56 protein-coding genes, 2 tRNA genes and 10 pseudogenes (1 of these 68 only partly in view) are annotated in these 56,604 nt (G+C 49.5%); 46 read left to right on the top strand and 22 right to left on the bottom strand.

The genetic code is table 11. The annotated features are described in order from the left end of the window. Window positions 1-1,102 carry the 5' portion of a spermidine/putrescine ABC transporter ATP-binding protein PotA gene (potA, locus tag FOC35_RS00335; protein WP_172567808.1) on the bottom strand. 35 nt of this gene lie to the left of the window's left edge, so 1,102 of the gene's 1,137 nt are visible here — the first part of the coding sequence; its start codon is at window positions 1,100-1,102; its stop codon lies beyond the left edge, outside the window. 295 nt (window positions 1,103-1,397) lie between these two features. Between potA and pepT the strand changes: the two genes are divergently transcribed. Then, entirely contained in the window at window positions 1,398-2,624 is a 1,227-nt protein-coding gene (pepT, locus tag FOC35_RS00330; RefSeq protein ID WP_172567807.1) for a peptidase T, read from the top strand. A gap of 214 nt (window positions 2,625-2,838) precedes the next feature. On the opposite strand, the gene FOC35_RS22905 is transcribed toward pepT, so the two are convergent. The 3 genes from FOC35_RS22905 to FOC35_RS00320 form a co-directional block, all read right to left on the bottom strand. Continuing rightward, window positions 2,839-3,021 carry an HNH endonuclease gene (locus FOC35_RS22905; protein WP_305792510.1) on the bottom strand — a complete coding sequence of 61 codons (183 nt, stop codon included), beginning with the start codon at window positions 3,019-3,021 and terminating at the stop codon, window positions 2,839-2,841. A gap of 107 nt (window positions 3,022-3,128) precedes the next feature. Next, complete coding sequence (locus tag FOC35_RS22900) at window positions 3,129-3,371, bottom strand: hypothetical protein (protein ID WP_305792504.1); 243 nt, start codon at window positions 3,369-3,371, stop codon at window positions 3,129-3,131. A 482-nt stretch (window positions 3,372-3,853) separates the two neighbouring features. Next, complete coding sequence (locus FOC35_RS00320; protein ID WP_172567806.1) at window positions 3,854-5,668, bottom strand: hypothetical protein; 1,815 nt, start codon at window positions 5,666-5,668, stop codon at window positions 3,854-3,856. Window positions 5,669-6,676: 1,008 nt separating this feature from the next. Here FOC35_RS00320 and FOC35_RS00315 point away from each other — a divergent pair. Next, window positions 6,677-7,207: a hypothetical protein gene (locus FOC35_RS00315; protein WP_172567805.1), complete on the top strand. Its 531-nt coding sequence runs from the start codon at window positions 6,677-6,679 to the stop codon at window positions 7,205-7,207. A 63-nt stretch (window positions 7,208-7,270) separates the two neighbouring features. On the opposite strand, the gene FOC35_RS00310 is transcribed toward FOC35_RS00315, so the two are convergent. From FOC35_RS00310 to rluE, 8 genes are all read right to left on the bottom strand, one after another. After that, complete coding sequence (locus FOC35_RS00310) at window positions 7,271-8,392, bottom strand: cupin domain-containing protein (protein ID WP_016535910.1); 1,122 nt, start codon at window positions 8,390-8,392, stop codon at window positions 7,271-7,273. A 73-nt stretch (window positions 8,393-8,465) separates the two neighbouring features. Further along, a complete protein-coding gene (phoQ, locus tag FOC35_RS00305) occupies window positions 8,466-9,935 on the bottom strand; it encodes a two-component system sensor histidine kinase PhoQ (RefSeq protein ID WP_172567804.1) in 1,470 nt (489 codons plus the stop codon). Then, on the bottom strand, window positions 9,936-10,607 hold the full coding sequence (gene phoP / locus FOC35_RS00300; protein WP_016535912.1) for a two-component system response regulator PhoP: 672 nt from the start codon (window positions 10,605-10,607) through the stop codon (window positions 9,936-9,938). Between the two features lie 119 nt (window positions 10,608-10,726). After that, window positions 10,727-12,097 (bottom strand): adenylosuccinate lyase, encoded by a 1,371-nt coding sequence (gene purB / locus FOC35_RS00295; protein ID WP_172567803.1) that lies wholly within the window; start codon window positions 12,095-12,097, stop codon window positions 10,727-10,729. 16 nt (window positions 12,098-12,113) lie between these two features. After that, complete coding sequence (gene hflD, locus FOC35_RS00290) at window positions 12,114-12,743, bottom strand: high frequency lysogenization protein HflD (RefSeq protein ID WP_172567802.1); 630 nt, start codon at window positions 12,741-12,743, stop codon at window positions 12,114-12,116. A 22-nt stretch (window positions 12,744-12,765) separates the two neighbouring features. Beyond that, window positions 12,766-13,875, bottom strand: a complete 1,110-nt coding sequence (mnmA, locus tag FOC35_RS00285) for a tRNA 2-thiouridine(34) synthase MnmA (protein ID WP_039898094.1) — start codon at window positions 13,873-13,875, stop codon at window positions 12,766-12,768. Window positions 13,876-13,928: 53 nt separating this feature from the next. Then, window positions 13,929-14,390 (bottom strand): NUDIX hydrolase, encoded by a 462-nt coding sequence (locus FOC35_RS00280; RefSeq protein WP_172567801.1) that lies wholly within the window; start codon window positions 14,388-14,390, stop codon window positions 13,929-13,931. A gap of 9 nt (window positions 14,391-14,399) precedes the next feature. Continuing rightward, the gene (gene rluE, locus FOC35_RS00275) at window positions 14,400-15,032 is read right to left on the bottom strand and encodes a 23S rRNA pseudouridine(2457) synthase RluE (RefSeq protein ID WP_172567800.1); all 633 of its coding nucleotides are present in this window, start codon (window positions 15,030-15,032) and stop codon (window positions 14,400-14,402) included. Window positions 15,033-15,168: 136 nt separating this feature from the next. On the opposite strand from rluE, the gene icd reads away from it, so the two are divergent. Continuing rightward, window positions 15,169-16,419, top strand: a complete 1,251-nt coding sequence (icd, locus tag FOC35_RS00270) for an NADP-dependent isocitrate dehydrogenase (protein ID WP_172567799.1) — start codon at window positions 15,169-15,171, stop codon at window positions 16,417-16,419. Window positions 16,420-16,538: 119 nt separating this feature from the next. Here icd and FOC35_RS00265 read toward each other — a convergent pair whose 3' ends face one another. From FOC35_RS00265 to FOC35_RS00235, 7 genes are all read right to left on the bottom strand, one after another. After that, window positions 16,539-17,666 (bottom strand): site-specific integrase, encoded by a 1,128-nt coding sequence (locus FOC35_RS00265; protein ID WP_172567798.1) that lies wholly within the window; start codon window positions 17,664-17,666, stop codon window positions 16,539-16,541. Further along, window positions 17,647-17,892, bottom strand: a complete 246-nt coding sequence (locus FOC35_RS00260; RefSeq protein WP_172567797.1) for an excisionase — start codon at window positions 17,890-17,892, stop codon at window positions 17,647-17,649. The genes FOC35_RS00265 and FOC35_RS00260 overlap by 20 nt, the downstream gene beginning before the upstream one ends. A 54-nt stretch (window positions 17,893-17,946) precedes the next feature. Further along, a complete protein-coding gene (locus tag FOC35_RS00255; RefSeq protein ID WP_172567796.1) occupies window positions 17,947-19,980 on the bottom strand; it encodes an exonuclease in 2,034 nt (677 codons plus the stop codon). A 141-nt stretch (window positions 19,981-20,121) separates the two neighbouring features. Continuing rightward, complete coding sequence (locus FOC35_RS00250; protein ID WP_172567795.1) at window positions 20,122-20,466, bottom strand: Rrf2 family transcriptional regulator; 345 nt, start codon at window positions 20,464-20,466, stop codon at window positions 20,122-20,124. 46 nt (window positions 20,467-20,512) lie between these two features. Then, window positions 20,513-20,650 carry a hypothetical protein gene (locus FOC35_RS00245; protein WP_164716872.1) on the bottom strand — a complete coding sequence of 46 codons (138 nt, stop codon included), beginning with the start codon at window positions 20,648-20,650 and terminating at the stop codon, window positions 20,513-20,515. Window positions 20,651-20,660: 10 nt separating this feature from the next. Then, complete coding sequence (locus FOC35_RS00240; protein ID WP_126356899.1) at window positions 20,661-20,849, bottom strand: hypothetical protein; 189 nt, start codon at window positions 20,847-20,849, stop codon at window positions 20,661-20,663. 246 nt (window positions 20,850-21,095) lie between these two features. Next, the gene (locus FOC35_RS00235; protein ID WP_166993839.1) at window positions 21,096-21,482 is read right to left on the bottom strand and encodes a helix-turn-helix domain-containing protein; all 387 of its coding nucleotides are present in this window, start codon (window positions 21,480-21,482) and stop codon (window positions 21,096-21,098) included. 107 nt (window positions 21,483-21,589) lie between these two features. Here FOC35_RS00235 and FOC35_RS00230 point away from each other — a divergent pair, with 107 nt between their 5' ends. The 6 genes from FOC35_RS00230 to FOC35_RS00205 all read left to right on the top strand — a co-directional run bounded on the left by FOC35_RS00230 (window position 21,590) and on the right by FOC35_RS00205 (window position 24,614). Beyond that, a complete protein-coding gene (locus tag FOC35_RS00230) occupies window positions 21,590-21,814 on the top strand; it encodes a helix-turn-helix transcriptional regulator (protein WP_172567794.1) in 225 nt (74 codons plus the stop codon). A 1-nt stretch (window position 21,815) separates the two neighbouring features. Continuing rightward, window positions 21,816-22,370, top strand: coding sequence for a toxin YdaT family protein (locus FOC35_RS00225; protein ID WP_172567793.1), 555 nt, complete (start codon window positions 21,816-21,818; stop codon window positions 22,368-22,370). 55 nt (window positions 22,371-22,425) lie between these two features. Beyond that, window positions 22,426-23,394, top strand: a complete 969-nt coding sequence (locus tag FOC35_RS00220) for a DUF1376 domain-containing protein (RefSeq protein ID WP_172567792.1) — start codon at window positions 22,426-22,428, stop codon at window positions 23,392-23,394. Beyond that, complete coding sequence (locus FOC35_RS00215) at window positions 23,384-23,845, top strand: replication protein P (RefSeq protein WP_254065340.1); 462 nt, start codon at window positions 23,384-23,386, stop codon at window positions 23,843-23,845. Before FOC35_RS00220 ends, FOC35_RS00215 begins: the two co-directional genes overlap by 11 nt. Window positions 23,846-23,882: 37 nt before the next feature. Then, a complete protein-coding gene (locus FOC35_RS00210; RefSeq protein WP_172567790.1) occupies window positions 23,883-24,206 on the top strand; it encodes a winged helix-turn-helix transcriptional regulator in 324 nt (107 codons plus the stop codon). 246 nt (window positions 24,207-24,452) lie between these two features. Then, on the top strand, window positions 24,453-24,614 hold the full coding sequence (locus tag FOC35_RS00205) for a hypothetical protein (RefSeq protein WP_172567789.1): 162 nt from the start codon (window positions 24,453-24,455) through the stop codon (window positions 24,612-24,614). A 240-nt stretch (window positions 24,615-24,854) separates the two neighbouring features. Here the strand turns inward: FOC35_RS00205 and FOC35_RS00200 are convergent, their stop codons facing one another. Next, entirely contained in the window at window positions 24,855-26,726 is a 1,872-nt protein-coding gene (locus tag FOC35_RS00200) for an NACHT domain-containing NTPase (protein ID WP_172567788.1), read from the bottom strand. A 1,100-nt stretch (window positions 26,727-27,826) separates the two neighbouring features. Between FOC35_RS00200 and FOC35_RS00195 the strand changes: the two genes are divergently transcribed. The 20 genes and pseudogenes from FOC35_RS00195 to FOC35_RS00100 all read left to right on the top strand — a co-directional run bounded on the left by FOC35_RS00195 (window position 27,827) and on the right by FOC35_RS00100 (window position 42,541). Next, entirely contained in the window at window positions 27,827-28,234 is a 408-nt protein-coding gene (locus tag FOC35_RS00195; protein ID WP_172567787.1) for a DNA-binding protein, read from the top strand. Next, the gene (locus FOC35_RS00190) at window positions 28,231-28,434 is read left to right on the top strand and encodes a hypothetical protein (RefSeq protein WP_172567786.1); all 204 of its coding nucleotides are present in this window, start codon (window positions 28,231-28,233) and stop codon (window positions 28,432-28,434) included. The genes FOC35_RS00195 and FOC35_RS00190 overlap by 4 nt, the downstream gene beginning before the upstream one ends. Beyond that, complete coding sequence (locus tag FOC35_RS00185) at window positions 28,434-28,805, top strand: RusA family crossover junction endodeoxyribonuclease (protein ID WP_172567785.1); 372 nt, start codon at window positions 28,434-28,436, stop codon at window positions 28,803-28,805. Before FOC35_RS00190 ends, FOC35_RS00185 begins: the two co-directional genes overlap by 1 nt. Beyond that, a complete protein-coding gene (locus tag FOC35_RS00180) occupies window positions 28,790-29,824 on the top strand; it encodes a DUF968 domain-containing protein (RefSeq protein WP_172567784.1) in 1,035 nt (344 codons plus the stop codon). The genes FOC35_RS00185 and FOC35_RS00180 overlap by 16 nt, the downstream gene beginning before the upstream one ends. Before the next feature lie 14 nt (window positions 29,825-29,838). After that, complete coding sequence (locus FOC35_RS00175; protein ID WP_172567783.1) at window positions 29,839-30,654, top strand: antitermination protein; 816 nt, start codon at window positions 29,839-29,841, stop codon at window positions 30,652-30,654. 257 nt (window positions 30,655-30,911) lie between these two features. Then, window positions 30,912-31,103, top strand: a complete 192-nt coding sequence (locus FOC35_RS00170; RefSeq protein WP_172567782.1) for a TrmB family transcriptional regulator — start codon at window positions 30,912-30,914, stop codon at window positions 31,101-31,103. Window positions 31,104-31,251: 148 nt separating this feature from the next. After that, on the top strand, window positions 31,252-32,295 hold the full coding sequence (locus FOC35_RS00165) for a site-specific DNA-methyltransferase (RefSeq protein ID WP_172567781.1): 1,044 nt from the start codon (window positions 31,252-31,254) through the stop codon (window positions 32,293-32,295). Between the two features lie 166 nt (window positions 32,296-32,461). Then, window positions 32,462-32,535: transfer RNA gene (locus tag FOC35_RS00160), tRNA-OTHER, on the top strand. A gap of 145 nt (window positions 32,536-32,680) precedes the next feature. Next, a tRNA-Gly gene (locus tag FOC35_RS00155) sits at window positions 32,681-32,755 on the top strand. Window positions 32,756-34,102: 1,347 nt separating this feature from the next. Then, the gene (locus tag FOC35_RS00150) at window positions 34,103-34,339 is read left to right on the top strand and encodes a class II holin family protein (RefSeq protein ID WP_371810721.1); all 237 of its coding nucleotides are present in this window, start codon (window positions 34,103-34,105) and stop codon (window positions 34,337-34,339) included. 2 nt (window positions 34,340-34,341) lie between these two features. Continuing rightward, the gene (locus FOC35_RS00145) at window positions 34,342-34,872 is read left to right on the top strand and encodes a lysozyme (RefSeq protein WP_172567779.1); all 531 of its coding nucleotides are present in this window, start codon (window positions 34,342-34,344) and stop codon (window positions 34,870-34,872) included. A 219-nt stretch (window positions 34,873-35,091) separates the two neighbouring features. Beyond that, the gene (locus FOC35_RS22915; RefSeq protein ID WP_172567778.1) at window positions 35,092-35,295 is read left to right on the top strand and encodes an Rz1 family lipoprotein; all 204 of its coding nucleotides are present in this window, start codon (window positions 35,092-35,094) and stop codon (window positions 35,293-35,295) included. 196 nt (window positions 35,296-35,491) lie between these two features. Then, window positions 35,492-36,049, top strand: a complete 558-nt coding sequence (locus FOC35_RS00135; RefSeq protein ID WP_172567761.1) for a hypothetical protein — start codon at window positions 35,492-35,494, stop codon at window positions 36,047-36,049. Window positions 36,050-36,292: 243 nt separating this feature from the next. Beyond that, window positions 36,293-36,781 carry a DUF1441 family protein gene (locus FOC35_RS00130; protein WP_172567777.1) on the top strand — a complete coding sequence of 163 codons (489 nt, stop codon included), beginning with the start codon at window positions 36,293-36,295 and terminating at the stop codon, window positions 36,779-36,781. Further along, entirely contained in the window at window positions 36,781-38,886 is a 2,106-nt protein-coding gene (locus FOC35_RS00125) for a phage terminase large subunit family protein (RefSeq protein ID WP_172567776.1), read from the top strand. The genes FOC35_RS00130 and FOC35_RS00125 overlap by 1 nt, the downstream gene beginning before the upstream one ends. After that, window positions 38,883-39,098: a hypothetical protein gene (locus tag FOC35_RS00120; RefSeq protein ID WP_172567775.1), complete on the top strand. Its 216-nt coding sequence runs from the start codon at window positions 38,883-38,885 to the stop codon at window positions 39,096-39,098. The genes FOC35_RS00125 and FOC35_RS00120 overlap by 4 nt, the downstream gene beginning before the upstream one ends. Further along, window positions 39,095-40,597, top strand: a complete 1,503-nt coding sequence (locus FOC35_RS00115) for a phage portal protein (RefSeq protein WP_172567774.1) — start codon at window positions 39,095-39,097, stop codon at window positions 40,595-40,597. The genes FOC35_RS00120 and FOC35_RS00115 overlap by 4 nt, the downstream gene beginning before the upstream one ends. Beyond that, window positions 40,542-40,970 (top strand): annotated as a pseudogene (locus tag FOC35_RS22705) (head maturation protease, ClpP-related); the annotation flags it as partial. The gene FOC35_RS00115 and the pseudogene FOC35_RS22705, both read left to right, overlap by 56 nt. Before the next feature lie 103 nt (window positions 40,971-41,073). After that, on the top strand, window positions 41,074-42,309 hold the full coding sequence (locus FOC35_RS00105; RefSeq protein WP_172567773.1) for a site-specific integrase: 1,236 nt from the start codon (window positions 41,074-41,076) through the stop codon (window positions 42,307-42,309). A 1-nt stretch (window position 42,310) separates the two neighbouring features. Continuing rightward, a complete protein-coding gene (locus FOC35_RS00100; protein ID WP_172567772.1) occupies window positions 42,311-42,541 on the top strand; it encodes an AlpA family transcriptional regulator in 231 nt (76 codons plus the stop codon). Window positions 42,542-42,605: 64 nt separating this feature from the next. Here the strand turns inward: FOC35_RS00100 and FOC35_RS00095 are convergent, their stop codons facing one another. Both FOC35_RS00095 and FOC35_RS00090 read right to left on the bottom strand, forming a co-directional pair. Beyond that, window positions 42,606-43,166 (bottom strand): hypothetical protein, encoded by a 561-nt coding sequence (locus tag FOC35_RS00095; protein ID WP_172567771.1) that lies wholly within the window; start codon window positions 43,164-43,166, stop codon window positions 42,606-42,608. Window positions 43,167-43,309: 143 nt separating this feature from the next. Continuing rightward, a complete protein-coding gene (locus FOC35_RS00090; RefSeq protein WP_172567770.1) occupies window positions 43,310-43,495 on the bottom strand; it encodes a YlcI/YnfO family protein in 186 nt (61 codons plus the stop codon). Window positions 43,496-43,681: 186 nt separating this feature from the next. Here FOC35_RS00090 and FOC35_RS00085 point away from each other — a divergent pair, with 186 nt between their 5' ends. From FOC35_RS00085 to FOC35_RS00005, 17 genes and pseudogenes are all read left to right on the top strand, one after another. Further along, window positions 43,682-43,969 carry a host cell division inhibitor Icd-like protein gene (locus FOC35_RS00085; protein ID WP_172567769.1) on the top strand — a complete coding sequence of 96 codons (288 nt, stop codon included), beginning with the start codon at window positions 43,682-43,684 and terminating at the stop codon, window positions 43,967-43,969. Beyond that, on the top strand, window positions 43,962-44,150 hold the full coding sequence (locus FOC35_RS00080; protein ID WP_172567768.1) for a hypothetical protein: 189 nt from the start codon (window positions 43,962-43,964) through the stop codon (window positions 44,148-44,150). The genes FOC35_RS00085 and FOC35_RS00080 overlap by 8 nt, the downstream gene beginning before the upstream one ends. Further along, window positions 44,143-44,421: a transcriptional regulator gene (locus FOC35_RS00075; RefSeq protein WP_172567767.1), complete on the top strand. Its 279-nt coding sequence runs from the start codon at window positions 44,143-44,145 to the stop codon at window positions 44,419-44,421. The genes FOC35_RS00080 and FOC35_RS00075 overlap by 8 nt, the downstream gene beginning before the upstream one ends. After that, window positions 44,411-44,779 carry a hypothetical protein gene (locus FOC35_RS00070; RefSeq protein ID WP_172567766.1) on the top strand — a complete coding sequence of 123 codons (369 nt, stop codon included), beginning with the start codon at window positions 44,411-44,413 and terminating at the stop codon, window positions 44,777-44,779. Before FOC35_RS00075 ends, FOC35_RS00070 begins: the two co-directional genes overlap by 11 nt. Further along, window positions 44,776-46,146 (top strand): helicase RepA family protein, encoded by a 1,371-nt coding sequence (locus FOC35_RS00065; protein WP_172567765.1) that lies wholly within the window; start codon window positions 44,776-44,778, stop codon window positions 46,144-46,146. The genes FOC35_RS00070 and FOC35_RS00065 overlap by 4 nt, the downstream gene beginning before the upstream one ends. A 209-nt stretch (window positions 46,147-46,355) precedes the next feature. Further along, window positions 46,356-47,318, top strand: coding sequence for a DUF4238 domain-containing protein (locus FOC35_RS00060; RefSeq protein WP_172567764.1), 963 nt, complete (start codon window positions 46,356-46,358; stop codon window positions 47,316-47,318). A gap of 142 nt (window positions 47,319-47,460) precedes the next feature. Further along, window positions 47,461-47,655, top strand: coding sequence for a hypothetical protein (locus FOC35_RS00055; RefSeq protein ID WP_172567763.1), 195 nt, complete (start codon window positions 47,461-47,463; stop codon window positions 47,653-47,655). Beyond that, window positions 47,652-49,563: pseudogene (locus FOC35_RS00050) on the top strand (ClpP-like prohead protease/major capsid protein fusion protein). Before FOC35_RS00055 ends, FOC35_RS00050 begins: the two are co-directional and overlap by 4 nt. Before the next feature lie 391 nt (window positions 49,564-49,954). Beyond that, window positions 49,955-50,588 (top strand): annotated as a pseudogene (locus FOC35_RS00045) (tail assembly protein). 1,097 nt (window positions 50,589-51,685) lie between these two features. Beyond that, window positions 51,686-53,320, top strand: a pseudogene (locus FOC35_RS00040) (ClpP-like prohead protease/major capsid protein fusion protein); the annotation flags it as partial. A gap of 96 nt (window positions 53,321-53,416) precedes the next feature. After that, window positions 53,417-53,730: pseudogene (locus tag FOC35_RS00035) on the top strand (DUF2190 family protein). Between the two features lie 25 nt (window positions 53,731-53,755). After that, window positions 53,756-53,994 (top strand): annotated as a pseudogene (locus FOC35_RS00030) (DNA breaking-rejoining protein). An 8-nt stretch (window positions 53,995-54,002) separates the two neighbouring features. After that, window positions 54,003-54,577, top strand: a pseudogene (locus tag FOC35_RS00025) (phage tail protein). Next, window positions 54,574-54,974, top strand: a pseudogene (locus FOC35_RS00020) (phage minor tail U family protein). The pseudogenes FOC35_RS00025 and FOC35_RS00020 overlap by 4 nt, the downstream one beginning before the upstream one ends. 10 nt (window positions 54,975-54,984) lie before the next feature. Next, a pseudogene (locus FOC35_RS00015) lies at window positions 54,985-55,703 on the top strand (phage tail protein). A gap of 73 nt (window positions 55,704-55,776) precedes the next feature. Then, complete coding sequence (gene gpG / locus FOC35_RS00010; protein ID WP_172567762.1) at window positions 55,777-56,223, top strand: phage tail assembly chaperone G; 447 nt, start codon at window positions 55,777-55,779, stop codon at window positions 56,221-56,223. A gap of 65 nt (window positions 56,224-56,288) precedes the next feature. Further along, window positions 56,289-56,557 (top strand): annotated as a pseudogene (locus FOC35_RS00005) (phage tail assembly protein T). The last annotated feature ends 47 nt before the right edge of the window (window positions 56,558-56,604 follow it).

The following is a 56,604-nucleotide window of genomic DNA, read 5'->3' as shown; positions in this document are numbered from 1 at the left end:
AGCTTTCAACCCAGGTCACCGCCATTTTTTGATCCAGCGAATGGTCGAAGTCCGGGTCGTCTTCGTTAAAGAACTCGCTCACCATCACCATTTTGCCGTTTTCCAGCTCCACGGTGGACTCAAGCGTCATACCTTTATAGTTACGTTCGCGCACGTAACCTATCAGCCCGTCGGCCTCGGTTGTGCCGTTAATCTCCTCAACGCGCAAATCTTCCGGGCGCAGCAGCACCTTGAGGTTTTGCCCCGGCGTAACCGGCTTGCTGACGAAGATATGGCACTCGCGGCCTTCAACGTTGGCGAGCACGCGCTGGTCATCCGTGCGCTCCACAACCGTGGCGTCGAAAATATTGATCTCGCCAATAAAACTGGCAACGAACAGGTTCTTCGGCTCTTCGTAAATCTCTCTTGGCGTACCGTCCTGCTCAATTTTGCCGTCGCGCATTACCACGATGCGGTCCGACATGGTCAGGGCTTCTTCCTGATCGTGCGTGACAAACACAAAGGTAATGCCAAGCTTACGCTGGAGGGCTTTCAGCTCGTTCTGCATTTGCTTGCGCAGCTTGTAGTCCAGCGCCGAGAGCGATTCGTCGAGCAATAACAGGCGAGGTTTATTCACCACCGCGCGGGCAATGGCAACGCGCTGCTGCTGGCCGCCGGAAAGCTGGTTCGGTTTGCGCTGGGCAAACTCTTCGAGCTGAACCATTTTCAGGGCATCGGTCACGCGGGGCGTGATTTCTGCTGCGGGCGTTTTTTGCATCCTCAGGCCGAAGGCGACGTTTTCAAACACCGTCATATGCGGGAACAGAGCATAGCTCTGGAACACGGTATTAACGTGGCGATGCTCGGCAGGAACGTGGGTGATGTCTTGATTGTCGAGCGTTATCTGGCCGGAGTCGGTGCTTTCCAGCCCCGCTATAAGGCGCAATACGGTGGTTTTGCCGCAGCCTGAAGGGCCTAGCAGCGTCAGGAATTCACCATGATTGATGGTGAGAGAGAAGTCAGAAATTACAGATTTACCATCAAAGCTCTTAGCGACCCCGGCCAGGTTGACCAGCGTCGAGCGCGAACGTTGCTGTTTATTCAATTTTTTACGCTGTCCCATAAATAACGTATCCGAAAGCGGGGATACGGGGTTTGTGATTAACCACCTTGGGTTTTGGCACGTTGAGTGAGGGCAAGGATTCTACGGCAAAGAGGAGGTAATCGCCAATCCCGCGATGGAGAAAGCAGGCCCGAAATCGGCGGTTATTTTCTCTTGTTAAGGGTAGGTTGATAACACGGCATTGCTACAAACGCGATAAACTATTTTTCCCGTAACCCATTAAAAGTGACCTGACGCAATATCTGCCCGATGCGGCTTATTGATAATTGGTGTCACAAAAAACGAGGGTGGCTAAATGGATAAATTACTTGAGCGCTTTTTGCAGTATGTCTCTCTGGATACACAATCCAAACCCGGCGTTAAGCAGGTGCCGAGCACGGAAGGGCAATGGAAGCTCCTGCGTCTGTTAAAGGAACAGCTGGAGCAGATGGGGCTGGTGGACGTCACGCTCAGCGACCACGGCACGGTGATGGGCACGCTGCCTGCGAATATTACGCACCGCGTTCCGGCGATTGGTTTTATCTCCCACGTTGATACCGCCCCGGACTTTACCGGGAAGAACGTTAACCCGCAGATAGTCGAAAACTACCGCGGGGGCGATATTGCCCTGGGCATTGGGGACGAAATACTTTCCCCGGTGATGTTCCCGGTGCTCCACCAGTTGATGGGGCAAACGCTCATCACCACGGACGGCAAAACCCTGCTGGGCGCGGACGACAAAGCAGGCGTGGCCGAAATCATGACCGCCCTGGCGGTGCTTAAAGAGAAGAACATTCCGCACGGCGATATTCGCGTAGCGTTCACGCCGGATGAAGAAGTCGGCAAAGGCGCGCATTTCTTCGACGTGGAAGCCTTTAACGCCGAATGGGCGTACACCGTGGACGGCGGCGGGGTAGGCGAGCTGGAGTCGGAGAACTTTAATGCTGCTTCGGTCACTATCAAAATCGTCGGGAATAACGTTCACCCCGGCACGGCAAAAGGCGTGATGGTTAACGCCCTGTCGCTGGCGGCGCGTATTCATGCCGAAGTCCCGGCGGATGAAAGCCCGGAATGCACCGAAGGCTATGAAGGTTTCTACCACCTGAACACCATGAAAGGCTCTGTTGACCGCGCCGAGATGCATTACATCATCCGCGACTTCGACCGCGAGCAGTTCGAAGCCCGCAAACGCAAAATGATGGAAATAGCCAAAAAGGTCGGCAAAGGCCTGCACCCGGACTGCTATATAGAGCTGGTAATAGAAGACAGCTATTACAACATGCGCGAGAAAGTGGCCGAGCACCCTTATATTGTTGAAGTCGCCCAGCAGGCAATGCGCGACTGCAATATAGAGCCGATTATGAAGCCCATCCGCGGCGGCACGGACGGCGCACAGCTCTCCTTTAAAGGCCTGCCGTGCCCGAACCTGTTCACCGGCGGCTATAACTACCACGGCAAACACGAGTTCGTGACCCTGGAAGGCATGGAGAAGGCAGTGGCGGTTATTGTCCGTATTGCTGAATTGACGGCTAAGAAAGGCTAAATCGGCTGAGAACTACTAATTATGGGAGGGGCTTTTGGCCCCTTTTTTATTAGTGTTGGTGGTGGGACTAGATCTGTTCTCCATTATTTTATTCAGAGCGCTGTTAGCAGTATCTGTCGCTCGCTCTCAGCGGGTTTCCGGCTTGGTTAGTTTGTCTGCTTTGTGCCAGGAGCGGACGTTGCTCACCTATAAGTACCCTAGTAAAACGAAACACTCATCTTTGCAATCTTTTTACGTTTATAAGAAGTTCCTCGATCAGCTCTTCCGAATTTTGGCTGTAATGCAATGCCCGATGGCAATTCGGGCATAGTGCAATACAATTGCTTATGGTGTCAGCACCAGATAAAGAGACTGGTATCACATGATGGACTTCGAGATATGGGGTATCGCCATTTATTAAGAACGGTGCATTTTCACCACATCTTTCACAAACTCCCTTACTCTTTTATTACAATACCTAAGCTTTAACAGCAGGATTCCGAATATAAACCTTCTGAACTCTTTTTAATGTTCCAATTTTTTATATCCCTCGGGTTCGTTCAAAGGAATTTTTATTTGCTTGCTGATCATTTTACTTAGAACACTCTCATCATTTATAGGCTCGAAAAGCGCTGATGTATCTCCGTATATGATAGGTTTCCAAAACTCAGCACTATTGACACCAAGAACATTTATCATTGCTTGCTTAGTTCTGTTCCCTGATGGTGCATCTTTTTTACCAGTGCTGATCAAATGAGTCTGATACATACACATTTCTTGGAGAATATCGGAATGGTAGTTTCCCACTAATGAAAAATACTCATCAGGATGTATTTTTCTTTCAGCTATAGATGGTATATGTCTTCTAATTAGTGATGAGGCCAAATACACAACGACTTTGTTTGCCCCGGAATAAATAAGTCGTTCAACGATATAATCGAGGGCAACATCATAATCTTTTTTCTATGCGCCGGTCCCTAGGACTCAAATATCAGGCCATATACCCCTTCTTCTTCACCTACTTGGTACTTTGCGTTCAGTTTCATACCATTTTTATCAATAACTTGCTATGTATTGCGCGGGAAACGTCTATTTTAAATTAAGGAATTGTGAGGCGGGATAATGGATTTAGGAATTTGGCTAGAGTTAGACATGTTAATAAGTGGGTGTGATTTCACTTTAAATTCAATTCCTAAACATTAAAGAAAGCAAGCTGGCTTATATAAACAGCCAGCCTTGGATAATTCAGTTCACTTCTTACATAAAATACTGGGTTTTACTCCGTACTCAATACATGCACTCAAAAATGTATTTATAAGCCAGATTAGCTGAACAGTATAAGGTTTGGCTGACTGATTTTCCTTGATGATTTCCAACTCATCGATTAATGTTTGTTTCCTTAAAAAAGGAGCGGCTAATATTAAATCCCTATTAGTTTTCGGACTCTCATTAATTTTGTCAAGAGCTAACTCAATGTCTTTCCTGGATGTGCCAATTGGTCTAACTCTACTAATCTGCGTTTGTAAATATTTTAAAGACCACTCATTATCATACTTATCAAGGTAGAGTTCTTTTGGTGAATGCAATCTGCCAATATTTTTCAAAGCTTGACTTATAACTTCATGAAACTTACTGGCGCCATAGCTCTCTTTTTTAATATATTTAGAATGAATAAACTTTATGGATGGATTTCCTGTTGTGATATCCAGCACAATATGGTCGGCCCACTCATCATTCATATCGTCACAAATCACAATAACACCTTTATTTGAATAGATGTTTTCCACTCGTCTAAATAGCGATCTCACTGGAAATCTTTTAATATTTGCTGGATAAGATTGTTTATCATCTTTCTCTTTTTCCGATCTGATTGTTGAAAAATCAAAGCTATCATCAAAAACGGACAGGAAAATATTCAAGTTATTTAACATTGTCTTATCTTCAAAACACGAACGACCATGATAGCAATATTGGGGGGAATCGAAGGTTATAGTGAATGGCTTAAAGTTGTTAATATATTTACTAAGCGACATTAACTGAGAACCATTTTCATTAATCATTATGCCATCGAGATATTTGGATACTATAGTAACAACTTTAGTATTGAATCTTAGACGACATTTGAATTTGATTCTTAAATTGGTTAGCGTTTCACCATCTAAGAAATATGATGATTTAAATCCATTGAAAAATTTATCAAGCTCAACGGAACTTAACGTCACCGTTCCATGAGGCAGGTCTTTTGTTAGTGTCAAATTATGGGACGTACCACGTACCATATCATCCAATTCGCTAAGATCTATAAAAATAGCTTTTGGCTTGACTTTTTTTGCTAATAATTTACTCAAAGTAATTGGGGAAGAGAAACCTGCCATTAACTTACTTGACAATGAGGCTGTGTTGGATAATTCATTTACTGTGGCTATTGCCCATGAACAGAAATTAAAAAAATCCACTTTTTTATCTTTGTATCCTATTCGTGAAGTATTTGGCGTTAAAGTAAATATATCATTTCCTGTCTTGACTCTAAATACTCTTGGAATTGAACGTCCAGTCGTGTTAGGAGAAAGAATTCCACTTAGGTTTTTTGCTTCCACTGTTCTATTTCTTATCACTGAATCTGAAAGTGACATATTCCTCATGCTAATTTTTTCATACTCTGGATTCAGCCTTCCATTAAAGTTTGAAAATTTATCAAACTCAAAGTATTCTATGAACTTTTCTAACTCGCTTTCAATTGCATCAACATTTTTCTTCGATATTATTAAAAAATCCTGAACCTCCAAGATCATTAGATATGCATACTTGCTTTCTGAAATGCTAGTGCCTTGTAGAAATGAAGGCTCTTCCATAATTTTAAAAGACGCCAAAGAGTATGTTAAATTTTCATCACCTACAACAGCTTCAGATTTAATTTTCTTTATAAGAAAGGCACCATCTTTTGTCGAGGAGATGCTTCTAAAAAGATTTATTATTTTATTTCTTGATAAAGATTTCTTTAACTTAAAAAATTGTGCGTTTTTTGATAAAATTAAATCATTGATACTGAAAATATATTTAGTCACTTTGATGTCCTTATAATTAATATTTGAATGTTCAAGAAGAACTAGACAGCATTTCAGAGAAAACCAAAGGGGGAATGAAATAGTTTAGATTCAGAAAATCACATTAACACATAAGACATTAAAAGTAATTATCTAAAATAATATCAATTATTGACTCGCGCAGTATTTAACTGCAAAAATTTGATTTAGGTTGTTTTTTTTTACAAAGGCCAAGCCACTAGGCCCGAAATGCGGCTTCTGTCGCCTCTGTCGGTTCGGCGGAGCTTGCCGGCGTGCCGGTTAGCGCAATTGGCCTGACGACCCGGGACACTGGGGAGCAGAAATTTTAAGAAATCCGGAAAATTGACCGTTGTTTGAAATAAAAACGCCATTGTAACTTTCGTGTTTAGACATAGAAAAAAATTTTTTTAACAAAACATAGTAATGCGCCTTGTGCGGTGATCAAAATTGCGAACTTCCGCTTCTCGCTCACAGCGGACCTTCAGTTCAGTTATACCATCCGCTTGTTGCTCAAAGTACATATTAATCCCCACTCTAAATAACCAAAACAAAAAATACCAACCATCAATTAACCCATCTACCAATTCTGGGAGCTAAGTTCCCTGGCAAGAATGGTGTTTCGCAGAGGTACGCGAATGGGAATCATAACAAACGCAACAAAAATATATCCGTCACTGAAATGTCTCTAAAGAAACTAGGATCCTTTTTCAGAAGTAGAAATCACGCCAGAAAAATAAGCAGCAAGAATTTGGAATCAAGCTCGCAATTATCAAATATACCGAAAAAGGAATAAGGAAATGCAACGAGGTTTCCAGTTATCATGTTTTCGGGATCTTCCTCAAATTCTCAAGGTTTCCAATAATTTAGCAAGTCCATACTGTTGACTTATCCAGTGATAAGTAAGAGGGTAGGGGGGCAATTTAAGGTAGTGAATATAGAGTCGCCCCCGAATGGTGCGCCAACACCAAACGAGGGCTAACCACAATGTAACTTCAAAGGAGTCACACCATGGCTGGTGCCGATAGTAACACATTTATCCACCCGGAAATCAAAGATGATCAAAAGCTTATGGCCGGAGATATTACAGCTTTATTAAAAACGCCGCTGGGCGCAACGGACGATTTATTTCATGTGCTGAATGTTTGCCGCTGCTGGGCCGGTGAATTAATCGAAACAGATAATCACGTTGAATATATCGCGCTGTGTGGGCGTCTGCTGTCGGGGTTTAATGTGCTGAGAGCGGTGTTAGATAACCCGCTGCCGCAATACCTTATTGAGCAGTTAACGGTAGAAGAAGGGCAGCTAGATAAGCTCCGCACCCCGCTGGAAACAGAGTCAGAAACCCTCTGCGAATATTGTTCCGCCTTAACCATGGTGCTGCTGAACCAGGAGCTTTCAGCGGAGCAGCAGGTGCAGATAACGGACCTGTTATATGAAGTGTTCGGCATGCTGGAAGAAGATTTAAAAGCGCCGCGGTTCGTGCGCACGAAGAAAGGGCTGGCAATGATAGACGGTGGCGTGTTGCCGGGTCTTCATTAAGCAGAAGTGTCCCGCCTTCTCAGCCGGCAAGCGGCTTTGGTGAGAAGGCGGGAGAACAGGGCGTTAGTCTTCGAAGAACCAGTAGCCGCTGTTCACCAGAGCGGCCAGCGTCGCCAGGAAGGAAGGATCTTCCAGCGCGTCGCCAAATTTCTCCGCATCCAGCTTAATGTGGCTTGCCAGGGCTTCTACCGCCGGGCGGTGCGGGCTGTCCAGCTTCTCGCCGTTAACGTAAACCTCACCGGCAATGCGCAGCACGCGCAGGCCGCCAAGGCGAACCAGGGAATCACCCTGCTGGAGTGCGTCGTAAATCTCATCCGGCTGGTAAGGCGGCTCCGGCGGGGCCACATCCAGCTCGTGGCGGGACTGGGTAATAAACTCCCCGAACCAGCTGTTGAAGGTTTCCGGCTGGTTAACCATGTCCAGCATCATGCCGCGCAGCTTATCCAGCTCCTGGGGCAGAACATCCGCCGGGTGCTGGCGCTCAGGAACATCCGGGTCGGTATAGCGCAGGCTGCCCAGCTCACGCTGCAACACGTAGTCGGCAAAACCGCTGATAAGCTCTCTGCCGCTTGGGGCACGGAAGCCAACCGAATAGTTCAGGGCATTTTCAAGGGAGTACCCCTCGTGCGGGAAACCCGGTGGAATATACAGAATGTCGCCAGGCTCCATCTCTTCGTCGATGATGGCGTCGAACGGCTCAACCTGGAGCAGGTCCGGGTGCGGGCAGTGCTGCTTCATGGCGACTTTTTCGCCCACGCGCCAGCGGCGGCGGCCGGTTCCCTGGATGATAAACACGTCGTACTGATCCAGGTGCGGGCCAACGCCGCCGCCGGGAACAGAGAAAGAGATCATCAGGTCATCAATGCGCCAGTCGGGCAGGGCGCGGAAGGGGCGCATCAGGGCGCTGGAAGGTTCGTGCCAGTTGTTCACCGCCTGCACCAGCAGCGACCAGTTGTTCTCGCCCAGGTGATCGTAGCTCTGGAACGGCCCGTGGCTGACCTGCCATTTCCCGCCCTGGTGGCTCACAAGGCGGCTGTCCACCTCGTTTTCCATGGCCAGGCCCGCCAGTTCGTCCGGTGAGATAGGGTCGATGAAGTTTTTAAAGCCACGTTTCAACACCACCGGGCGTTTTTGCCAGTAGCGTTGGATAAAGTCGGGCCAGTTTAAATCCAGTTGGTAATCCATATTGTTGTCTTCCTGCAGGTGGAGGAGCCTGACACGGATTATAACGGATGGCGGCCCCGCTTACGGGACTATTTCAATCCTCATCCTGTTCAGGCTGCTGGCGGGCGAAAATAACTTCCATTCTTGCGCCGCCGAGCGGGCTGGAGCTGGTCTGGATCTCGCCGCTGTACTGCTCCACGATTTCTCTGGCGACAGAAAGCCCCACGCCCTGGCCGGGGCGCAGCGTGTCGGCCCGCTGGCCGCGGTCAAACACCATGGCTCGCTTGCTCTCCGGGATGCCGGGGCCGTCGTCTTCCACTATCAGGTGCAGCGAATCTTCGGTCTGGCGGGCGGTGATTTCAACAAACTCAAGACAGTATTTACAGGCGTTATCCAGCACGTTGCCCATGACTTCCATAAAGTCATTTTTCTCGCCAACGAAGGTAATTTCCGGTGACACGTCCAGGGTGATGTTCACCCCTTTGCGCTGGTAAACCTTGTTCAGCGCCGAACAGAGTTTGTCCAGCAGGGGGGCAACCGAGTGCAGTTCGCGGCTCAGCAATGTGCCGTTGCCGCGCATGCTGGCGCGGTGCAGGTAATAGCCGATTTGCTGGGAAATACGGCTGATCTGCTCCAGCATCACCGGTTCGGCTTCCTCAACGTCCATTTTGTCGGTGCGTAGCGAACGCAGGGTGGACTGCAACACCGCCAGCGGCGTTTTCAGGCTGTGGGTTAAATCCGTCAGCGTGGTGCGGTATTTGTCGTGCCTGTCACGCTCGGTCCGCAGCAGCTGGTTAAGGTTGCGCACCAGGCTCGTTAACTCGCGGGTGGTTTCCGGGTTGAGGCTGTCGCGGTCGTGTTTTTCCAGCTCGCGCACTTCCTGGGTCAGCTCCTGAATAGGGCGCAGGCTCCACCAGGCGGCGAGCCACAGCAGCGGCACCACCAGTAACAGGTTGGCAAGCAGGACGTAAATAAACCAGCTCCATACCATATAAGAGCGTTTAAGCTCGATAGGAATGGTATCCACAACCACCACAGTCAGGGCAGGCATGTGCGCGGTGGCCGGGTAGAGATTAACCGCCACCGAGTGGGTCATTTCGTAGCCGTCGTCGCTTTCGTCGTCGTGCATGTCTTTTAGCTGGGCGAGGCGGTCTTTGTCGTTGTCCAGCAGGGCGCTACTGGTGGCGAAGTCCGCTTCCAGTTCGTGGAAGCCGTTCCCGCTCAGCCACTCTTTCTGGATCTGCTGCACCACGTCCGGCACGTTGCGCTGCATCCACAGCAGCTTACCGTGCTCGTCGTAAATCAGCGCCATGGTCGGGCTTTGCACGCTTACGTTCTCGGGCAGGTCAACCTGTAGTTTACCGTCCTTCCAACTGGCGAGGGTGTAGAACAGGTTGCTTTCGCCGCGCAGCAGCCTGAAGGTGGTTTTATCGAAGCTGACGCTGTAGCCAACCAGCGCAACCACGCCGTAGGCAAGAGACAGCACCATCACGACCGCTGCGGTAGCCAGCAAGAAGCGAACCCGCAGCGAGAGCGGCAGAATATGGCGAAAAATATTTGGCATTTAGTGTAAGTCGAACCGGTAGCCCTGGCCGCGCACGGTGGTAATCACCTCTTGCGGATACTCTGCCTGAATTTTTTTACGCAGGCGGCCCATCAGTACGTCAATGGTGTGGCTCTCGCGCAGTTCAGCGTCCGGGTACAGTTGCAGCATCAGCGAATCCTTGCTTACCACTTTTCCGGCGTTGCGGATAATGGTTTCCATAATGGTGTATTCAAATGCCGTCAGCTTGATCAGATTGTCATTGATCGACAGCTCACGGCGGGACAGGTCAACCTGGAACGGCGGCAGGGAAATAACCTGCGAGGCCAGGCCGCTGTTACGGCGCATTAAAGCCTGCATGCGCGCCACCACTTCTTCCAGGTGGAACGGTTTGGTCACGTAGTCGTCGGCACCCGCGCCGAGTACTTCTACTTTGTCCTGCCAGCCTTCGCGGGCGGTCAGCACCAGAATCGGAATGGTGACATCGTGGCTGCGCCAGCGGCGGATCAGGCTCATGCCGTCTTCGTCCGGCAGGCCTAAGTCAACAATCGCAATATCCGGCGTGTGTTCATTAAGGAAATAGTCGGCCTCTTTTGCATCTTCCGCAGCATCAACCTGATGGCCAGCTTCACGCAGCTGCACCTTAAGGTGGTGACGCAACAGGGCATTATCTTCCACAACCAGAACGCGCATCGCTTTTCCCTCAATCCGTTAATTTGCCATGTTAGTTTAACGCGAATTATCAAAGAGGAGGAGTAAACGACGGATAAACAGCAGGAAATAGACGCCGCCGGGCGACGGCGTCACGGGGATTACTTCAGTTCGTCAACCATAGTGGTTGCGCGGCCAATGTAATTTGCCGGGGTCATCGCCTTCAGGCGAGTTTTTTCTTCTTCCGGCAGCTCAAGGCCGTCGATGAACTGCTTCATGCCTTCGGCGTCAACGCGCTTGCCGCGGGTCAGCTCTTTTAGCTTCTCGTACGGTTTTTCAATGCCGTAGCGGCGCATCACGGTCTGGATTGGCTCAGCCAGCACTTCCCAGTTGTGATCCAGCTCGTCCAGCAGGCGGTCGCGGTTCACTTCCAGCTTGCTCACGCCCTTCAGGGTGGACTGGTAAGCGATCAGCGCATAGCCGATGCCCACGCCGAGGTTGCGCAGTACGGTAGAGTCGGTAAGGTCACGCTGCCAGCGGGAAACAGGCAGTTTGCTTGCCAGGTGTTGCAGCAGAGCATTAGACAGGCCGAGGTTGCCTTCGGAGTTTTCGAAGTCAATCGGGTTCACTTTGTGCGGCATAGTGGACGAGCCGATTTCACCCGCAATGGTCTTCTGCTTGAAGTGGTTCAGGGCGATATAGCCCCACACGTCGCGGTCAAAGTCCAGCAGGATGGTGTTGAACCTGGCGATGCAGTCGAACAGCTCGGCGATGTAGTCGTGCGGCTCGATCTGGGTGGTGTACGGGTTCCACTGAATGCCCAGAGAAGTCACGAACTCTTCGCTGAACTGGTGCCAGTCCACTTCCGGGTAAGCGGCGATGTGGGCGTTATAGTTCCCGACCGCGCCGTTGATTTTGCCGAGGATCTCGACTTTTTCCAGCTGGCGGAACTGGCGATCCATACGGTAAGCGACGTTAGCCATCTCTTTCCCGAGGGTGGACGGAGTAGCAGGCTGGCCGTGAGTACGGGACAGCAGCGGGATGTCGCGGTACTGCACCGCCAGGTCTTTCACCGCATCAATAATTTTGCGCCAGTACGGCAGCACCACTTCTTTGCGAGCCGTCTCCAGCATCAGGGCGTGAGACAGGTTGTTAATGTCTTCGGACGTACAGGCGAAGTGAATAAATTCGGACACCGCGTGCAGGGCAGGGAGCGCTTCCACTTTCTCTTTGAGGAAGTATTCAACCGCTTTTACGTCGTGGTTGGTGGTGCGCTCGATGGTTTTAATACGTGCCGCATCGGCTTCGCTGAACTCAGCGACGATTTTATCAAGGTAACCGTTTGCGTCCGCATCAAAAGCAGGAACTTCCTTGATCGCTGCGTGCGCGGCCAGCTTTTGCAGCCAACGTACTTCGACCTGTACGCGGAATTTCAGCAGACCAAATTCGCTGAAAATAGCGCGCAGAGCGCTGACTTTGTCGCCGTAGCGCCCGTCAACGGGGGAAACGGCGGTCAGTGAGGATAATTCCATAACAACTCCTGAGAGGTTAACAATGAGCAAGAATTTGTTTGGCCTGAGTGGTCAGGCGACTACGGGAAAACATTAATTGCAGGCGGCCACCGCCGACCTGGTGCCACAGCACGGCGGCACGAATACCGGCCAGCAGCGTGGAGCGCACTTTGCTTTGCACCTGCGGGCTTTGCAGCACGGCAGGGGAGCCGGTGACCTGAATACGCGGGCCAAGCGGGCTAATGACATCAACATAAATCCCGGCCATCGCGCTCAGCAGCGTGTCTGACTCAAGATCAAAATGTTCAAGCTGGCGTTGCAGGCCGTTAATTTTGCTACCCAGCGTGTCCATCGCGCCTTTGCTGGCGTGGAGTTTACGCTCCAGCACCATCAGGCTGAGAGTATAGCGGGTCAGCTCGGCGTTCAGCCCCTGGCGGCTACTGGCGTTCAGCACGCCGAGCAGCGTTTCCAGGCCCGGCTTGAGGTTAGCTTCACTCCCGCCAAAAACCGCTAAAGTCGAGCCCGGGTTCAGGTCAATCACGCTGTTGAGCGAGACGCGCAGCGCGTCGCTGTCGCAATGGCCCTGATGCGCTAACTCCTGCACCAGACGAGCCGACTGGCAAATGCCCGCCAGCGCGAGGGTAATGTCGTAGTAGTTTTTAGCCACCGGGCTGCGTCCTTGTGTGTAATTAATTAACGAGCGGCAGGCGCTGCTCAATAATGCCGCCGCCGAGGCACACTTCGCCGAGGTAGAACACCGCGGACTGGCCTGGCGTAACGGCTGCAACCGGCTCTTCAAAACGCACTTCAATACGTTCAGCGTCCAGCGGCGTAATGGTGCAGGGAATATCTGCCTGGCGGTAGCGCGTTTTCACCGTGCAGCTCAGCGGCGCGGTCAGCGGCTCTCTGTCTACCCAATGCAGCTGCTGGGCAATCAGCCCAACCGACATCAGGCGAGGGTGCTCGCCACCCTGGGCAACCACCAGAATGTTTTTTTCGACGTCTTTATCGACCACATACCACGGATCTTCGGACCCTTCTTTGGTTCCGCCGATGCCGAGGCCTTTGCGCTGGCCGAGCGTGTGGTACATCAGCCCCTGGTGCTGACCTACTTCATCCCCGTCAACGGTGATGATTTTGCCCGGCTGGGCTGGCAGGTAGCGGCCAAGGAAGTCGCGGAATTTGCGCTCGCCGATAAAACAAATACCGGTGGAGTCTTTTTTCTTCGCGGTTATAAGATCCAGCTCTTCGGCGATGCGGCGCACTTCCGGTTTTTCCAGCTCGCCAACCGGGAACAGGCTTTGGGCAATCTGTTCGTGGCTCAGGGTGTACAGGAAGTAGCTCTGGTCTTTGTTGCCGTCCAGGCCGCGCAGCAGCTGGCTTTTACCGTTCACGTCGGCGCGGCGCACATAGTGGCCGGTGGCGATGTAGTCGGCACCTAAATCTTCTGCGGCGAACTCAAGGAAGGCTTTAAATTTGATTTCTTTGTTGCACAGAATATCCGGGTTTGGCGTGCGCCCGGCTTTGTACTCTTCCAGGAACAATTCGAACACGTTATCCCAGTATTCTGCGGCAAAGTTAACGGTGTGCAGTTCAATGCCGAGCTTGTCACAGACCGCCTGGGCGTCAGCTAAATCTTCCGCCGCGGTGCAGTATTCCTCGCCATCGTCTTCTTCCCAGTTCTTCATGAACAGGCCTTCCACCTTATAACCTTGCTGTTGCAGCAACCAGGCGGAAACGGAGGAGTCGACACCGCCGGACATCCCGACGATTACTTTTTTCTGGCTGTTATCAGACATGGAGATACTCACGACATTGAACTTCAAAGCGGCGTATTCTATCACGCAGCCTTTTACTTGGCACCCCCGGAAAACGGCCAGTTAAAAGCGCCTAACATCGAGAGGGGGTAACGCTCCTTCTGCTGGTAACAGCGGATGCTTTCTGCCACCAGCGGCGAGCGCAGGTTATCGGCGGTAAGAATTTGCTCCGCGTCCAGCCAGTGGCAGCAATCAATGTCGCTGTCATGCGGCGTGGTCGGCAGCTGTTTTTCGAGATCGATCGCGAACAGAAAACGCAAAAACGGCGTCTGGTCCGGGGCTATCCACTGGTGCATACGGATAAAGCTTTGCGGCTCGGCGGTAATGCCGGTTTCTTCCCACAGCTCGCGTTTAGCGGCCTGGAGCAGCGTTTCATCCGCTTCCAGGTGCCCGGCAGGCTGGTTCCACAGCGCCTTGCCGTTAATTGTCTCCTCAACAACCAAAAACTTACCTTCGGCCTGTACTACGCAGGCAACGGTGACGTGCGGTTTAAACATGGGCTTTCCTTATGCTGAGGTGAGTGGGAGTTCGCGCCAGCCGCCCGGCTCGAGGCCGTCGAGGGTTAAATCCCCCATTGCATAGCGGATCAGGCGCAAAGTAGGGTAGCCAACGTGCGCCGTCATGCGGCGAACCTGGCGGTTACGGCCTTCATAAAGCGTGATTTTAAGCCAACTGGTGGGAATTGATTTACGCTCGCGGATTGGCGGGTTGCGCGGCCAGAGCCATTCCGGCTCGCCCACCAGCTCTGCACCTGCGGGCAGGGTGGGGCCATCGTTCAGCTCAACGCCGTTACGCAGCGCCGCAAGGGCTTCTTGCGTCGGCTCGCCTTCCACCTGCACATAGTAAATTTTGCCGGTCTTTTTGCCCGGCTGGGTCAGCCTGGCCTGTAGCGCGCCGTCGTTGGTCAGCACCAGCAGCCCTTCGCTGTCGCGGTCCAGGCGGCCTGCTGCGTAAATCCCTGCCAGCGGGATGTAATCCTTCAGCGTACTGCGCCCCGCTTCGTCGGTGAACTGCGGCAGCACATCGTAAGGTTTATTAAAGATAACCAGCTTCTTTGGCCCGCCGGGCTTCTTGCGCTTCGCGGTCTGCTGGTTGCTGAATCGTTTAACTTGGTGATTCTTAAAAGAAGTTTTGTTCATAGTATTTTCAGGGCGGGTGGATTAACGCATTATAACGGAAATCATGAGTGATTGGCGCGAGCCTGATATTGCAGTAGTATGAGCCCGCAAATTACAAATCATTAACAAAAACCAGAAGCGCTCGAAGGAGAGGTGAATGGAAAGCAAAGTAGTCGTTCCGGCGGAAGGTAAAAAGATCACCCTGCAAAATGGCAAACTCAACGTTCCTCATAACCCGGTGATTCCTTTCATTGAAGGGGACGGGATTGGTGTGGACGTTACGCCAGCCATGATTAAAGTGGTGGATGCCGCCGTGGAGAAAGCCTATAAGGGCGAGCGGAAAATTTCCTGGATGGAAATCTACACCGGTGAAAAATCTACCCAGGTTTATGGCCAGGACGTCTGGCTGCCAGAAGAAACTCTTGACCTGATTCGTGACTACCGCGTTGCTATCAAAGGCCCACTGACCACCCCGGTCGGCGGCGGTATTCGTTCCCTGAACGTTGCGCTGCGTCAGCAGCTTGACCTGTACGTGTGTCTGCGCCCGGTGCGTTACTACGCGGGCACCCCAAGCCCGGTTAAACAGCCAGAGCTGACCGACATGGTTATCTTCCGTGAGAACTCCGAAGATATCTATGCGGGTATCGAGTGGAAAGCAGACAGCGCCGAAGCGGATAAAGTTATCAAGTTCCTGCGTGACGAAATGGGCGTAACGAAAATTCGTTTCCCTGAGCACTGCGGTATCGGCATCAAGCCTTGCTCCGAAGAAGGCACCAAACGCCTGGTTCGTGCGGCCATCGAATACGCAATCACCAACGACCGTGATTCCGTAACCCTGGTGCACAAAGGCAACATAATGAAGTTCACCGAAGGCGCGTTCAAAGACTGGGGCTACCAGCTGGCTCGCGAAGCGTTCGGCGGCGAGCTTATCGACGGCGGCCCTTGGGTGAAAATCAAGAACCCGAAAACCGGCAAAGAGATAGTGGTTAAAGACGTGATCGCCGATGCGTTCCTGCAGCAGATCCTGCTGCGTCCTGCTGAATACGACGTTATCGCCTGTATGAACCTGAACGGGGACTACATCTCTGACGCCCTGGCGGCGCAGGTTGGCGGCATCGGTATCGCACCGGGCGCAAACATCGGTGACGAATGCGCGCTGTTCGAAGCGACCCACGGCACCGCGCCTAAGTACGCAGGCCAGGACAAAGTAAACCCAGGCTCCATCATCCTGTCCGCAGAAATGATGCTGCGTCATATGGAATGGTTCGAAGCCGCTGACCTGATCGTTAAAGGTATGGAAGGCGCAATCGACGCGAAGACCGTAACTTATGACTTCGAGCGTCTGATGGATGGCGCTAAACTGCTGAAATGTTCAGAGTTTGGCGACGCTATCATTAAACACATGTAATCAGCCTCGCTGGTGATGTGACAACGGGAGCCTTAGGGTTCCCGTTTTTATTATTAGCTTTCGAACGGTTATCAAAATTTTATCAAAATAAGTTATCAAAACCCCATCGGTACAACCCATCATATAGCCAACGTAGTCCAATCCTTTCCTCGATCATCATGGTATTGGTCTGTCTGTTTCTGTGACTTGTGCCCAAGGAGTTTTTTGGTGTCTACTCCTTGTGCCTCGTAAAGCCTTTCCGACAAAGATCTTTGCTCATGAAAAGTTGCCGGCGTCCCTTCTCCCCAATCAATTTCTGCTCTGTCCCTTGCTTTGCTGAAGTTCATGGTGATCGTATTGGATTTCACCTGAGCACCTCGTTCAGCTTGGGACGTTGCCCGAAAAAAATGAACCATGTACGGGCTCACCGCATAATCTCGGCAGCGGGCCACCACATCGCGCAGGCACCAATCAATGGCGTTACATCGAAGAGACAAGGGAATAGCAATCTTGCTGCCTGTTTTTTCCTGGATCACATGAAGGTGATCATCCCAGATATCGCTAAATTTCATTTTGGAAATATCGCCAAGGCGCTGGCCAGTGACGACGGCCAATAGCATGGCATTACCCAAATAGCGGTGATTTACATCAGCGATTGCAAATATTTTCTTCCACTCTTCAAGGTTTAATCGCTGACGAGTAATTTTCCGGCGCGGCTGCTTTGTGGCGAGAGCTGGGTTGTAACCTGGCGGAACCTCCCCAGCGTGCTGAGCTTCTTTGAATACATCGATTAGAACAGAGCGTATGACCTGAGCCATACGGGCCTGGCCATCAGCAATATACTCGTCGAGTATTTGAGCTATGTCTCTTACGTCTACCATTGAGATAGTTTTCATACCCACACGCGCCCTAAGCAACGCGATAGGTTTGGCCTTTTGCTTATAGGTATTCGGCCTTATATCTCCGCTCTTAAGCCTTTCATCCTGAATACTACAGTAGCGATCCAGCCAGGTATTGGCGGTGATTGCTTTACCTTTGCTGGTGGCGATTCTGTCACTCACCGCCAATATTTGCCGCGTTCGTTGTTCTGCAATCCTTGCGTTTGCCTCGGTGGCAATTGCGATTGCCTCTTGTTCGTTATCGCCCAGCGCATGAAACTTACCCGTTACAGGGTGCTTATACCGCCAGTAGACTTTATTCATCTTGCGGCTGTAGAGAGGGTAAAGGTTCGGCACTTTTACCTGATTTTTACGCGGTCTGGCAGCCATCCGATAAAATCCTTTGTAGTAAGGGCGAGTCCGTCTTTCTAATTACGGGGTTTGCCAGTTCACCAACAATCTCTGCATCTTCCCTGACGCGCCACAGACGCCCCTGTTTGGTCGCCGGCGGAGAGAACATATTTTGTTTAGCGTAGCGGCGCAGCGTATTCATTGCGGGAGGGTTGCTCCGATATTTTTCCGCGGCCCATTCTTCGAGAGTAAGCATTTGAAGCATATGTGTACCTCTGAATCATGGCCCAGAGATGGGCCATGTTGTGAAAACGCAGAATCAGTTTTTAATCAGCTGCTGCCAGATGGCAGAAACGTACTTAACCTGATGGCGGGCATCTGCCAGGGCGTTATGCTGATCACCTTCGAAAGGAATTTCATAGCGCGGATTAATGCCAATCGCTTTGCCTAGTTCGACGATTGTTCTGACGTCCCTATCGTTCCGAAACTCACAGAGCGCAGGGATACCGGTACGTCTGTAAGAGCTGCGCAGCAGGACATTGTCGTATGTAGCGCCATTCCCCCATAGTTGAACGCAAGCAGGTCCATTTGCGGCGTTTTCGCAGATAAATTCGTTGAGCTGTAGCAGGGCATCATCCAGCGGTATGGCATCATCCACCAGAATTGCAGAGCGGGCTTCCGCGGACTGTTTCAGCCACCAAAGAATTGTATCTGCGTCCGGCTGGCCGCCGAACCCCATGGAAGAACCAAGGCTGATGACCTTGTAAAACTCACTTCCCATCCCGCCGGTTTCAGGATTGAAAAACACTGCGCCTATGGAAACGATCGGAGCATCAGGGTTGGAGCCAAAACATTCCAGGTCAACCATTAGATGAGTGAATAGCTGCGTTTCGGTGCTCTCATTACGATGAACGGAATCGTTATTCAGGGCATCTGTTTTCTGATTAACAGCAACATGGCTTTCAGTTGAGTGAATTGTTTTTTCGCCAGGCTGAATTTCAGAATCAGTTTTGGTTTCATGGTTGTTAGCTTCTTCCACCGGCACATTGTTTATATTCTCCGCAGCAGTATCCTTAGAAGGGGCATTAAACAGAGCTGTAGCATCGAAAACACCGGCTCCGACTTTTACCAGTTGGGCTGGTGGCTGGTTGCTTTCTGTATGCTGCTGATCAACATTCTCACCGCTTTCTCCCACTGCTGCGGGGGCCTTGAAATAGTGCTGAATAGCGTTCCAGCGCTCTTCGCTATTTGGGTTCCCGTCATCTGGCATGAATTTAATCTCAAGCAGATTTTTAACTACATAACTTGTAAGCGCCGGGATGGAATGAAGCACTTCCGTCGGAGCGTTACGGACCAGGGCAAAAATTGCGCCTCGGGAAAAATCCAGAATACCTGGTGATTTGCGAAGAACGGCACTCCATGTTTTCCATGGTTCTTCTTTATTGGTGATGATTTCCTTCGCCCGGCGAACGACGCCTGCGGGAAATTCGTAGATATTAAAATCCATGGGGAGGGTGGCCGCTGCGATTTCAATATCAAGAACATCCAGGGAAGGGGCCAGATCCGGGTTGCGGTCAGTTTTTATCTGTCCACCCGCATTGGTTCCGACATCAGTCCTGATCATGTTCTCCGGTTCGCTTTTAACGGAATGGACGGCAGCAGGCTGTGGTGCAGACTTTGCCTTCCATTTTTCAATGACGTCAGCCCGGTGGTTACCTCGGCCGGCTGAATTATCATTCAGGGCTTCGATCCACTCTTTTGAGAACGCCAGAACGTGAGACAATTCAGGAGTCTTTCCATCCAGTGGCCAGATAACCTTGATAGCCTCTAGGAGGGTATGGCGTATATGGTTGTGACACTGCTTTAGAGGTTCAACGGAGTTAACCGCCAGAATGACATTCTGGAGATAGTTATTGTCCATATCCATTTGGGCCTTGATTGCGGCCGCTCGCTCTTCTGGCGTTGCTGTAAACATGCCTCCGATCCAGAAATGAGCGAGTTCGACGCTGAGACCCATTTTGTAACTTTCAATAGCGTCGCTTAGCTCCTCCGCTTCTTCGTCGTCAACTGCAGCTGTTTGAATCAACTGCCAGGTTCTGCCGTCTTCCGCCAGCTCGTAACGCTTGCACCAATCGAAATCGACAGTGCCTTCCTTCGGAAGATCATCGAAAACAGGGAAATCAGTCCTGACTGGCTTGTTGTAATCGTGGCCGCGGCCGGTTTCTATACCGGCATCTTCCAGGGCCACATCAAGCATCAGGTTTGCGCGGGCTTCGGTTTTTGCTGTCTGCCAGTGGATGGCATCAGGCTTGCCTGATTTTTGAGTCGCTTTGATTAAATTAAAGAATTCCATATCGGGGCCTCTTTTTTGGATGTAAGATACCCGCAGCCAGTGATTGCCGCTTTTGGGTAGTGGTCATTGGTCAAAACTCGATTCCGGAAAGCTTTGGTCGGCTGACCGGGTACTTAACCCGCCTTGCGCGGGTTTTGTGCTTTATGGGGCTGCTGATTGACTCTTTGCCAGCTCAGACAGCAACACACCATCAAGTGCGGTCAGGACGGGTTTAAAGGTGCCGTTATTGGGGATCTTACTGACGGCCCGGATGACTTCTGAAACTGAAATATCACCAGCGCGGGGCGCATAACCGCCTCCTGGGCCTCGTTGAGAAACAACGAGCTTTCCGACGCGCAGCTTATTGAAAATCTGCTCGAGGTAAGAGGTGGAAAGATTCGCCTCTTTGCTAAGTGTGGTCAGGGCCACAAACGATCCGTTTGAGATGCGCTGTAATGCCGCCATTGCGTGAACAGATGCCATCACGCGCTTCATGCCAAATTCCATAATCATATTCCTCGGCCAGTGCAGGCCATTGGTCAAAACTCGATGTTTAACGCACTGCAGGCTGTTGGTCGGCAGCCGGGTTGCCCTTCTGGGCCAGGATGTAACAGAGTTTACGAAGCATCACTTCAAAAACATTCAGGCGAGTAGCCTGATGTGCTGCTGGTTTACGTGCGAAATCAATCATGCTTTTCCCCTTACCAAACCTCCGGCCAGCCTCTTATGACTGCGGCCACGCCAATCTCCGATGATTTATCGTCAGGATTTAATCTGCGATGCTGTCCATCTGCGATCCTGTCTGCGTCCTTCCAGTCCTCCGCCATAACGCGATAAGTGCGATAACCACCATCGCCGCTAATGACTACGGTGAATTGTTTCTTAGCCATGAATCCTCTCTCTTTGCCCTTATCGCCAGGCTGGCGGAACGGTACTGCCTGCTGCGCATTTCAATGTGTCATCTCATCCGGTGTTTCGTATGCCGCCGGCAGCTACTTCGTGGGCTTCCTGCCTGGATGACTGTGTATTTGATGGGATAATTATAGACACATCTTGTGTCTGGTAGTCAATACACGAAATGTGTTTGTTTTGGATAAAAGAAAACCAGCAGGAAGCTGGTTTTTTAGGAGACGGGGCTAGGAGGCTGGTTTAAAGCGGCCTTTAAGATACTTTTCAACGTACTCATCAATCTCTTTCAAACGAACCTCGAAGAGATCAATCATCTTATCTTGTTCTGACTCAGGCAGTTGCGAGAAAAGTTTTAGAATTTTCCTTTGTTTATCAGGTAGCTCTTGCCCGCGATTCTCCTCATCCCCAAATAAGATGTAACTTGGCGTTGTGTCTAAAACTCTTGCCAAAATAACCGCGTCATCAACCCCGATGTTTCTCACACCCAGTTCGTAATTACCGACACGTGAAGCAGTAGCCCAACCGCACAGCTTGGAAAGTTGCGCTTGGCTTAAGTTCTTGCTGTCGCGAAGAGTCTTTAGTCTCTCGCCGATGATTTCGGACATAGTTTTCATAATGAAATTTTACCACGCTTTGTGGCACATGTTTGATCACGTTTTGAGGTTGACTGTAGACACGTTTCGTGTCTAAATTGGTCTGTCAATAATTAGGGAGAACACCTGTGAATAACATTTCTTCGGAACGCCAAAAGTTAGGGATATCGCAAACACAGCTTGCGGAGGCTCTCGGCTGGGGGCGTTCCCGGCTATCAAATTATGAGGCAAGCCTGCGCGAGCCGGGCCTTTCTGAATGTAGAGCAATTGTCGATACGCTCAATTGCCTTGGAGCAAGTTGCACACTTGATACGGTTTTCCCTCTTGAAGCATCAACTCAAAGCGAGGACTGACATGCAATTCACAACCTACAAACATCCTAACCAACAACCCCGGTTTTCGTTGAAAACTCAAAATCAGAATGTTGGCCACCGCCGTGACGGTATTAAACATCGTGCTCTCCGTGACGCAGTGCATGAGTGGGAACTCACTTTGCCGGGCCAGGCACAGGAAAAGATTGCTCGGCTGGTGGCGGAACAATGGGAAAAACTGGGGGGAAGGGGGATAACGATCAACAAACAGAATCTTTTTCGTTATCTGAAAAATGAAGCTAACTCCGACAAATACACCGCTTACGTAATGCAGCTTGCCGTGGCGATCAGTGAATCCATGCCCCTGGAAATTGCCAGAAAGCACGGGCTGCGTTCTGGAATGACTGAGGCTGAGCTGGTGGCCCGAGCGATTAAAGAGTGCGGTGAGGCGCACCAGGCCAAATTGTTAGGCGCGCCGCTGCAGAAGCTAGAGAAAGAGATCAGAGAGGCAGCTATTGCGCTTTTTAACATGTTGCCCTCAGACGTAGCAGGACCGTTGCTTGCCAGCATAGGCGCAGTGACGCCGCAGTTTTTCTAATCGAGTTTTGACCAATGACCATTAAGCCCGGTTCTTTCGGGCATCAGGAGTAACCATGGCCGCGCTGCCTTACATGCAACTCTACATTGCTGATTACCTGGCGGACACCATGCATCTGTCAACAGAAGAGCACGGTGCATACCTGCTGCTCATGTTCAATTACTGGCAAACAGGGAGAGCGATACCGAAGAGCCGTCTGCCAAAAATTGCACGGCTGAGTAACGACCGTTGGATTTCCGTTGAAAGCTCGTTGAAGGAGTTTTTCAGCGATAACGGTAGTGAATGGAAACATGATCGTATTGAACGTGATCTCGAGGGGGTCCGCAATTCGCTCGAGCAGAAGTCTGCTGCAGGTCGTGCCTCCGCTATGGCGAGAAAAGCCAAAAAAGGAACGGAATCAGAACGGCAAAGCAACGACCGTTCAACGGGCGTTCATTCTCCGTTGGAACAGGAGGGTAACGGGAACCCAACTAATAAAGATCCAGATACAGATAAAGATATAAAACCTAAAAACAATATGCCCGACGCTGAAAGTGATCAGCGCCGTGCTCTCCCGGAAATTTCCCCTGAAGAAATTTTTATATCGCTGCCGTTAATCGGCGGTCTGTCGCATGCCGTAACGCTGAATTACCTCGAAAGCCGAAGGGAGCTTTACCCGGCGGTGGATGTACCTCAGGAGCTGCGGAACATGTGCGGCTGGCTCGAAAGTAACCCGAAGAAGCGCAAAACGCCGAACGGCATCAAGAAATTCATCACAACCTGGCTGCAGCGTTGCCAGGACAACCCCAAAAACAGGCAGGTGACCAATGGGCAAAACCCAGCTGGAAACGCGGAGTCCATCGCAGAACGGCAGTTACGCGAGGGCCGCGAGCAGTACATTCGGGAACGACAGCACCACGGTGGACACTCCGGCATGGCGGCTGTGGGACCTCATGACAAAAATCTACAGCAACCGCTGGATTGCGAAGAATGGCAATCGTCCATCGGATCTCTGGGAGCAGCAGATTGGAGCGATGAGCGCTGAAGAATTAACTCGTGTGTGTAACGTCTGCATCGAACGCTGTGCTGCTGGAAGCACATGGCCACCCGATTTTGCTGAGTTTGTTGCGCTGGTCGCAGATGCAAGTGGCGGTAGTTTTGGGCTGACGGTGGAAGACGTGAAGCATGAATATTGCAAATGGAAAAACGAGTCATGGCGGTACAGCACATCTGGGCAGTACCCGTGGAAGCATCCCGTGCTCTACCACATTTGCGTAGAAATGCGGCGTGAAGGAGTGGAGCGCCGGTTGACTCAGCCCGAAATGGACAAGCTTGCAGCAGCGAAGTTATCTCACTGGGAAAAGCGGGTGGGGGCTGGCTATTCGATACCGCCCATTCGGCGGCAACTGGCGGCCCCAGCAAGACCATCGGGACCAACTCCAGCGCAACAGATGATGGCGGAATATAAGCGTAAAAAAGCGGCTGGGCTGCTTTGAATAAATCGAGTTTTGACCAATGACCAAAGGATTAAACATGAACAGCGAAAACCATCAGAAAGTGATCAACTTTCTCAAGGAGAACAAAAGGGCCACTGCACGACAGCTGGCTAAGGTTCTGGAACGCGACAGCACCGGAGCATGGAACATCCTGATGCACCTTTTGCGTAAGGGAATCATCAAGCGCTGCGGTACCACCGAATTTCCCGAAATGAGACTTGCCCAGGGCTGGGAAAGCAAAGTATGCCGCCGGAAAACGGCGCCGCGCCACCAGCGGGCCAGGCAGGCAATGGCTGAGGTATGCAGGAAGAACTGGCAGGGCTATCGGGTTCACAAGATTTTCGGGAGTGCAGGCAAATGAGCAAAAAAATCGAAGCCCGGGAACAAAAGCTATTACGTCAAAAGAGAAAGTTATGTTTCTAGCTTCTATCTGTCTATATGTTTAACCCCGGAGTCACATTGGAACGTTCAGTAATTTTTTTCATTACAGGCATTAGAACGGGAGATTTTTTGTGTGTGTGCTATAATAAGGACACGGCCTAATGGTGTAGCCAATTTTGTAACTGAGCTTTCTATTTTCGGCCGTGAACATGAAATAAGGAGTGATATGATGAATATCTCCCAACTAAAAGCACTTCAGCAGTTTTATTGTGATGAGCTACAAAGGCACGCAACCTTTCATACTCCAAGCAATTTTCAGCTTAGCTTACAAGATTTTTTGTTTGCACAACACCAACGTGTCACTGATTTGTTGGATAAATTACTCTAATAAGCAGGGCAGGTAGTGTATATAAGGCTGCTTAGGTGGCCTTTTTAATTTCAGCGCCGCTTTTAGTATTTAGGTTTCTATGTTCAGTTATCCCACCATATCCTCAGGTTGTGTACATAGATCAGTAATGATTGCCATGCGTTAATAACTTCTATAATAAAGTTTGTTTTTTAATAAAACAAAAGCAGAACTAGTTAGTATTAACTTATCCTGCTTAGGAATTAAGGGAAGTAATTAACTTCAAATATCTCTCTTGATCTCAAACTCTTTATATAAAGCCTGAGTCTTTCTTTCCCTCTCTGCAATTAATGGGATGTAAACGCAGTGATAATATTCAGAGGTTATTTCTTTTAATTTCTCGGCAACACTTAAGAGTAAGTTGTTTTCAATCATGAAGCTAGAAAGAGTAATTGTATATCTTGTTTTGTAAGCTTCATTTGTGTGTTTATTAACAACATGAGCATAGTCATATTTTTCAAGTTCAGAAATATGAAAATCTTCATTGGCGGCCTCAAATATCGTTATATCTAGGGTGTCATCATTAATACGTTGCCCTCCTCTCATAAGAGGCAATATATCAAGACCAATCTCTGAAGATATGACGTCCATCATTTCCCAAGATACTTGATCGTTTTCATCTTTCACACCATACAGGTTTAATTTTTGTATTTTTTTAATTATAAAATCACAAACATCATCTAGATCAAGATCTACAATGTCAGCCAGCCCTAGCTTTTCGAAATACTCTATAGAAATATTTTTTTGAAAGGCATCTTTATCTATGTAATGTAGAAAATTCAAAACGTTATCGAATTTATCATTTGATGATAAGTTTTCTGTAATCGAATCGTAAAATTGTTTATTTATTTCTTTGGGGAGATTACTTATTGTATAAGCGGCATGGTACTCTTGTACTGATTTATGGAGGAATACATATCTGTCTAAACCATCTTGTTGAATTAAACAGGTAATGTTGATTATATCATCTACAAAATTTTCGCATTCTTTTATGTCGAAGCTAGCGGCATTTAGGGCTTTTTTTGCATATTTTGTAAGCGATATTGTGTCGAATTCAAAAATTTCATCTTTCATCGAAAAATAGCATAAGGCAGAGAAGCACCATAAGGAATCATCGGTATTAAGTGTTGACTTTCGTTCACGAGCCCAAGATTTCATCCTATCATGTTTAAGGTACAACGTGACATATAACTTGTTATAAAACTCAACAACGTTACTTGGGAGTTCATCCCAGTATGGGTAGCATACATATAAAAGATTTATCAAGATCGGTGTTTTGAGAGTTTCTTTTAGCTGAGGGTTGTCTCTAATTATACTAGATAATTCTTTGAATTCGTTTTGATTTGATAATACTTTTAATATGCCAAGTTGGCTTTCCTCGTCTAACCCTTTAACTAGCAAGTTATTAATAGATGTCTCTCTGCATACTTCAGTTTCTGGGCGACTTGTAACAATTGCTGGGCAATTATACCGTATGTTTAATTCTGTTATTTGAGAAAGTATTTCAAGTCTTGCATGAGATTTCACCTCATCGAAACCGTCAAGCATTAGAATAATTTTCCCGGATTGTAGAAGTAGTTCGACATGGTTATTCGATCGATTTATATCAACACCCATGGACTCAAGGGTTGATTTAAAATAATCTAATATCGTTCCATTTTCAATTCTTCTTAACTCTAAAAAAAAAGGGATTCTATTATTGAGTCTAATTTCGTTTTGAAATAATTTTCTTAGGATAGTGCTTTTACCTTGACCTGCAATGCCAATGATATTTAAGATTCGCGAGTGAGATAAGATACATTCGTCATTAACTATGAACTCATCGCTATTTGCTGCATTTATTACTGTTAAAGGGAAGTATATTTCATTAAGTAAAATATCATGTTCTCGCTGGTGGAGCGTTCTCATGCGTAGCGCATTGGATACATGTTTCTCAATGTATTTAGTTCTGATCTCAGGTTGATTTAATTGCTCAACTATTCCCATGGACTCCTCGGTACCTTTAAGCCATCTAGAAGAAAGCAATTTCTCTGTCATGACTTTTACCGCTTCGCCAGTGCCATTGATTAGTATTTGAGTAAGTAATGGATCCATGTGTGTTTTCTCATAAGAAGGAATCTTGTAACCATATCTCATATAAGGGAAAATTTAAATCATATTAACGAAAAGGGTCAAGCAAAGCTGGATTAAGGTTAGCTGATAGACGTTATCTGCCGGGTAGCTAAGAACGAAGTTGCGATGCTCAAAAGCACGTGAACCAACACCACTTTGTCGTTAGCATGTTTATTAGTAGCATAGTCTCTTATCCCTTAATGACGTACTTTAACTCTCGTGCTTGGCTTAAACCAGATCTCGTGAACATTATCGAACTGTGGTTCGAGTATCTGAATGTTTTTGCGTATTCGGAAAAATACTGACAGAAAGAGCTGTCTGGAGATAGCGGGTCAAGATCAGTAATCATGTCACTGTTTATTGTGAGTAGCATTGAATATTTTACCTATGGCTTACCCTAATCATGCTTCCGCAACTGGGCTCATTGGGTGAGAAGCATGAGAAGACTAAGCCGGTGGCGCACCGCGGTTATGCGGTAGGTGTCGTCATATGCTGAGCTATTGTTAGGGAAATCCTCTCCAGTTATGTGCAGGTGAGCATAAGTGTGTGAGTAAATCTTAACCTACTGAAAAACAATAAATCTAACCTAAGGATCTTCGGAGCCTTTTTCATTGCAATCCTAAATAAACAGGTTAATAATACCTGTACATTCATACAGTACTTTATTTAGGGAGGAATTTTTGAGCGATGCAATTATCCTCCGTAATACCCAGAATGACTGACCGCAGACCATGAAGCTAGGCAAGGTCTGATGTAAAAAATACGTCGTTTGGGGACTGCCAGAGGGGAACGAAGTGATAAAAATTAATGAAGAGTTGCCGGACACAGGCTACGCGCTTATTCGTTGCGAGGATTATGCCGTGGTCGCTAGATTTAGTTCATTCCCGGATGGCGGCAGAGCATTGTTATACAGGCGTGGTGATGAGGTATCGTTCGTTCCCCTTCAGCCTAACGAGATAATTGGCACACCGACACTTTTTACAGAGATGCTTGAGAAAGCGGGCTACCGAATCACAAGTTGCTTTGATACACTTCACTCGTAGGACTGAACACCCTGCACCTGCTGCGCCACGGAGACTACCATGGCGCATAACACATCAAAGAAACCTGAAACAAATCAACCCGACAGCCATAATGGCTCAGCCGGGCATTTTACACGTCCAGCAACAACCCACACCCTGACGCCTCGTCAACAAGAAGTATTCGATCTTCTGGTTTTTTTCATACAGAAAAATGGCTATCCACCTTCCACAACCGAGCTTGCTGGCTTACTCGGCGTCAGCTCACCAAACGCTGCAGCGGAACACCTCAAAGCCCTCGAGCGAAAAGGCATTATCACTATCACCCGGGGCGTTTCCCGCGGCATAGCGATTGCCGGAGATAAGGAACCGCTTCTTGCTGTGCAACTCTTGCAGGAAATGATTGATGATCAGCCCGGCGCACGTGAGAGGGCAGCCGCGTTCCTGAAACTTCATGGAGCGCAGCTATGAAAAAGGGCTGGTTCCAGCATGACAACCTGACCGCAGCGCAAGCCGAAGAGTTAGTGACGCGATACAAGGCCAATGGAGTCGTTACGGAAAAGAGCCTTGCTCCGGATTACACCAGTTGGATTGTCAGCGCGCTCCTTCCTGAAGGTAAAACACCGCCGCGAATCGACCGGACCTACCAACAGCCGTGCTGGAGGCAGTGATGAAAGCCTACAGCATAACCCCTATGGGCAAACCGAGAATGACACGCGCTGATAAGTGGAAGAAACGGCCTGAGGTTTTACGGTACCGGGCGTTTTGCGATGAAGTGCGCCTGAACCGAATAGAGCTGCCTGAGTGTGGTTACCACGTTATTTTCGTTCTTCCAATGCCGCCGAGCTGGAGCAAAAAGAAACAGGCGGAGTATGACGGCAAGCCACACCAGTCGCGACCAGACAAAGACAATCTTGAGAAAGCGTTACTTGATGCCTTGTTTGGCGAGGATAGCCATATCTGGGATGGGCGCGTGTCAAAAATATGGGGAATAACCGGCAAAATCATTATCCGGGAGGCCGAACCATGCGCGCTATTCTGACCGTGGAGATTGCACATAATATGGGCGTGGTCTTGCTCAAGCCGGGCCGGGAACTGATGCAGCTTTTTGGTTATGGCAGGGTGCTTATCGAAATGCCCCCAAAGGCGATGGCACACCTTCCCTCGGGAAAGATACCGGATGCGCGGCAGCCATTGATTGAAGATACAGCCCTCGATACCTTTTTTTCTGATGAGCGAGTGATTCAGGCTGCTGGTGGCATGACTTCGCTCGAGTCATGGCTATTTCGCAGCGTCCATCATTGCCAGTGGCCACACACGGATTATCACCATAATGAAAAGGTAACAATGCGGCATAGCCCCGGCGCCATGCTTCTTTGCTGGTCGTGTGATAACAAACTACGGGATCAGAGTACAGAGCAACTGGAAGCAATAGCGTTGCAGAACGTGAAAGCCTGGGTGATCGATGCGGTTCTTTCAAAGCTCGGATTCAATAGTGACAGAGAGCTTTCACTGGCGGAGCTTTGCTGGTGGGCTGTTTATATGGGCGTTTCCGAAGCGATAGGGGAGACCATGGCCCGGCGCGCGCTCAACTTCAAGCCTGACCCCATCCTCTCTGTTTATCGTGAAACCGATCTTGAACCATCTGTACAGGCCACCAGCGAACTGGCGAAGAGAACTGCATATTTCCAGCAACAGAAGGAGCAGGAGCAAGTCAGAGGAAAGCCCGTGGTGGCGCTGGTGGTAGATCCTGAGTCTCCCCAAACGTTTTTTTCCAGACCAAAACGAATTCGCTGGGAAGATCCAGGTTATCTGCAATGGGTTAAGGCCCAACCGTGCCAGGGCTGTGGCTCTTCTGCGGATGATCCCCATCACCTCATCGGGCATGGACAGGGAGGGATGGGTACAAAATCGCACGACAGTTTTGCTATTCCGCTGTGTCGGAAATGCCATGACGAACTTCACCGAGACCAAAGGGAATTCGAGCGTAAGCACGGTTCTCAGTTGGTCATGCTCAAAAACACTTTGGACCGAGCCTTTGCACTCGGCGTCCTGGCGTAACCTGGAGAGAACGCATGAATCTTGAATCTATCCCTAAATTTTTTGCACCTAAAGGCATGCATATTTCCGACTCTGGCAGAGCTACGGCAAGCGAGCAACTTACAGTAACGGATGTAATGGCCGCGCTGGGAATGACCCAGGCAGAGGCCGGTATTGGTCTTGCGATGTATCTTGGAAAAGCTGGCATCAGTAGCCAGGATAGGGGGGCGGCAATAGGCTGGTTAGCCGCTTATGCCAAAGAAAAAGCCCCGCTGTCGGTAAGAAAAGCCGCTGGGAAAAAATTCCTCCTTTGCATGCAGGTTATAGCTAAGTACGCCTACAGCGATTATGCGTCCTCGGCTGCTGACTACAGTGACTGCCCTGGATGTAAAGGAAGGGGGGTTATTGCAAAAAAAAATGTCGTGATGAAAAGTCATTACACAATGCGACTTCCTCAGTGGGCTAAAGATTTGCGTCAGTCACCATCAGATTTCGAGGTTTCACGAGCTGTAACCGAAGTCGATCAATGCCTCTGTGAAAAGTGCAGAGGTACGGGAAAAATAAGTAAGCGTTGCAGGTGTGGTGGTACGGGCCAAACGCTGGATAAAAAAGCCACTGAGTTTCAGGGCACGCCAGTCTACAAGCAGTGTAATCGCTGCGAAGGTCGGGGTTATAGCCGGCCAAAATCCTCAGTCGCTTATCGCGGTATATTTTCCATGCTCCCCAGCCTGCCAGATCGAACGTGGCGCTATAGCTGGAAACCATTCTATGAAAGCTTGGTGACGAAATGTTTTGAAGAGGAAAGCTATACCGACAACCAATTAAAAAAAGTAACGAGAATGCAAAGTTAGCTATAAATCACGTTTATAACAGCATAATGCTTGCAAAGTTTGCCGTTTTTGGCTAGATTTCATATTAACGATGGGCTTTGTATATCCAACGTTACTAAACCCGCTCCGGCGGGTTTTTTATTTTGAAGCGCCACAACGCCGAAATTGTTTCGTATAGGCGGAAAATCAACCTTTCAGGCCGTATATCTAACTTTCAGCTTGCTGTGATATCGAACCAGAGTTATCTGTGTGTCATGCCAAACATTGAGGTAAAAGACATGCTAAATCAGCAGGATATGACAGAAACGGCAAAGGCTGTTTTTAATGCGTTAAGCCAGAACCCGGCGACCGTTGGGGAAATTGCACAGAGTACGCGCCTGACGCACGAACGCTGCCAGTTAATACTGACGCAGCTTGTGATGGCGGGTTTATCAGATTATCAGTTCGGATGTTATAAACGCCTCCAATAATGGAGGCCCTGCTGTGGAAATGGGCGGCTGGTGGGTGTTGACGCACCCGGCCAGCCATTCGCTCATGTAAGAAGGTCACAAGCGAACCAGGGCCCACCGCTTTAGCGCTAAAGCAAAGTGAGCCTACCAGAGAGCCGCTTACTGATCTATGAAAAATACTGTAAAAATAAACAGTGTTGAGTTATTCAACGCCGATTGCCTGCACGTCCTTTCCCAAACGCCTGATAATTCCATCGACCTTATATGTACTGATCCCCCTTATTTCCGGGTAAAGCCTGAGGGGTGGGATAACCAGTGGCGGGGCGATGCCGATTATCTGGCCTGGCTGGATAAATGCCTGGCCGAGTTCTGGCGGGTGTTGAAGCCAAACGGCAGCATTTACCTTTTTAGTGGTCACCGCCTGGCGGCAGATATTGAGCTGCTGATGCGCAACCGCTTCAACATCCTGAATCATATCATATGGGCGAAACCGTCCGGTCGCTGGAATGGATGCAACAAAGAAAGCCTGCGGGCTTACTTCCCGGCGACCGAGCGCATTCTCTTCGCAGAGCATTACCCTGGGCCGTATAAACCCGACGGTTACGCGAAAGAATGTGACAGCGCCAAGCAGCACATTATGACGCCGCTGATTGATTATTTCCGTAATGCGCGTTCGTCGCTGGGCGTTACGTCGAAGCAGATAGCAGACGCCACGGGAAAGAAAAACATGGTTTCGCACTGGTTCGGTGCCAGCCAGTGGCAACTACCAAACGAGGCCGATTACCTGAAATTGCAGGAACTGTTTACGCAGCTTGCAATTGAGAAGCATCAGCGCCTCGAGCTGGACAAGCCTCACCATCAGTTGGTGGCCACATGGCAATCGCTGAACCGAAAATATTCAGAGCTTCTGGAAGAATTCAAGACGCTACGCCGCCCGTTTGCTGTTACATCTGCCGTTCCTTACACAGACGTTTGGACACATAAGCCCGTCCAGTTTTATCCGGGTAAGCACCCATGTGAGAAGCCAGCCGACATGCTGAAGCAAATTATCAGCGCCAGCAGCAGGCCGGGTGACGTGGTAGCCGATTTCTTTATGGGCTCCGGATCCACAATCAAAGCGGCAATCGAATTAGGGCGTCGGGGAATCGGTGTTGAGCTTGAAGAGGAACGCTTCAACCAGACTGTTGAGGAGGTAAAACGTTGGTCGCCATAGGGCGGCCTTTTTTGCTACCTCTCATTGGTAATATTCAGAAATATCATCATAGTTTACATGGGTAAATGATCGCCTTAAGCTTCGTGGCTAGGTTCTTTAGCTCAGCGGTTGGAGCTCATGACTCATAATCGCCGGTTGTTGTTTCAAAACCTACAAGGACCACTAACCGCCACTAGCTCACAGGGAAGAGCGACAACCTCGATGTTGTAGTTCGGGGTTCGAGTCCCCGGTGGCGGACCAAATATATCCTGCTATACTCATTAATGTGTTTGAGGTAGCAGTAAGAGCAAGTGTAGACCTGCTGAAAGCATTCCTACTGACGCTATAGTCCGGGCGCGAAGGACTGAAAAGCTACGCAGCCAGCGCGAAGCCTGGCTCGCAGTTTGCGTCCATTGTATAATGGCTATTACCTCAGCCTTCCAAGCTGATGATGTGGGTTCGATTCCCACCGGTCGCTCCAACAAAGCTTTTCAGTCTGCGATGAAGGGATTTCCCGGAGCGACTGGAAAGCGCCTTACATTTATCTTTTATTTACATCTTATTGCCTAGAATTTGCGCATTACGGTTTGAAAGAGTTTGAACATGACCAATTGGCTTACTGTGGTTTTAGTGTGTTTTTGCCTTGCCGGTGCTGCGGGGCTATATTTCGCTGCATTTCATAGCGTGAAATGCCAGAAGAGTATGGAATTTAACGCCTACGAGTTTTACGTAAGATGAGTGTTAATGCGGAATTTATTGATCATGATTTTACTCATAGCATCATTCCTTTGTGGGCTTGCAATTTACTATGATGTGATTCTCTCTTTTGAAAAAGACGCCCCTTTTATTGTTAATTAGTTAATCACTGTAATTCGCTTAGATGCATCCGCATGAGCACTGGATTTTAAATTGATATTACACTTATCAGCCTTTTCGAGCGCAAATTCCAGTGCTCAGCCGAATACAAACTTAACTCGCCATCAGTGCGGTATTTTTCATTTAAGGGCTGCCTACGTGCGGTTTTTTATGCAGCATAATCTATATTCCACCTCTGAGGGGAGCGCTGCTGCATAAATCAACCACTGGCGTGGGTCGTTTGAGTGGTGGGGGCGTCTCACGCTTCAGTAATATTCAGAAATACCCATATAGTTTACAAGGTAAAATGTTCTCCTTAAGCTTCACGGGTAGGTCCTTTAGTTTAGCGGCTAGAGTGAGTGACTCATAATCGCCAGGTCGCTGGTTCAAGCCCAGCAAGGGGCACCAACCGCCACTAGCTCACTGGGAAGAACGACAACCACGGTGTTGTAGTACGAGATTCGAGGCCCCGGTGGCGGACCAACAAAGCTTTCCAGTCTGCGATGAAGGGGTTGCCTGGAGTGACTGGAAAGCTACTCAGTCTTTAGACTACATTTAAAAAACAGATGGTTATTATTAGCTCCATCATAGATGGGAAGCGTGTCACTATGAGAATTTGGCTGATTGTATTCTTATTCTGCTGCTGTCTGATTGGCACAGGGTTAGTGTATTACAAAATTTTCTCAAAAGTGACTTCACAGTCAGAACATAGATATAACGCGGGTGACTTCCTGGTTGGCCCGTGAATTTATTGCTGTTCTTGCGTCACAAAAATATCTACATCCGCATGAGCACTGGGTTTTAACTGATATCGCACTTATCAGCCCTGTCGACCGCAAGCTCCAGTGCTCAGCCGAATGCAAACTCAACCCGCCTTGTGCGGGTTTTTTTCATTAAAGGGCTGCCATCGGGCGGCCTTTTTTGTTTCCCTCACACAGCACCCCGAACACGGAGGTGTGGAATGCACAGAACTATGCCTGACAAAATCGCATCGATAGCGGGGTACTGTACATCCGGCAGCCTCATTTGTTGGGGTGGCATAGCTAAATGGATGCATGACCTTGACTGGAACCTTGTTGCAGTTGTTGGCGGCTTCGTTATTGGCTTGCTGACTTTTTTCGTTAACTTTTATTTCAAACGTCGCCAGACAAAGGCCTATGAGAACGCGCTGGCGCGCGGCTATGTAACACCTCCGCCCCAGGACAACTAATCATGGCTTCAACTAAAAGTAAGCTCAGTGCCCTGATGCTGGGACTGCTGCTGGCCGGCGCATCTGCGCCTGTGCTCATGAGTCAGTTTCAGGATGAAAAAGAGGGAACCAGCCCGATTGCTTACGCTGATGCTGGTGGCGTGTGGACGATTTGCGGCGGTGTGACACGCGTTGACGGCAAGCCCGTTGTTAAGGGTATGCAGCTGACGCGCCAACAGTGCGACAAAATCGACAAAGCAGAGCAGTCAAAGGCTTTAGCATGGGTGGAGAAAAATGTTCGCGTATCCCTGACCGAGCCTCAAAAGGTCGGCATCGCTTCTTTCTGCCCCTGGAACATCGGCCCCGGTAAATGTCTGCCGTCCACGTTCTGGCGAAAGCTCAATGCGGGTGACAGGCACGGAGCATGCGCAGAGATAAAACGCTGGACGTATGACGGCGGCCGCGATTGTCATATCCGTTCGAACAACTGCTACGGACAGGTTCTACGGCGTGACCAGGAATCTGAGCTGGCATGTTGGGGGATAGACCTGTGAAAAATCCATTCTGGCTAATTCTGGCGTTTTTGGTGGCTTGCCTGGCTGGTGGCCTTATCTGGTCGGCAAATCACTACCACAGCAAGTATCTGGCAGAGCAAAAGCGTGCTGATCATGCGGAGCTACTGGCAACGCGGCGCCAGCAAACGATCAACGAAATGCAGACCCGCCAGCGCGATGTGGCCGCTCTGGACTCGAAATACACTCAGGAACTGGCCGATGCCAAACAGACTATTGAGCAGTTGCAGCTTGACGTTGCTGCTGGTGATAAGCGGCTGCGCCTCAACGCCACCTGCCAGCCAGTGCGTTCCTCCACCAGCACCACCGGCGTGGATGATGCAACCGGCCCCGGACTTACTGACGCCGCTGAACGGGATTATTTCCGTCTCAGGGAACGAATCGAAACCAGCAACAAGCAAATAGCAGGGCTGCAAGAATACATCCGGCAGCAGTGCCTGAAATGAATATGTTGTTGTAGCCCGACTGGCTGTAGGCGCTGGCATCAGATAAATAATCAGACGGCATCTGATGCAAATTGGTCTTTAGGAAATAGGTGCTATGGAATAAATCAGCAACAAGTGTAGCCATTAAATAACATAAAACCGAAATTGGAGTGATAATGTTTCAGATAGATACCGTAACCAATTTAAAAAAAATACTTTCCCGGTTATTAAAAGGGGGGCTTGCTGCAACTTTTATATTCTCATCGTTTTTTGTGTGTGCGGAGAATGACTCTTCAATAATCCCTTTGGATTCAGTCAAGTATGAATCTGAATATTCAATTGAAAATACGTTAAGTTTACTTAAAACCTTTAGGGGTTTTTATGTAGATAGTAATGGTGCGTATTTTACAGGGGGATCACCTAATGACAATGATGGTAAATCAGGTGGTGGTCAAAGAAATCAGGGTGAAGCAGGAAGTGATAATAGTGTTACTATGAGTGCAACTAATAACAGGCCACATATTTCAGGTAATAACAGTTATTTTAATAATTATTATAATAACTTCTATAACAATAATTATAATAATCATTATAACAATAACTACAACAATCACTATAACAATGATTACAACAATAATTACAATAATAACTACAACAACAATAATAATAACGGGAATAACAATAATAATAACAACCATAATGGCAATCATAATAAATGCTCTGACTTGAAATAAAGCCACTGGCATCCGCTGGTGGCTTTTCATGCATGGCACACGAGATGGTCTTTAATTGATGGTAGTGATAATCAATATCATTGACGGGTCCTCCCGGTGGGGTAGCCTGCCACGGGGCGGCTTGCTCGCGGGAATCGGCTAGTTTTTCGGATCCATGGGCATCATCATCATGTGGGTAGGTTCTTGTTTTTTATGAGGGCCGTTTTTCAAAGATGTCGAATCGTTTAAAAAGTGTTCACCATCATGGGCCAGGAAATTGCCTCTCTCAAACTCAATATCAACCAACTGGCGGCCATTACCGATGTTCACCGCCAGACGGTCGCCGCCCGGCTTAAAAATGTAGAGCCCGCGGCGGGCAGTAACAGCAAATTAAAGCTCTACCTCATCACGGATATTCTGACCGAACTGATGATCCCGACGGTATCAACCAACCTGGAAGATATGCCGCCGTCCGATCGCCTGGCTCACTGGAAGGCCGAAAACGAAAGGCTCAAATTCGAGCAAGATACCGGCCAGCTTATCCCCGCGGATGAGGTCGCCAGAGAGTTTTCACTGATGGCAAAAGCCGTCGTTATGGTGCTCGAAACCCTTCCCGATATTCTTGAACGCGACTGCGCTCTGCCGCCGGTGGCGGTTTCTCGCGTCCAGAGCGTGATTGATGATTTACGTGACCAGCTGGCTCAAAAAGTCCTGGATGCAAAAGAAGAGGAGGCCGAAACAGAGGAGGACTGATGGCTAAGCGGGCATCAGCAAGTGGTATCCGCCGCGACGTTTCCGGCATCCTTCGCGCGCCGCGCAGAATGGAAGTTGCCGATGCGGTCAGTGCTTATATGCGTGTCCCCATGGGGGCAGGTAACTCCGTTCCATGGGATCCTGATCTGGCGCCCTATGTCATTGAGCCGATGAACTGCCTGGCGTCGCGTGAATATGATGCCGTGGTCTTTGTTGGCCCGGCGCGAACGGGTAAAACGATTGGCCTGATTGATGGCTGGATCGTCTACAACATTGTGTGCGACCCGGCAGATATGCTGGTAATTCAGGTTTCAGAAGAAAAGGCCAGGGAGCATTCGAAGAAGCGCCTGGACCGCACGTTCCGCAGTAGCCCGGAAGTGAAAACACGGTTAAGCCCGCGAAGAAACGATAACAACGTATATGACCGCACATTCCGCGCCGGGAACTACCTGAAGCTGGGCTGGCCGTCGGTCAATATCATGTCGTCCTCTGATTATAAAAGCGTGGCGCTCACTGATTACGACCGCTTCCCGGAAGATATTGACGGTGAAGGTGATGCATTCTCGTTGGCCTCCAAGCGAACAACTACTTTCATGTCGTCGGGCATGACGTTGGTGGAGAGCTCACCAGGGCGTGACGTGCGCGATACGAAATGGCGTCGAAGCTCGCCACATGAAGCTCCTCCCACCACGGGGATCCTTTCGTTATACAACCGCGGTGATCGCCGCCGGCTTTACTGGCCATGCCCACATTGCGGGGAATATTTTCAGCCAGAAATGGACAACATGGCCGGTTACCGTGAAGTGGCCGACCCTGTTGCTGCCAGCGAGGCGGCCGTGCTCCAGTGCCCGGCCTGTAAAGGCAAAATCACACCGGATATGAAGCGTTCCCTGAACATGAAATGCGTGTGGCTCCGCGACGGGCAACGTATTGATGCTGATGGAGGCATATCGGGGGAGGGGCGGCGGTCCCGTATTGCTTCCTTCTGGATGGAGGGGCCGGCAGCCGCTTACCAGACCTGGGCGCAGTTGATTTACAAGTTTCTTACCGCTGAGCAGGAGTACGAGGCCACGCGCAGCGAAGAAACGTTAAAAACAGTGGTAAACACCGACTTTGGCCGGCCATACCTCCCGCGATCCAGCATGGAGCAACGGAAAAGCGAACTGCTGGAACAGCGCGCTGAAGATGTCCCTAAGCGAAGCGTTCCCGATGGTGTCTGCTTCCTGACCGCGACAGTGGACGTTCAGGCCGGGCGAAACCGCCGGTTTGTGGTCCAGATTACCGGTTATGGAGCCATGGGGGAGCGCTGGCTGGTGGACAGGTACAACATAAAGCAGTCGCTACGCTGCGATGGTAATGGTGAAAGCCTGCAAATTGATCCGGCAAGTTACCCCGAGGACTGGGATCTACTGCTGACCGACGTTTTCAATAAAACGTGGCCACTGGCCTCCGACCCGACAAAGGGCATGCGGTTAATGGCGATGGGTGTCGATTCCGGCGGCGAAGATGGGGTGACCGATAACGCCTATAAATTCTGGCGGAAATGCCGCCGGGATGGACTGGGTAAAAAGGTCTACCTCTTCAAAGGCGACAGTACCACCCGCGCTCAACTCATTAAACGCACGATGCCTGATAACACTAACCGAACCGGACGCCGTGCGCTGGCTGCCGGTGACGTTCCTCTCTACCTCCTGCAGACCAATGCCCTGAAAGACCGTGTGAACAATGCGCTCTGGCGTGATTCGCCTGGCCCTGGCTATGTGCATTTCCCGTCATGGCTGGGAAGCTGGTTCTATGAAGAACTGACCTATGAGGAGCGGGCGGTTGACGGTAAGTGGAGCAAGCCCGGGCGGGGCGCGAACGAAGCGTTCGACCTGCTGGTTTACGCGGATGCTCTGGTGATCCTGCACGGCTACGAAAAAATTAAATGGCCGGATGCCCCTGAATGGGCGCAGCGGAACACATGGATTGAATCCTTACCTGGAGAAGATGCTGCTCCGCCGCTCCCGGCAACGATCGCTAAGCCAGCCAGTAAAAAAGAACGGCGCAAGCGCGACAAAACTGAACAAACTAACCCATGGAAAACCTCAGGAGGCTGGGTATGAACCAAAGCGATATTGAAGCCATGATCCAGCGCTACAGTCAGGCGGAAATGGCCGTCCTGGACGGAAAATCAATCCGGTTTAACGGTCAGGAAATGACGATGGAAAACCTCTCCGAGATTCGAAAAGGGCGGCAGGAATGGGAGCGGCGCCTCTCTTCACTGAATCAGAAAAAGCAGGGGCGGCCCGGTTACCGCCTGGCGAGGTTTAAATGACAATTCTGGATAACGTAATCGGCGCCTTTTCACCGGGCTGGAAAGCAGCCCGGCTGCGCGCCAGGGCCATGATTCAGGCCTATGAAGCGGTAACACCTACCCGAACACATAAAGCGCGCCGGGAAAACAGGACGGCTGACCAGCTAAGCCAGATGGGGTCCGTGTCGCTCCGGGAGCAGGCCCGTTTTCTCGATAACAACCATGACCTGGTGATTGGCATCTTCGATAAGCTTGAAGAGCGGGTTGTGGGATCAAAGGGGATTGTTGTTGACCCTCACCCAAAGCTGGCGAACGGAACGGTTGCCAAGAAACTGGCGAAGGAAATTCGTAAGAAATGGGGAGAATGGTCTGTCAGGCCGGAGGTTACCGGGCAGTTTACCCGCCCCATGCTGGAACGCCTGATGCTGAGGACCTGGCTCCGCGACGGGGAAGTTTTTGCTCAACTGGTACAGGGGAGCGCCACAGGACTGGTTCCCGTGGCCGGGGTGCCTTTCTGGCTTGAAGCTCTGGAGCCTGATTTTGTCCCAATGACCAGTGATGCCGCAAAAAAGCTGAATCAGGGCATCGTGGTTGATGACTGGGGGCGGCCTAAAGCGTATCAGGTTTATAAAAGCCTGCCAGTGGCTGGCCGGCAGTTCGATACGAAAGAAATTGACGCGGCCAATATGCTGCACCTCAAATTTACCCGTCGTTTGCACCAGACCCGCGGCACGTCATTGCTCTCTGGGGTGTTAATGCGTCTGAGTGCTCTCAAAGAGTATGAAGATTCTGAACTGACGGCGGCGCGTATTGCGGCAGCCCTTGGGATGTACATCAAAAAGGGGGATGGTCAGAGCTTCGACACAGAAGATAAAAGCGAGCGTGACAGAGAGCTGGAGATAACACCGGGCATGTTGTACGACGAGCTACAGGCCGGTGAAGAAATCGGGATGATTAAATCCGACCGGCCAAACCCCAACCTTGAAACCTTCCGAAACGGCCAGCTACGCGCTGTTGCCGCTGGCAGTCGGCTCAGCTTTTCCAGCACGGCCCGGAATTATAACGGCACTTATAGCGCTCAGCGGCAGGAGCTGGTGGAGTCAACGGACGGCTATCTGATCCTGCAGGACTGGTTTATTGGCGCTGTTACCCGACCCATGTACCGGGCCTGGCTGAAAATGGCGATTGCCAGCGGCGAGATTAAAGTTCCTCGCGGCGTTGATATGGACTCCCTCTATAGCGCGGTTTATTCAGGGCCGGTTATGCCATGGATTGACCCGGTGAAAGAGGCCAATGCCTGGAAAACGCAAATCCGGGGCGGCGCCGCTACCGAATCTGATTGGGTACGCGCCAGCGGGCGTAACCCGGATGAAGTTAAGAGCCGCCGAAAAGCTGAAATTGACGAAAACAAAGAACTGGGACTGGTGTATGACACCGACCCCGCCAACGACAAAGGAGGCACCAGTGCCGAAGCTAAACCACAGGACGGCCCGCCGTCCGAAAGCCAGCGTAAAAAATAGCTGGTTTCGTATGCAAGCCGGCACCACAGGGGATGCCGATATTTTTATCTATGACGAGATTGGTTATTGGGGGGTAACGGCGAAACAGTTTGTCAGCGATCTGAAAGCACTCGGTGAAGTCAGCCACATCAATCTTCACATTAACTCGCCCGGTGGCGATGTTTTTGATGGCATCGCCATTTTTAATGCGCTGAAGCACCACGGCGCGGCGATCACGGTGCATATCGATGGACTTGCTGCGTCTATGGCGTCGGTCATTGCCATGGTGGGTAACCCGGTCATCATGCCGGAAAACACGATGATGATGATCCATTATCCATCACACTACCTCATGGGGACGCATGAAGAACCGGATTCATTCATTAACTACTTGTTAATTATGGAGAAGAAAGAAATGTTGTTTGCATTGCTTTTCTACTGTTTTTCGGCGTTGCAGCTGAGTGTGTATTGCAATGTGTATTGCAGAATGAGGTTTTATGGCTGGCGAGAACAAGTTAAGCGACAAGGCGTTAAAAGCCTTACATGGTAAACCCCAGCGGCGTCAAAAGATGGTGGCCGATGGTCGGGGACTGTCTGTCAGAGTCAGCATGAGTGGCACTGTAAGCTTTGTTTATTTCTTCAGACATTCTGGCCGACAGAGTTCCCCTGTCTGGATGACGTTAGGCAAGTATCCAGATATGACACTCAAACAGGCCAGGGAGAAAAGGGACGAGTGCAGGGGATGGCTGTCACAGGGTCTTGATCCACGGATAGAGAACAAACTCACCAAAGAGAGCCTGTTCACGCCTGTGACTGTTAAGAACGCTATCGATTACTGGTTTGATAACTATGCCAGGGAAAAACGCAAAGAGACGGTGCGCCTCTATCGCCGTTATGAGAGATACATCTTTCCCTACATCGGTGGGTTTCCTGTCGAAAAATGTGGACTGTCTGACTGGATAAAATGCTTTGATCGGGTAAAGAAAGTAGCACCGGTTCAATCTGCAGCGATGCTTATCGAGCTTAAACAGATCTTCAAATACTGCCGGGTACGTCAGTATGTGCGGTGTAATGTGCTGGATGATTTGAGTCCTGGCGATATCGGTAAGTATCAGAACAAGAGAGAGCGGCTGCTTGAGGAAAGCTATGTTGCTGACCTGTGGGGTGTTTACTTTCATGGTAAGGGTAAAACCCGCGTAATGAATTACAAAAAACGGATGGCGATTTTGTGTCTTGTGTTTGGATGCCGACTCAGTGAGGTTCGCCTATCCAGGTGGGATGAATGGGACTTCGATAAATGGCTTTGGACGGTGCCGAAAGAGCACAGTAAAAACGGTGAAGAGATTATTCGTCCCGTTCCTCAAAAAATGCGTCAGTGGTTTGTAAACCTGCACGAAGAGACGAAAAGGCGCAGTTGCATACTTGGCGAACTGAAATCTGATTCAACCGTCAGCACAATGGGGTGTACAAACTTTACCTCCCTGAAACATGAAAAACGTTGGTCACTACATGATTTGAGACGCACGTTTTCTACAAGTCTTAATGAGATGGGCGTTGATTTTATTGTCGTAGAGCAGTTGCTGGGCCACACAATAAAAGGAGTGGCCGGTATCTATAACCGCAGCAAGTATATTTCTCAAAAGCAAGAAGCGCTGGACCGATGGGTTGATTACCTTGATGGGCTGGTGGGTGAAGAAAATACAGTTAAGGTGATTAAGAAAAGGAGTGCCTGATATGGCTATGTTGTCCGTTGTGAAAAAAGAAGATCTCCAGTACATTCCTGAGCTTGACCGAATGATTCGCGAACCTGAATGCCGTGCGATGACTACGTTGTCTAACTCAACACGCTGGCGTATGGAACAGGAAGGAAAATTTCCTAGACGTATTAAAATTGGACCTTCAGCTGTTGCATATCGGCTGTCTGAAGTGCAGATGTGGATTAGTGGTAAGTGGTGCGCAAAATAATGAACCGAGTATAATTTAATATTCCCAGCTAAAATAGCTGGGAATAAATAAATCTCATCATACTTTACGGTATGAATTTCTCATCAATAGTGAAGATTTTATTTAATTTGTCTTTAACTGGGATGCGATAAAATGTTATGTAAATTTCCCCGAACTCTTTTGGACAATGTAACTTTTCAGTTACTTTGTGGTTGATTATTTCTCTTAATGAGATTTTTGCGTAAGCTAAGCCGCCATATTCCTTTGGAATTATAAAAAAATCAAGATTGATTTTATCAAAATCCTTTTTAAATTCCTTTTCAACGTACTCGAATAAATGGAGGTATTCATGAAGTTCGCTCTCGTGAAGAGTGAATTCAAGTTCCTCACCTAATGTATGATACTTAGCATCGATCATATTTATTTCGTTATCGAACGGAAGGAGGTAGAAGTCTGGACGTTTAGCACCCAATGCATCCATGTTAAGCGGTTTTGACCATTTTTCTTGATGAACGTGAATGAACGGCTGTTTAGTCGCTTCCAAGTGGAGTATTGCGACTTGTTCACCATAATTTCCTGAATATGTTGAGTCTTTATCCTCAAATTCTTTTTGTAATTGTTTTCTCACATTATCTAAGTCTGTCATATAAATATCCTGTAAAATATGATTAACGCTAATAATTTACATATACCTAAACTCAAAGCAGAGCTAAGTACACCATTTGTTCATTGAACCTTAGGGAAGTACCGAGTGAGGTTTTACTTCTACCGTTACTCGGCTATTAGATTTCAGCTCTTATCACTTTCTTTAGCTTTTTTGCGCTGTCGGCGTTTGATCTCGCCTTTTGCGGCTGTAACAAGAAATCCAGCGGTACTTTCACCAACGTACCGTAGTTGCTCTATATCCTCCATTACTTCATGGGGGATTCTTACAGTGGTCATTTGCGATTTTGCATTCTTCGCACCAGTAGCCATTTCTGAAACTCCTTATGTTGGGTGTATTTCAGTATACGCAAAAAAAGTGAGAAGAAAAGGCTTGAGGTGTATTTCACTTTGGGCTAGTTTGAAAGAGGAGGTGAAATACACCTTGAAAGTGCGAAGCCCGGGAGTGCGTCAACACTAACCGGGCTTCTAACCTAACCGTTAACTGGAGTAACGACTATGGCTGGAATACAGCATACCCAAACTCACCCCAAATTTACATGGCTATTCCTTGGCACGCCGCGAGGTCATTCTTGTCTCCCGATAGTTCTGCGCACCGTTGCAGACAATGAAGATACCGCCCGTGCAGCGTTCTGCGGCTGGGACTTGACCTTTGCCGCCAAAATACGAACCGAAAGCCCGCTCTCAGTGTCGTTTATGGATCCTGAGAATCGAACCCTATGGAGCATTCTGGGTAGCGATCCTTACAGCAATGAAGCTGTGGCAATGGAGGTGCGCCATGCTTAAGTTCAAAGATCTTAGTCTCGAAGATGAACTGCGTAAGGCGGTCAGCCTTTTGGCCGCATCTGCTGAACTGCATGGCGGCGCGGAAGAAGAACATGAAATGTCTTTCGATCTGCTCTGCAAAGTTTTGTACCGCCTCCGTCAAATCAAAGAAGCGTATGAGGGGGGCTGTGACCATGCTTAAAGTTATCGATTTGGATGCCTACTATGCAGATCAGCAGCGTGTTCATGCCCTGATTGGCTCAACCTCTGCGCCAGTACCTGCTACTCCGGAAAACATATCGCGTACCCGCCTTCTGCGTGTTCAAACTGGTTTGAGGCACATATTGACTGAGGTCATACCACAAATTACCGATGAGCAGGAACGCCAGGAAGTTTATTTGTGGGTTGATGGCATTTTTTCCATCACTCGTTTTGAAGAAGCGGATGCGGGGAGGGGCGGCGATGATCAGTAACGTCAAATTCAATGAACTGTCTAATCTGGTTGGCCTGCTGTCGTCTCGCATTGATGAGCTTGAGAGCCAGCTCAAAGCGCTGGCCGATACCCAGGGCGGTGATATTCCTCCGGGCATGGCGCCGGTAAGTACCCTTGCGGCAGAGTTTGGGATCTCTACCAAGAAGGCCGAAGAACTGGCGCACAATACTGGCGTCCTTCTGATTAAGCAGAAGTCCGGCGGCTTTATTGCCAATGATGGGAAGTTCAGGGAGGCGGCCAGGCTGGTACTGCGCTCGGCGAAGCGTAAGCACGGATCCGCTTACTGGTTCCATCCGCTGCTTGGCAAGTTCCAAATGAGCGGAGGGATTCCAAAGTGAGCGTGCAATTAACAGCTGTAGAAACGGTGTCTGATGCCCTGTTTGCTTGCTCGTATCTGTGGGCGCATGGTAAGCCATACAGCCGTAGCGAGCTGGATAAAGCCATCCACCAGCACAAAGACCCGACGACCCGGTATGGCAAGCTGGTGGCCCGTCTTAACCATCTTTACGGCATGACCTATGAGTCACTTTGCGAGGCTGGTTATCTCGATACTGATAAAAAACGCATGATCACTGCCCGGCGCTCCGTTCTGGCTGAGGAAGTCGGTGAAGATGAGATGAATGCTTTGCTGTCGGACATTCAACGCATTCAGCGCGTTTTTCCTGATTCTGCCTTAGGCACAAAGCGCACTAAGCTCCCGCTGTCCCGCGGCTCTGAGGGGTTCGATGTTCGTCAGGACTATGTGCTTAAACACTTCCTGCCGGCGCAATCGCTCTGCAGCATTTACGGCCCCAGCGGCTCGTATAAGAGCTTCCTGGCGGTATCGTGGGCCTGCCACATTGCCAGCGGCATCGAGTGGGCTGGTAAGCGGGTTACCCCCGGTGCCGTGCTGTACGTGGTTGGCGAGGGTGGTGTGGGCGTTCCCCGTAGGATCAGGGCATGGGAGCAAGTGAACTGCCGGAAGGCGGATAACCTCTGGCTGGTTAATCGTCCGGTATTCCCGGTACGTGAGTCCGAAGTATCCGAAGTGCTTCTGGCCGCGCGACAGATTGAGGCTGAGTGTGGTGTACCGGTTCGCCTGGTGGTGATCGATACGCTGGCCCGCTGCTTTGGTGGTAACGATGAGAACGACGCCCGTGATATGGGTGCGTTTATCGAGGGATGCGACACCATCAAACAGAAAACAGGCGCAACGGTGCTGGTGGTCCATCACTCCGGCAAGGATGAGGCAAAAGGTGCCCGCGGTTCCAGTTCGTTCCGTGCCGCCCTGGATGCTGAATTTAACGTTAAGCGTGAGGGGGAGGGGAAAGCGCTTATTCTGGCCTGCACCAAGATGAAGGACTCAGAAGAGCCAGAACGCAAGGCCTATGACCTGCGAACCGCTGAGCTTTATACCGACGAAGATGGCGAGCTGATTTGTTCTCTGGTCGTCAGGGATGAACCACGAGAGGCCAAAGAGATAGATCCTGACCTGATTGGCGTTTCAAAGCTCTCAGGAAATCACATGGCTTTATGGCAGGCGATACGAAGCCGAACGGCGCAAGGTGAGTCCTGCACCCGGGCAATTCTCCGTGATGACCTGAAAGCAACCGGCATTGATACCAAGCATTTCACTCGATGGCTGCAGAAGCTGATCGATGATGGCCTGATTATCCAGAACGGGGAAATTGTGACTATCCAATCTTTACGTGAAGTGGGGAATTAAGTGGGGGCATGTGGTAGTGATGGGGAAGTGAACCCCTAATTACCCACTTTCACCCTGTATACACGGAGGAAGTGGGTAATTTACTGCAAACCCTTGCCATTGCTGGCCTGAGAGTGTATTTGTCAAAATGGTGGTGGGTGGTAAGTGGGAATAAGTTAAAGTGGGTCGTAAGTGGGAATTTAAGATTCATTCATTAGGGAGTATGTTTGGTGAAACAATTTCAATTAAAAAGAAAACATCATTATGTTTGGGCATATTACCTTAAGGGATGGGCTGAGGATGAGAAAAACGTTTGGTATATATCTAAAAAAGGGAACCCAAGCTTTGATAGTGTTCGTGGCATAGGTTGTGAAAAACACTTTTATAAAGTAGGTGCAGTTAGCAAGGGTGATATTGAATTGATGAAACTTTGGTTGAGTGGATGTTCTGCAGAGTTAAGGTCTTTACATCTTCAATTGATAGATATTGTGTGTTGGGCACAAAATAAAGCTAAAAATTTAAACGATATTGCACTTTCAAAGTTGAATGTTGATTTAAATGAATTAATCTCAAATAATTTATTTGAGAATTATATGTCAAGCCAGGAAAACAGTGCTGTTGATGTAATGAAAAAACTAAGGGTTGGTGACTTAACCTGTTTAGATGATAAGGAAGAACGCTGGCAGTTTAGTTATTATATGGGTTACCAGTTTAGCAGAACAAAACGCATGAGGGATGCATTAATCTATTCGGTGAAGATTAGTCCATTTGATGAAAGCGTTAAAGTGCGATGGCTTGATTTTTATTCTAAGCATTGGTGGTTTGTTTGCTCTTTTATTGGGACTAACCTTTCCAAGGATATTGCATTGAATGAAAACAGAAAAATAAAAATATTAACAAATCATACGGATAAATCCTTTATAACATCAGACCAACCAGTGGTTAATTTAAATCCTGATGGAAAAGATGGAGAAAATATAGATTATTACTATCCAATATCTAGTGACCGAGCATTACTTATATTAAATTCTGGTTTGATTGATTTTTGTGAAAGTATAACAGATGCGAATGATGTCGACTTTTTGAATAAAAAAATAGCAAGTTTTGCTGGTGATACTATTTTTGCAGTTAATAAGGAAGCATTGTTGGCATATAAAAATGAATTCAATAAACGAGAGTATAAATTTCCATAACATGTTGTTTCGAAAATTTCCTTACGGTGCGAGATTTTTATGCAATGTGATTAATCTGTTTTTCTGATGAAACTCATTTTACTTACCACTTTTAGTGATCAATAATCGTTCTTGTACCATCATTCACGATAGGGGCAAGAAGATGTCAGAACAAAGCAATAAGCAGCATGATAAAGGCGGAACGGTCCATATTGATGCTGAGACGATGAGAAAGATAGAAGAGTACCAGGCATACATTCGTGAAAAACACCCGGAGATGCCCGTTCCCACTAAAGGCCAGATTGTGCGTAGCAGCGTGACTTACTGGCATCACCATACGCTGGGGGCATGGGTATGAAAGGCTGGTACACCATCAAAGCAGCGAGCGACGGCGCCAGTGCAAATATCAGCATTTACGAAGAGATCGGCGGCTGGGGAATTACGGCCCAGCAGTTTTCCGAAGACCTGAAAGCCCTGGGTGATATCTCTCATATCAGCCTGCACATTCACTCTCCTGGCGGGGATGTGTTCGACGGCATCGCAATCTACAACCTCCTGAATAAACACCCGGCAAAAGTCACTGTGCAAATTGATGGTCTGGCGGCGTCTATGGCTTCCGTTATTGCTATGGCCGGTGACCGTATCGTTATGCCTGAAAATGCACTCATGATGATTCATAAGCCGTGGGGTATTTCCGGCGGGAACGCTAACGACATGCGCGACTATGCCGAGCTGCTGGACAAGGTGGAAAGCGTTCTAATTCCGGCTTATGCCCGTAAAACGGGTAAATCAGCCGAAGTACTTGGCGCCATGCTTGAAGATGAAACCTGGATGGACGGACGCGAATGCGTGGCACAGGGTTTTGCCGATGAACTGTTACCTGCCGTCAATGCGATGGCCAGAATTGAATCGAAACGAATTGAGGATTTTGAACATATGCCAAACGCACTTAAAGGGATGATCACCAGCCCAAAAGGCTCCACCAGCAGCGCGGTACCGGAACAAAACCGCATTAACGGCATTAAAGATCTCTTCGCTATGTTTGGCGGCAAACATGACACGCTTAAGATGCAGTGCCTGGAGGATGTGGAATGTACCCCGGAAAAGGCGAAAAACATACTGCTGGCGGCTCTGGGAAAATCGGGCACGCCATCAAACAAAACCACTGATGCGCACATTTACGCAGGTAACGGGAACATCACAGGCGACAGTATCCGCCAGGGACTTAATGCACGGCTGGGCCATGAACGTGCTGAGCGTGGTAATCCTTACGCAATGATGAGCCTGTTTGAAATGGCTCAGGCTTCGCTGGTGGATCGTGGTATCAGCATTAGCGGTTTCGGTAACCGTTCGCAGATTGTCAATCTGGCCTTCACTCACAGCAGCAGTGATTTTTCCCATATCCTCGCTGGTGGTGCTGAAAGTCAGTGCTGACCGGCTGGCAGAACAGCGGCGAGACATTCCAGCAGTGGGCTAAGGCAGGATCACTGCCTAACTTCCATGAGGCTAAGCGCGTTGGCCTGAATGGTTTTTCAGAGCTGGCAAAAGTGCCGGAAGGTGCAGAGTATAAGTACGTCACGACCAGTGACAGCGGCGTACCCATCGCCCTGGCGACATACGGGAATATTTCTCTGTTACCGGCAGGCAATCATCAATGACGACCTGAACCAGCTGACCACTATCCACAGGCAATGGGCCGCGCTGCTGCCCGTACCGTTGGCAATCTGGTTTATCTCCACCTTACTACTAACGCTAAATTCACCGATGGTAAGGCGCTGTTCCATGCTGACCATCACAACCTCATTGCTAAAGGGATGGATACTGACGGCCTGAACGAGGCTCGCAAGGCTATGCGTTTGCAGCAGGACGCCAACGGCGACCCTATCAATGTGATCCCCGCTTATATCCTGGTGCCGGCCGCGCTGGAAGGTGCAGCCAACCGCGCAGTGCTTTCCGCTTCCTCACTGTTCCCTGTAGACCAGAACGGCACGCTGAACCAGAACCCCGGCATTATCAACGTGGTGAAGGATATGGCGCAGGTGATTGTTGAGCCTCGACTGGATAAATCCAATAACAAAGAGTGGTATGTGGCCGCGGCGAAGGGAACTGACACCATTGAGGTGCCTATCTGGATGGGATGGACGTCCCGTACCTGGAGCAGCAGGAAGGCTTTACCGTTGATGGCATTGCCTGGAAGGTGCGCATTGATGCTGGCGTGGCTGCGCTCGACTACCGCGGCATGGTCAAGTCTGGTGGTGGCGCGTGATGGCGAGATGGGCGGCTGAGGCCGCTCGTTTTCAATGGGTCCTCCGGGCGGGGCTTCCTGCCACGGGGCGGCGGCATCGCGGGAAACGGCGCGTTTTCTGATTCTATGGGTATCATCATCATTCGTTAAATTACTGATTTTATAGTGTGAAATTTGGCGGTAACGGAAAAGATGATGGTTTGTGTGTTTTTTGTTCATCATCATGAGGCTTTTGGCGATGAAAAAAGTGCAGATGACGATAATTGAGCTGGCAGAGGTCACCGGCGTTCACCGGCAAACAGTTCAAAGCGCCTGGCAGGTATACCGCCGCTCCCCGGTAGTAGCAGTAAGAGAAAATTTTATGATCTCAAGTCAGCCCTATCAGCAATTTATAAAGGTAAGGATAAACGGAATGATTAATGCCGAAGTGATGACAACCATTAAGCTGAGTGGCTCTCTGGCCAAAATTTTTGGAAGAGAACATCAGCGGCTTATTAGCTCAACACGGGAAGCATTTCGGGCGCTGGCAGCCACGCTACCTGGTTTCGAAAAGTACATGAATACAAGTAAATCGCGAGGGCTGACGTTTGCCATTTTCGTGGATAGCAAAAACATCAACGAAGACGATCTGGATTCCCTAATGCTGGCCGAACTATCCGAATGGTGCCGGTCATCATGGGCAGCAAAAAGGCTGGGATGCTTCAAACCATTCTTGGCGCGGTGTTGGTTGTCGTTGGGGCTCTTGGCGTAACCATAGGTCAGGCATGGGGCGGCGGCGCATGGGGGCCAGCTGCGATGAAAATTGGGGCTGCTATGGTAGCTGGTGGCATTGTACAGATGTTATCACCTCAAGCTCCCGGACTGTCTAGCAAGCGTGACTCAGACAATAAAGCCTCATATGCATTCGGCGGCGTGACAAATACTGCAGCGCAGGGATACCCGGTTCCGCTGGGGTACGGTAAGCGCCGTATTGGTGGCGCATAATTTCGGCGGGGATCTACGTCGAAATAAGATGTAATAGTGTAATTTATAGAACTGTCATTTAATTGTCTTAGCTTCCTTAAATTGAGTGAATTATTCATTCATCAATCACATCTTTTCCCAATGCAGGTTGAAAACGTTTTTATAGTTTGTTTGATACCTGATTTCAATTCTATTTCATTTTTATCATTAAGAATGGTTCGAAGGATAAGAAATCTTCGATACCACTGATATTCTATTTCTTTTAATGCGCGTATTGTTCTCTCTTTAAAGTAAGTATCACATCTAGAACCGAAGATGACACCTTTAACTAGTGAAGGATCGTGGTGAAATATCTCACCATTGGATTGATGCGGGGAGTATAAAACCAGGCGACTTTCTTTTCATATCCCAATGGTTATTTTTAGTGAAAAAATAATTCCCATTATCGATAGTTTTCGGAGATCACTTTCCAAAGATCAATTTGTTCAGGGCTGTTTGAGTATCTGACATCCATCATCTTCACATCATACTCACTCTTTCCGAGAATATGTGTTTTAAGTTTAGTTGTTATCTTCAAAATCATATATAATATGCATCCTTTAAACCATTGGCATAATGAGACCACATAAGATAATTGAAAGGGTCCCTGCTAAAGGATACGGAAATGAAATTTGTATTATTCTTGATATGAATAAACTTATCCATTAATAGTGAGGCTGCGGAGGTAACATCCGTTCCTTTTGCTAGTTCATTGTTTTTTATAATGTCTATTATATTGCGTTTGTATATGGTTTTATCCTCGACTATTTTGCGAGGCTCTTTCCCTTAAATAGGTTATTTATTGAATATAGAAATCATCACCTTGTGGTTTGGAAATATAATCCATTAACAAAACAAAACCATTATCATAACTGCCAATAAATTGTTTCCATAAATCTATGCCATCCCAAAAAATGGGATTGAACCATAAGTCCATTGGATCATTTAGTGAGCTATTGGCGGCAAAAAAAAGCTCGTTATAACGTATTGATTTATCAAAGTTCGCATCATTTCTGAAAATTTGAAGTATACATGCTCAGTTCATCGCTCCTTTGAATTTGTGTATTGCAACGTGTATTGCAGCTCATCAGCAAGAATCATTTTAATAAAAAAATGCCTTTTGAACCATTAGTTGTTTTCAAATCATTGCATGATGATCCACAAGCCCTGGGGCTTTGCCGGTGGGATGCCAACGACATGCGCGACTACGCCGATCTGCTGGACAAGGTTGAAAGTGTCCCCCCTACGCAAAAGACCGGTAAAACCACCGAAGAGATTGCCGCGATGCTGGAGGATGAAACCTGGATGGATGGCGCTGAATGCCTCGCCCTGGGTTTCGCTGACCAGACCACCCCCGCTCTGCAGGCAATGGCCTGTATCCATTCAAAACGTATTGAGGAATTTGAAAAAATGCCAAACAGCATTCGTAACATGGTCACCCCACCACGTAACACCGTCCAGCGTGATCCACAGAAGCCAAATGCTCAGGCGCCAGTAAACGCACCTGATCCTGTCGACGAAACCGCAATCCGTGCGCGGTGATGGCCGAGCAAAAAGCCCGCGTTACCGGCATTAACGACCTGTTTGCCTTGGCGGTAAGCATAGCGAACTGCAGGCCAGCTGCGTGGCCGATTTGGATTGCACCGTTGAAAAGGCGAAAGACCAGCTGCTGGCCGCCCTGGGCAAATCCAGTACACCCTCCAACAAAAACAGCGCCGCGCACATTCACGCCGGGAACGGAAACTTTCGGGGATGGTATTCGTCAGGCGCTGATGGCCCGTGCAGGCTATGAAAAGCAGGAAAGCGATAACGTCTACAACGGCATGACCCTGCGTGAATATGCCCGTATGGCGCTGACTGAGCGCGGGATTGGCGTTTCCAGTCTTAATCCGATGCAGATGGTTGGCCAGGCTGACGCACAGCACGGATTTCGGCAACATTCTGCTGGATGTGGCGAATAAGTCGCTGCTGCTGGGCTGGGAAGAAGCCGACGAAACCTTTGAACAGTGGACCAAAAAAGGCCAGCTCTCTGACTTTAAAACCGCGCATCGCGTCGGTATGGGTGGTTTCCCTTCATTGCGTAAGGTTCGTGAGGGGGCAGAGTATAAGTACATCACTACCGGCGATAAAGGCGAGACTATTGCGCTGGCCACCTTTGGCGAAATCTTCTCTGTCACCCGTCAGGCAATCATCAATGACGATCTGAATCAGCTCACTGATGTTCCGATGAAGATGGGGCGCGCGGCGAAAGGTACAATCGGTGATCTGGTTTATGCCATTCTGACCACGAACGCGAAACTGTCCGACGGTAAAGCGTTGTTCCACGCTGACCATAAAAACCTGTCCAGCGGCGCCATTTCAGTCGCCAGTATCGATGAAGCCCGGAAAAGTATGCGGCTGCAGAAGAAGGCGAACGTACGCTCAACATTCGTCCGGCCTACATGCTTGTTCCGGTTGGGCTGGAAACGCTCGCAAACCAGACTATCAAGTCTGCCAGCGTGAAGGGGCGGATATTAACGCCGGCATCAACAACCCGATTCAGAACTTTGCGGAAGTGATTGCTGAGCCGCGCCTCGATGCTGCTGATGCCGCTGCCTGGTATCTGGCTGCAGCGAAGGGGAGCGACACTATCGAGGTGGCTTACCTCAATGGTATCGATACGCCGTACATCGACCAGGAAGGGTTTAACACTGACGGTATTGCCACGAAAGTCCGTATTGATGCAGGTGTTGCGGCGCTGGATTATCGCGGCATGGCCAAATCTTCCGGCAAGTAATCTTCTGCGTTTTACCTCCTCGCCCGTCAGGGCTTTTTTTATACCCAAAATCAGCCCCGGCAGGGGCTGAATGGAGAATGTTATGGCTAAAACTTCGTGCAAAACGGGAACACGATCCCGGTAAACAATGCCGGAAACAGTGAAATCCTGAGTGGAGATCTGGTGGTTATTGGTTCGCTTGTCGCGGTGGTGGCAATTAAGGATATCCCTGCCGGCGGTATCGGGGATGGTTTTGCTTCCGGGTGTTTCTTCTGCCCAAACTGGCTGCTGATGATATCGCCGCCGGTACGGCGGTGTTTATTAAAGACGGGAAAATCCAGCTCGACAAAGCGGATGCGGTCGCTGCGGGCGTTGCCTGGGAAGCTGCGGGTACTGGCGTGACCGTCATTGAAGTAAAAATTAATGGCTAACGCCTTTGACCGGCTGGCGGCTCGCATGGATGCGGCCACCATCGTGAAGATGGGCAAGACCGCCACAATTAACGGACAGGACTTCGATGTTGTCCCGGCGGAGCAGTTGGAAGAAATGGGACCTCTGTCCGGTAACGGTACCGCGCTGGTGGTTTTCTCGACTACCTACAAACCCCGCCGGAACGACGTGACCTGGGGGGGAAAACCCTGATGGTGACGCGTTTCGATTCGTTTAACGGCAAACCGAGGATCCACCTTGAGTAAGGGGTTTTATGTCAGTCAAGGGCCTGGAAAGGGCAATCCAGAACCTGAACAGCCTGAGCCGCATGATTGTGCCGGATGCCACCGCGAAAGCGTTAAACCGGGTGGCGGGGCGAACAATAAGCCAGGGCAGTAAGCAGGTGGCTAAAGAGGTAACCGTCGATGATAACCGCAAAAAAGGGCTCCCGGTTCGGCTTGTCCGGCAACGCTCAAGGCTCAAAAAGGCTCGCCATGATCGTCTCGTCGCTTCAAAAAATTAACCGCGGCAACCTGCCGGCAATAAAGCTCGGCGCAGCTCGAGTAAGGCTATCACGTCGTAAAGGTGCGAAACACGGGCAGGGAGCGTGCTGAAAGTGGGGCCTTATACCTTCCGCAATGCGTTCATCCAGCAACTGGCTAATGGCCGCTGGCAGGTAATGCGGCGTGTCGGCGCTCCCGCTACCCCATCGATGTTGTGAAAGTTCCCCTGGATGCGCCGTTAACGCAGGCATTTACCACCATTTCAAAAAACCTTATCCAGAGCGATATGCCAAAGGAATTGTCAGCCGCACTTAAAAACCAACTGAGGATCCACCTGAAGCGATGAGCAAACACAGCGCTATACGTGCCGCCGTCCTGGCGAAGCTGAAAGCCGATATCTCTGACTCCGTCACCTGGTTTGACGGGCGGCCGGCATTCCTTGAAGAGGGGGATCTTCCTGCTGTGGCGGTGTATTTGTCAGACGCCGAATATACCGGTGCCACGCTTGATGCTGACGACTGGCAGGCAGTTCTTCACATCGAAGTTTTCCTGAAAGCAACAAATCCTGATACCGCGCTCGACAACTGGCTGGAAGAGAAGGTTTATCCGGCTACGGAGGAGATCCCCGGACTTGAAGCGCTTATCGAAACGATGACCCGCAGGGCTATGACTATCAGCGCGACGATGAGATGGCCACCTGGGGATCTGTCGACCTGACCTACGCTATCACCTATTCAATGTAAGGAAATCACTATGGCAACCCCAAATCCTCTCGCGCCGGTTAAAGGTGCGGGAACCACGCTCTGGCTGTATACCGGGACCGGCGATCCCTACAGCAACCCGCTGAGTGATGCCGACTGGGTCTCGCAAAAATCAAAGAGATCACCCCGGGTGAAATGACCGCAGAATCCTACGACGACACCTACGTCGACGATGAGGATGCGGACTGGAACTCGACCGCTCAGGGGGCAAATCTGCGATACCAGTTTTACTCTGGCCTGGAAACCGGGTGAATCCGGCCAGCAGGGGCTGGTGGAGTGGTTCAACGAAGGCGACGTCCGTGGTTACAAGATTAAGTACCCAAACGGCGCGGTCGATGTGTCCGTGGCTGGGTAAGCAGCCTGGGTAAAGCTATCCCGGCAAAAGAAGTGATTACCCGTTCTGTGAAAGTCACCAATACTGGCAAACCATCCCTCGCGGAAGATGACCGCTCCTCATTCGTTCCGGTAACAGGCCTGACTGTTGCTCCGGCGACGGTCGCGGTTGAAGGGCAAGACCAAAACGGCGACATTCACGCTGCAACCTGCCGGCGCGACGGATAAATCCCTGCGGATTGTCTCGTCCACAAAAGCGATCGTCACTGTGCTGGATAACGTGGTCACCATCACGGTGTTGCCGCAGGAACGGCGGAGATTATCGGCATGACGCCGGATGGTAATTTCGTTGCGATTGCCACAGTCACAGTCTCCTGATCACCACTTCAAAAGGCCCCTTTAGGGGCCATTTTCACGGGCAAAAATAATGGCGAATCCGAAGGTAAAAATTATGTCGTTTCTGAAAAAAGAAAATCTGTCGATTGGCGGAGAATCTGTACTGCTTTTTGAGCTATCCGCGCTGCAGCGCGCTGAATATTTTGAGTATCTCGCCAGCCTTGAAGCGGATATTCCTAAAGATGCCTCTGAAATGAAGATGGGCGCTCTGGTCGTTAAAAAGAACGTCCAGTCAAATGCCTGGCTGGTATCCCGTTCCTTATGGCATAGCACACCGGATCGGGATGAAGAGGAATTGCACCGTGAAGTGATGCGTACCTGGTCGTCTGAGGCGCTGAATATGGCTGTTGAAAAAGTGCTTGAGTTGAGCGACCTGATGCCAAAGCCCCCGGTAGAGGCAGAGTTTGACAATACGGCGCTTGGTGATGAATCAGCAGATGCAGAGTTTGACAATACTGCGCTCGGTGATGAATCAGCAGAGGCGCGCCCCCTGGAAAAATAGTTGCCCGTGAGCGCGCCTTTATTCATCGGCTGGCGCGGGAGTTCCGGCGGGCAGACTGGCGGCGGATGCTCAGTGAAATGAGCGCCTCCGAATTCGCCGGCTGGGTTAGCCACTTTGCAGCAACGCCGTTAGTGACGAGCTGCTGGACGCTGAGTTTGCCACCACTAAGGGGCTCATCGTGGCGATGCTGACGGGCAATAGCGATATTTCGGATGCTGATTTCAGTCTGCTGACTGGCGAAGTGGGCGAGCCCGAACCAGAAAAGACGGATGAAGACCTGATGTTAGCGGGTGAGGGGGTTTACGGGGGAGTACGGTATGGCCCAGCAAATTAGCGATCTGGTAATTAACCTGGATGTCGACAGCGCTTCCTTCTCAGAAC

The sequence above is a fragment of the Cedecea sp. FDAARGOS_727 genome, assembly GCF_012273235.1.
Lineage (GTDB): Bacteria > Pseudomonadota > Gammaproteobacteria > Enterobacterales > Enterobacteriaceae > Cedecea > Cedecea davisae.
The sequence above is the reverse complement of the archived record's forward strand: the minus strand, read 5'-3'. Positions and strand labels throughout refer to the sequence as shown.

Coding starts and splice junctions, on each gene's coding strand:
- FOC35_RS00150 (WP_371810721.1), top strand. CDS start 34,103: ATGCCTGACAAAATCGCATCGATAGCGGGGTACTGTACATCCGGCAGC.
- mnmA (WP_039898094.1), bottom strand. CDS start 13,875: ATGTCTGATAACAGCCAGAAAAAAGTAATCGTCGGGATGTCCGGCGGT.
- FOC35_RS00205 (WP_172567789.1), top strand. CDS start 24,453: ATGATGAATATCTCCCAACTAAAAGCACTTCAGCAGTTTTATTGTGAT.
- FOC35_RS00310 (WP_016535910.1), bottom strand. CDS start 8,392: ATGGATTACCAACTGGATTTAAACTGGCCCGACTTTATCCAACGCTAC.
- FOC35_RS00255 (WP_172567796.1), bottom strand. CDS start 19,980: ATGGAATTCTTTAATTTAATCAAAGCGACTCAAAAATCAGGCAAGCCT.
- FOC35_RS00185 (WP_172567785.1), top strand. CDS start 28,434: ATGAAAGCCTACAGCATAACCCCTATGGGCAAACCGAGAATGACACGC.
- FOC35_RS00195 (WP_172567787.1), top strand. CDS start 27,827: ATGGCGCATAACACATCAAAGAAACCTGAAACAAATCAACCCGACAGC.
- FOC35_RS00115 (WP_172567774.1), top strand. CDS start 39,095: ATGACAATTCTGGATAACGTAATCGGCGCCTTTTCACCGGGCTGGAAA.
- FOC35_RS00145 (WP_172567779.1), top strand. CDS start 34,342: ATGGCTTCAACTAAAAGTAAGCTCAGTGCCCTGATGCTGGGACTGCTG.
- FOC35_RS00165 (WP_172567781.1), top strand. CDS start 31,252: ATGAAAAATACTGTAAAAATAAACAGTGTTGAGTTATTCAACGCCGAT.
- FOC35_RS00245 (WP_164716872.1), bottom strand. CDS start 20,650: ATGATTGATTTCGCACGTAAACCAGCAGCACATCAGGCTACTCGCCTG.
- FOC35_RS00105 (WP_172567773.1), top strand. CDS start 41,074: ATGGCTGGCGAGAACAAGTTAAGCGACAAGGCGTTAAAAGCCTTACAT.
- FOC35_RS00280 (WP_172567801.1), bottom strand. CDS start 14,390: ATGTTTAAACCGCACGTCACCGTTGCCTGCGTAGTACAGGCCGAAGGT.
- FOC35_RS00190 (WP_172567786.1), top strand. CDS start 28,231: ATGAAAAAGGGCTGGTTCCAGCATGACAACCTGACCGCAGCGCAAGCC.
- phoP (WP_016535912.1), bottom strand. CDS start 10,607: ATGCGCGTTCTGGTTGTGGAAGATAATGCCCTGTTGCGTCACCACCTT.
- FOC35_RS00225 (WP_172567793.1), top strand. CDS start 21,816: ATGCAATTCACAACCTACAAACATCCTAACCAACAACCCCGGTTTTCG.
- FOC35_RS00085 (WP_172567769.1), top strand. CDS start 43,682: ATGGCTGGAATACAGCATACCCAAACTCACCCCAAATTTACATGGCTA.
- FOC35_RS00315 (WP_172567805.1), top strand. CDS start 6,677: ATGGCTGGTGCCGATAGTAACACATTTATCCACCCGGAAATCAAAGAT.
- FOC35_RS00220 (WP_172567792.1), top strand. CDS start 22,426: ATGGCCGCGCTGCCTTACATGCAACTCTACATTGCTGATTACCTGGCG.
- FOC35_RS00100 (WP_172567772.1), top strand. CDS start 42,311: ATGGCTATGTTGTCCGTTGTGAAAAAAGAAGATCTCCAGTACATTCCT.
- FOC35_RS00250 (WP_172567795.1), bottom strand. CDS start 20,466: ATGGAATTTGGCATGAAGCGCGTGATGGCATCTGTTCACGCAATGGCG.
- FOC35_RS00120 (WP_172567775.1), top strand. CDS start 38,883: ATGAACCAAAGCGATATTGAAGCCATGATCCAGCGCTACAGTCAGGCG.
- icd (WP_172567799.1), top strand. CDS start 15,169: ATGGAAAGCAAAGTAGTCGTTCCGGCGGAAGGTAAAAAGATCACCCTG.
- FOC35_RS00265 (WP_172567798.1), bottom strand. CDS start 17,666: ATGGCTGCCAGACCGCGTAAAAATCAGGTAAAAGTGCCGAACCTTTAC.
- FOC35_RS00080 (WP_172567768.1), top strand. CDS start 43,962: ATGCTTAAGTTCAAAGATCTTAGTCTCGAAGATGAACTGCGTAAGGCG.
- FOC35_RS00215 (WP_254065340.1), top strand. CDS start 23,384: ATGAGCGCTGAAGAATTAACTCGTGTGTGTAACGTCTGCATCGAACGC.
- FOC35_RS00200 (WP_172567788.1), bottom strand. CDS start 26,726: ATGGATCCATTACTTACTCAAATACTAATCAATGGCACTGGCGAAGCG.
- phoQ (WP_172567804.1), bottom strand. CDS start 9,935: ATGCCAAATATTTTTCGCCATATTCTGCCGCTCTCGCTGCGGGTTCGC.
- FOC35_RS00090 (WP_172567770.1), bottom strand. CDS start 43,495: ATGGCTACTGGTGCGAAGAATGCAAAATCGCAAATGACCACTGTAAGA.
- FOC35_RS00075 (WP_172567767.1), top strand. CDS start 44,143: ATGCTTAAAGTTATCGATTTGGATGCCTACTATGCAGATCAGCAGCGT.
- FOC35_RS00180 (WP_172567784.1), top strand. CDS start 28,790: ATGCGCGCTATTCTGACCGTGGAGATTGCACATAATATGGGCGTGGTC.
- purB (WP_172567803.1), bottom strand. CDS start 12,097: ATGGAATTATCCTCACTGACCGCCGTTTCCCCCGTTGACGGGCGCTAC.
- FOC35_RS00070 (WP_172567766.1), top strand. CDS start 44,411: ATGATCAGTAACGTCAAATTCAATGAACTGTCTAATCTGGTTGGCCTG.
- FOC35_RS00125 (WP_172567776.1), top strand. CDS start 36,781: ATGGCTAAGCGGGCATCAGCAAGTGGTATCCGCCGCGACGTTTCCGGC.
- FOC35_RS00240 (WP_126356899.1), bottom strand. CDS start 20,849: ATGGCTAAGAAACAATTCACCGTAGTCATTAGCGGCGATGGTGGTTAT.
- FOC35_RS00130 (WP_172567777.1), top strand. CDS start 36,293: ATGGGCCAGGAAATTGCCTCTCTCAAACTCAATATCAACCAACTGGCG.
- FOC35_RS00095 (WP_172567771.1), bottom strand. CDS start 43,166: ATGACAGACTTAGATAATGTGAGAAAACAATTACAAAAAGAATTTGAG.
- FOC35_RS00260 (WP_172567797.1), bottom strand. CDS start 17,892: ATGCTTCAAATGCTTACTCTCGAAGAATGGGCCGCGGAAAAATATCGG.
- rluE (WP_172567800.1), bottom strand. CDS start 15,032: ATGAACAAAACTTCTTTTAAGAATCACCAAGTTAAACGATTCAGCAAC.
- FOC35_RS22900 (WP_305792504.1), bottom strand. CDS start 3,371: ATGTATCAGACTCATTTGATCAGCACTGGTAAAAAAGATGCACCATCA.
- FOC35_RS00135 (WP_172567761.1), top strand. CDS start 35,492: ATGTTTCAGATAGATACCGTAACCAATTTAAAAAAAATACTTTCCCGG.
- FOC35_RS00170 (WP_172567782.1), top strand. CDS start 30,912: ATGCTAAATCAGCAGGATATGACAGAAACGGCAAAGGCTGTTTTTAAT.
- FOC35_RS22915 (WP_172567778.1), top strand. CDS start 35,092: ATGCCAAACAGACTATTGAGCAGTTGCAGCTTGACGTTGCTGCTGGTG.
- gpG (WP_172567762.1), top strand. CDS start 55,777: ATGTCGTTTCTGAAAAAAGAAAATCTGTCGATTGGCGGAGAATCTGTA.
- FOC35_RS00175 (WP_172567783.1), top strand. CDS start 29,839: ATGAATCTTGAATCTATCCCTAAATTTTTTGCACCTAAAGGCATGCAT.
- FOC35_RS00235 (WP_166993839.1), bottom strand. CDS start 21,482: ATGAAAACTATGTCCGAAATCATCGGCGAGAGACTAAAGACTCTTCGC.
- FOC35_RS00055 (WP_172567763.1), top strand. CDS start 47,461: ATGTCAGAACAAAGCAATAAGCAGCATGATAAAGGCGGAACGGTCCAT.
- FOC35_RS00210 (WP_172567790.1), top strand. CDS start 23,883: ATGAACAGCGAAAACCATCAGAAAGTGATCAACTTTCTCAAGGAGAAC.
- pepT (WP_172567807.1), top strand. CDS start 1,398: ATGGATAAATTACTTGAGCGCTTTTTGCAGTATGTCTCTCTGGATACA.